The 57671-nt window shown below is 50.4% G+C and carries 55 protein-coding genes (1 of these 55 running past the window's edge); 13 read left to right on the top strand and 42 right to left on the bottom strand.

The window, feature by feature from the left end:
* Positions 1-9, top strand: the 3' end of a protein-coding gene (gene gcvPB / locus ACAN56_RS29270) for an aminomethyl-transferring glycine dehydrogenase subunit GcvPB (RefSeq protein ID WP_038597238.1). Its footprint begins 1452 nt before the window's first position; the window shows 9 of its 1461 coding nt (coding positions 1453-1461); its start codon lies beyond the left edge, outside the window; it ends in the stop codon at positions 7-9.
* Positions 10-108: 99 nt separating this feature from the next.
* Here gcvPB and ACAN56_RS29265 read toward each other — a convergent pair whose 3' ends face one another.
* Positions 109-915, bottom strand: coding sequence for a LuxR C-terminal-related transcriptional regulator (locus tag ACAN56_RS29265; RefSeq protein WP_379147276.1), 807 nt, complete (start codon positions 913-915; stop codon positions 109-111).
* Between the two features lie 296 nt (positions 916-1211).
* Between ACAN56_RS29265 and ACAN56_RS29260 the strand changes: the two genes are divergently transcribed.
* The 3 genes from ACAN56_RS29260 to ACAN56_RS29250 are packed head-to-tail and all read left to right on the top strand — an operon-like array spanning position 1212 to position 3869.
* Positions 1212-2228 (top strand): ABC transporter ATP-binding protein, encoded by a 1017-nt coding sequence (locus tag ACAN56_RS29260; protein ID WP_038597244.1) that lies wholly within the window; start codon positions 1212-1214, stop codon positions 2226-2228.
* Positions 2229-2246: 18 nt separating this feature from the next.
* The gene (locus ACAN56_RS29255) at positions 2247-3053 is read left to right on the top strand and encodes an ABC transporter permease (protein WP_379147274.1); all 807 of its coding nucleotides are present in this window, start codon (positions 2247-2249) and stop codon (positions 3051-3053) included.
* 18 nt (positions 3054-3071) lie between these two features.
* Positions 3072-3869 carry an ABC transporter permease gene (locus tag ACAN56_RS29250; protein WP_379147272.1) on the top strand — a complete coding sequence of 266 codons (798 nt, stop codon included), beginning with the start codon at positions 3072-3074 and terminating at the stop codon, positions 3867-3869.
* Between the two features lie 133 nt (positions 3870-4002).
* On the opposite strand, the gene ACAN56_RS29245 is transcribed toward ACAN56_RS29250, so the two are convergent.
* From ACAN56_RS29245 to ACAN56_RS29220, 6 genes are all read right to left on the bottom strand, one after another.
* Positions 4003-4404: a hypothetical protein gene (locus tag ACAN56_RS29245; RefSeq protein ID WP_038597252.1), complete on the bottom strand. Its 402-nt coding sequence runs from the start codon at positions 4402-4404 to the stop codon at positions 4003-4005.
* 409 nt (positions 4405-4813) lie between these two features.
* Positions 4814-7819, bottom strand: a complete 3006-nt coding sequence (locus ACAN56_RS29240; RefSeq protein ID WP_379147270.1) for an efflux RND transporter permease subunit — start codon at positions 7817-7819, stop codon at positions 4814-4816.
* A 360-nt stretch (positions 7820-8179) separates the two neighbouring features.
* Positions 8180-8503 carry an L-rhamnose mutarotase gene (locus ACAN56_RS29235; RefSeq protein ID WP_076109601.1) on the bottom strand — a complete coding sequence of 108 codons (324 nt, stop codon included), beginning with the start codon at positions 8501-8503 and terminating at the stop codon, positions 8180-8182.
* A 299-nt stretch (positions 8504-8802) separates the two neighbouring features.
* Positions 8803-9966, bottom strand: a complete 1164-nt coding sequence (locus ACAN56_RS29230) for an ABC transporter permease (RefSeq protein WP_379147267.1) — start codon at positions 9964-9966, stop codon at positions 8803-8805.
* Positions 9959-11122 (bottom strand): ABC transporter permease, encoded by a 1164-nt coding sequence (locus tag ACAN56_RS29225; RefSeq protein ID WP_038597264.1) that lies wholly within the window; start codon positions 11120-11122, stop codon positions 9959-9961. Before ACAN56_RS29225 ends, ACAN56_RS29230 begins: the two co-directional genes overlap by 8 nt.
* Positions 11123-11139: 17 nt before the next feature.
* Complete coding sequence (locus ACAN56_RS29220; RefSeq protein ID WP_038597267.1) at positions 11140-12075, bottom strand: ABC transporter ATP-binding protein; 936 nt, start codon at positions 12073-12075, stop codon at positions 11140-11142.
* Positions 12076-12269: 194 nt separating this feature from the next.
* Here ACAN56_RS29220 and ACAN56_RS29215 point away from each other — a divergent pair, with 194 nt between their 5' ends.
* Positions 12270-13424: a sensor histidine kinase gene (locus ACAN56_RS29215; protein WP_379147264.1), complete on the top strand. Its 1155-nt coding sequence runs from the start codon at positions 12270-12272 to the stop codon at positions 13422-13424.
* 64 nt (positions 13425-13488) lie between these two features.
* Positions 13489-14145: a response regulator transcription factor gene (locus tag ACAN56_RS29210; RefSeq protein WP_038597272.1), complete on the top strand. Its 657-nt coding sequence runs from the start codon at positions 13489-13491 to the stop codon at positions 14143-14145.
* Between the two features lie 210 nt (positions 14146-14355).
* On the opposite strand, the gene ACAN56_RS29205 is transcribed toward ACAN56_RS29210, so the two are convergent.
* The 5 genes from ACAN56_RS29205 to ftsE form a co-directional block, all read right to left on the bottom strand.
* A complete protein-coding gene (locus ACAN56_RS29205; protein WP_038600954.1) occupies positions 14356-15666 on the bottom strand; it encodes a PDZ domain-containing protein in 1311 nt (436 codons plus the stop codon).
* A 111-nt stretch (positions 15667-15777) separates the two neighbouring features.
* On the bottom strand, positions 15778-17247 hold the full coding sequence (locus ACAN56_RS29200; protein ID WP_038597275.1) for a S41 family peptidase: 1470 nt from the start codon (positions 17245-17247) through the stop codon (positions 15778-15780).
* A 119-nt stretch (positions 17248-17366) separates the two neighbouring features.
* Positions 17367-18677 carry a murein hydrolase activator EnvC family protein gene (locus tag ACAN56_RS29195; protein ID WP_379147261.1) on the bottom strand — a complete coding sequence of 437 codons (1311 nt, stop codon included), beginning with the start codon at positions 18675-18677 and terminating at the stop codon, positions 17367-17369.
* 68 nt (positions 18678-18745) lie between these two features.
* Positions 18746-19660 (bottom strand): permease-like cell division protein FtsX, encoded by a 915-nt coding sequence (gene ftsX / locus ACAN56_RS29190; protein ID WP_038597280.1) that lies wholly within the window; start codon positions 19658-19660, stop codon positions 18746-18748.
* Entirely contained in the window at positions 19650-20336 is a 687-nt protein-coding gene (gene ftsE / locus ACAN56_RS29185; protein ID WP_038600957.1) for a cell division ATP-binding protein FtsE, read from the bottom strand. The genes ftsX and ftsE overlap by 11 nt, the downstream gene beginning before the upstream one ends.
* Before the next feature lie 298 nt (positions 20337-20634).
* Here ftsE and ACAN56_RS29180 point away from each other — a divergent pair, with 298 nt between their 5' ends.
* Positions 20635-22071: a VanW family protein gene (locus ACAN56_RS29180; RefSeq protein WP_379147259.1), complete on the top strand. Its 1437-nt coding sequence runs from the start codon at positions 20635-20637 to the stop codon at positions 22069-22071.
* Between the two features lie 202 nt (positions 22072-22273).
* Positions 22274-22678, top strand: coding sequence for a CBS domain-containing protein (locus ACAN56_RS29175; RefSeq protein ID WP_038597285.1), 405 nt, complete (start codon positions 22274-22276; stop codon positions 22676-22678).
* Between the two features lie 20 nt (positions 22679-22698).
* Here the strand turns inward: ACAN56_RS29175 and ACAN56_RS29170 are convergent, their stop codons facing one another.
* The gene (locus ACAN56_RS29170) at positions 22699-23301 is read right to left on the bottom strand and encodes a DL-endopeptidase inhibitor IseA family protein (protein WP_379147257.1); all 603 of its coding nucleotides are present in this window, start codon (positions 23299-23301) and stop codon (positions 22699-22701) included.
* Between the two features lie 194 nt (positions 23302-23495).
* On the opposite strand from ACAN56_RS29170, the gene ACAN56_RS29165 reads away from it, so the two are divergent.
* Entirely contained in the window at positions 23496-24281 is a 786-nt protein-coding gene (locus tag ACAN56_RS29165; protein ID WP_379147255.1) for an alpha/beta hydrolase, read from the top strand.
* A gap of 130 nt (positions 24282-24411) precedes the next feature.
* On the opposite strand, the gene argH is transcribed toward ACAN56_RS29165, so the two are convergent.
* The 27 genes from argH to ACAN56_RS29030 all read right to left on the bottom strand — a co-directional run bounded on the left by argH (position 24412) and on the right by ACAN56_RS29030 (position 52197).
* Positions 24412-25827: an argininosuccinate lyase gene (gene argH / locus ACAN56_RS29160; RefSeq protein ID WP_379147253.1), complete on the bottom strand. Its 1416-nt coding sequence runs from the start codon at positions 25825-25827 to the stop codon at positions 24412-24414.
* A 128-nt stretch (positions 25828-25955) separates the two neighbouring features.
* Entirely contained in the window at positions 25956-27191 is a 1236-nt protein-coding gene (locus ACAN56_RS29155) for an argininosuccinate synthase (protein WP_038597293.1), read from the bottom strand.
* Between the two features lie 318 nt (positions 27192-27509).
* Entirely contained in the window at positions 27510-28478 is a 969-nt protein-coding gene (argF, locus tag ACAN56_RS29150) for an ornithine carbamoyltransferase (protein WP_038597296.1), read from the bottom strand.
* Entirely contained in the window at positions 28475-29761 is a 1287-nt protein-coding gene (locus ACAN56_RS29145; protein WP_342437412.1) for an aspartate aminotransferase family protein, read from the bottom strand. Before ACAN56_RS29145 ends, argF begins: the two co-directional genes overlap by 4 nt.
* Positions 29762-29875: 114 nt before the next feature.
* A complete protein-coding gene (gene argB / locus ACAN56_RS29140; RefSeq protein WP_379147250.1) occupies positions 29876-30694 on the bottom strand; it encodes an acetylglutamate kinase in 819 nt (272 codons plus the stop codon).
* 40 nt (positions 30695-30734) lie between these two features.
* Positions 30735-31967 (bottom strand): bifunctional ornithine acetyltransferase/N-acetylglutamate synthase, encoded by a 1233-nt coding sequence (gene argJ / locus ACAN56_RS29135; protein WP_379147248.1) that lies wholly within the window; start codon positions 31965-31967, stop codon positions 30735-30737.
* A gap of 21 nt (positions 31968-31988) precedes the next feature.
* Positions 31989-33044, bottom strand: coding sequence for an N-acetyl-gamma-glutamyl-phosphate reductase (gene argC / locus ACAN56_RS29130; RefSeq protein ID WP_076109618.1), 1056 nt, complete (start codon positions 33042-33044; stop codon positions 31989-31991).
* A 185-nt stretch (positions 33045-33229) separates the two neighbouring features.
* Entirely contained in the window at positions 33230-34114 is an 885-nt protein-coding gene (locus ACAN56_RS29125) for a YitT family protein (RefSeq protein ID WP_379147246.1), read from the bottom strand.
* A gap of 161 nt (positions 34115-34275) precedes the next feature.
* Positions 34276-35389 (bottom strand): peptide chain release factor 2 gene (gene prfB / locus ACAN56_RS29120; protein WP_379147244.1). Its coding sequence is split into 2 segments (ribosomal slippage): positions 34276-35316 and positions 35318-35389, totalling 1113 coding nucleotides; the frame shifts between segments, so codons are not numbered across the junction.
* A 54-nt stretch (positions 35390-35443) separates the two neighbouring features.
* Positions 35444-35668: a hypothetical protein gene (locus tag ACAN56_RS29115; protein ID WP_379147242.1), complete on the bottom strand. Its 225-nt coding sequence runs from the start codon at positions 35666-35668 to the stop codon at positions 35444-35446.
* A 240-nt stretch (positions 35669-35908) separates the two neighbouring features.
* Entirely contained in the window at positions 35909-38416 is a 2508-nt protein-coding gene (gene secA / locus ACAN56_RS29110) for a preprotein translocase subunit SecA (protein ID WP_038597310.1), read from the bottom strand.
* A gap of 356 nt (positions 38417-38772) precedes the next feature.
* Complete coding sequence (gene hpf, locus ACAN56_RS29105) at positions 38773-39324, bottom strand: ribosome hibernation-promoting factor, HPF/YfiA family (protein WP_038597313.1); 552 nt, start codon at positions 39322-39324, stop codon at positions 38773-38775.
* Between the two features lie 179 nt (positions 39325-39503).
* Positions 39504-40961: an S-layer homology domain-containing protein gene (locus ACAN56_RS29100; RefSeq protein ID WP_379147239.1), complete on the bottom strand. Its 1458-nt coding sequence runs from the start codon at positions 40959-40961 to the stop codon at positions 39504-39506.
* A 331-nt stretch (positions 40962-41292) separates the two neighbouring features.
* On the bottom strand, positions 41293-41490 hold the full coding sequence (locus tag ACAN56_RS29095; RefSeq protein ID WP_019915069.1) for a cold shock domain-containing protein: 198 nt from the start codon (positions 41488-41490) through the stop codon (positions 41293-41295).
* 226 nt (positions 41491-41716) lie between these two features.
* On the bottom strand, positions 41717-42052 hold the full coding sequence (locus tag ACAN56_RS29090; protein ID WP_038597316.1) for a flagellar protein FliT: 336 nt from the start codon (positions 42050-42052) through the stop codon (positions 41717-41719).
* Positions 42045-42458 (bottom strand): flagellar export chaperone FliS, encoded by a 414-nt coding sequence (fliS, locus tag ACAN56_RS29085; protein WP_038597318.1) that lies wholly within the window; start codon positions 42456-42458, stop codon positions 42045-42047. Before fliS ends, ACAN56_RS29090 begins: the two co-directional genes overlap by 8 nt.
* 19 nt (positions 42459-42477) lie before the next feature.
* Positions 42478-44430, bottom strand: coding sequence for a flagellar filament capping protein FliD (gene fliD / locus ACAN56_RS29080; RefSeq protein ID WP_052092351.1), 1953 nt, complete (start codon positions 44428-44430; stop codon positions 42478-42480).
* A gap of 17 nt (positions 44431-44447) precedes the next feature.
* Positions 44448-44843: a flagellar protein FlaG gene (locus ACAN56_RS29075; RefSeq protein ID WP_038597320.1), complete on the bottom strand. Its 396-nt coding sequence runs from the start codon at positions 44841-44843 to the stop codon at positions 44448-44450.
* 139 nt (positions 44844-44982) lie between these two features.
* Complete coding sequence (locus tag ACAN56_RS29070) at positions 44983-46677, bottom strand: flagellin N-terminal helical domain-containing protein (RefSeq protein WP_038597323.1); 1695 nt, start codon at positions 46675-46677, stop codon at positions 44983-44985.
* Positions 46678-46908: 231 nt separating this feature from the next.
* Positions 46909-47151, bottom strand: coding sequence for a carbon storage regulator CsrA (gene csrA, locus ACAN56_RS29065; RefSeq protein ID WP_038597326.1), 243 nt, complete (start codon positions 47149-47151; stop codon positions 46909-46911).
* Position 47152: 1 nt separating this feature from the next.
* On the bottom strand, positions 47153-47608 hold the full coding sequence (locus ACAN56_RS29060) for a flagellar assembly protein FliW (RefSeq protein WP_379147233.1): 456 nt from the start codon (positions 47606-47608) through the stop codon (positions 47153-47155).
* 107 nt (positions 47609-47715) lie between these two features.
* Positions 47716-48279 (bottom strand): DUF6470 family protein, encoded by a 564-nt coding sequence (locus tag ACAN56_RS29055; protein ID WP_038597330.1) that lies wholly within the window; start codon positions 48277-48279, stop codon positions 47716-47718.
* 18 nt (positions 48280-48297) lie between these two features.
* Complete coding sequence (gene flgL / locus ACAN56_RS29050) at positions 48298-49215, bottom strand: flagellar hook-associated protein FlgL (protein ID WP_197073634.1); 918 nt, start codon at positions 49213-49215, stop codon at positions 48298-48300.
* Between the two features lie 14 nt (positions 49216-49229).
* A complete protein-coding gene (flgK, locus tag ACAN56_RS29045) occupies positions 49230-50825 on the bottom strand; it encodes a flagellar hook-associated protein FlgK (RefSeq protein WP_038597332.1) in 1596 nt (531 codons plus the stop codon).
* Positions 50826-50882: 57 nt separating this feature from the next.
* Positions 50883-51383 (bottom strand): flagellar protein FlgN, encoded by a 501-nt coding sequence (locus ACAN56_RS29040; RefSeq protein WP_038597334.1) that lies wholly within the window; start codon positions 51381-51383, stop codon positions 50883-50885.
* Between the two features lie 12 nt (positions 51384-51395).
* Positions 51396-51683 (bottom strand): flagellar biosynthesis anti-sigma factor FlgM, encoded by a 288-nt coding sequence (gene flgM, locus ACAN56_RS29035; RefSeq protein WP_038597336.1) that lies wholly within the window; start codon positions 51681-51683, stop codon positions 51396-51398.
* 103 nt (positions 51684-51786) lie between these two features.
* Positions 51787-52197, bottom strand: a complete 411-nt coding sequence (locus ACAN56_RS29030) for a TIGR03826 family flagellar region protein (RefSeq protein ID WP_076109633.1) — start codon at positions 52195-52197, stop codon at positions 51787-51789.
* 168 nt (positions 52198-52365) lie between these two features.
* On the opposite strand from ACAN56_RS29030, the gene ACAN56_RS29025 reads away from it, so the two are divergent.
* The 4 genes from ACAN56_RS29025 (at position 52366) to ACAN56_RS29010 (ending at position 55747) form a co-directional block, all read left to right on the top strand.
* Positions 52366-53073 carry a response regulator transcription factor gene (locus ACAN56_RS29025; protein ID WP_379147229.1) on the top strand — a complete coding sequence of 236 codons (708 nt, stop codon included), beginning with the start codon at positions 52366-52368 and terminating at the stop codon, positions 53071-53073.
* Positions 53070-54029 (top strand): sensor histidine kinase, encoded by a 960-nt coding sequence (locus tag ACAN56_RS29020; protein ID WP_379147227.1) that lies wholly within the window; start codon positions 53070-53072, stop codon positions 54027-54029. The genes ACAN56_RS29025 and ACAN56_RS29020 overlap by 4 nt, the downstream gene beginning before the upstream one ends.
* Before the next feature lie 97 nt (positions 54030-54126).
* Positions 54127-55038, top strand: coding sequence for an ABC transporter ATP-binding protein (locus ACAN56_RS29015; protein WP_038597344.1), 912 nt, complete (start codon positions 54127-54129; stop codon positions 55036-55038).
* Between the two features lies 1 nt (position 55039).
* Positions 55040-55747, top strand: a complete 708-nt coding sequence (locus tag ACAN56_RS29010; protein WP_379147224.1) for an ABC transporter permease — start codon at positions 55040-55042, stop codon at positions 55745-55747.
* A gap of 5 nt (positions 55748-55752) precedes the next feature.
* Here the strand turns inward: ACAN56_RS29010 and ACAN56_RS29005 are convergent, their stop codons facing one another.
* Positions 55753-56619 (bottom strand): ComFC family protein, encoded by an 867-nt coding sequence (locus ACAN56_RS29005; protein ID WP_379147222.1) that lies wholly within the window; start codon positions 56617-56619, stop codon positions 55753-55755.
* Positions 56616-57671, bottom strand: a 1056-nt coding sequence (locus ACAN56_RS29000; RefSeq protein WP_379147220.1) for a helicase-related protein, incomplete at its 5' end; no start/stop codon positions are given. The genes ACAN56_RS29005 and ACAN56_RS29000, both read right to left, overlap by 4 nt.

Below are 57671 nucleotides of genomic sequence, written 5' to 3'. Positions count from 1 at the left end.
TGCGGTTAAAGCTGATTATCCCTAAACCGGCCCTATAAGAATTGAATAAGAGCCGGCCCTGGATACCAATTATCGCGGGCCGGCTCTTTTTATATGTATAAAAATCTGTTAATGCGCAAGCTTTTTGGTGAACTGCCACCGGTCATTTACACGCATTTTACTGTAGATGTTCTTGACCATGTTACGCACTGTGCCTTCGCTGATCCCCAGCTCGTTGGCAATGTGCAGCGCACTTTTCTCCATGAGCCATAACCGGGACACATCTTGTTCGCGCGCAGTCAGTCTAAATTCCTGAAAACTGGCCTCCAGCCGGTACTGCTGCATCTCCGGGTGCTGCTCCATCCACTTCTCCGAAATGTTCTCAGCCACCTGCTGCACGAAGGGGATGGCAAATTCAATCTGTTCATTTTTATTGAAGGAAATATCCACATAACCATACACTTTGCCATCCCTCTGCAGCGGAGCACATACGCAATTCCATCCTTTAAATACAATATTGGAATGTTCCTCGCCTCTCACTACACCTATACAGTTCATTTCCATAGCCAACGAGACCGCATTTAAACCAGAATATTGCCCTTCTAGGCTGACACCGACACCCATACCGGCCTGAAGCATATCCGCTTGAAGATCCGGAGAGGAAGATACCAGCTCCAGGATGACGCCCTCCTTGCCAGTTAAGAACACAACATAAGGAATGGAGATAAAATGGCTGATTTTTTTCATTTCGTTGCGGATGGAAGCAATCATTGCTGTATGATAAATACGGTCTTTGCATTTTTCATTCGAAGAAACCGCTGTCAATTCAGCAGGTATTGCTCCTTCTTGTTTGGCGACTGGCTGGAATGATTTAAGCTGCTCCTCTTTCAAGTCCCCGGGCAGGCACCAGACTCTCGTCTTGTCAAAGATACTCAAATAGCTCCACCTCCATTTTTACCATAATCTATTATAATCGATTTTAGAAAAACGTATTATAACATAAATCAGAGAATTAAGAGCATGCATCATTAGATTGTCTATCTATTATGGACAGATAAAGCTCCACTATAAATCCGCATGTTCATCAGACAGAGGTTTTTTTGCAGGATTCGTCATAATCTAATAAAAAAATTATTCTTTCGATTTATTGTGATAGTTTTCGACATTACAGCAATGCTATATTAACGGAACACGCCTTTTTATAGAATATCAACACTGAAGGAGGATGACCCTTGAGTATTATTGAAGCTAAAGGACTGAGCAAGTCGTTTATGCAGGCGGTGAAGGAGCCCGGCCTCAAAGGCGCGGTCAAGCATCTGCTGATCCCCAGGCATATTGAGAAGATGGCGGTGCAGTCGCTGGACCTTAGCATCGAGGCAGGTGAGACGGTGGCCTATGTCGGGCCGAACGGTGCAGGCAAGTCCACCACGATCAAAATGCTGACCGGCATACTGATGCCTACCGCGGGCAGTATTTCTGTAAACGGTATCAACCCGTACCGGAAAAGAATGGAGAATGCCGCCCAGATCGGAGCGGTGTTCGGGCAGCGCACGCAGCTGTGGTGGGATATTCCGATTGTGGAGTCCTTTTCCCTGCTGAAGGATATTTATCAGATCCCCGATGCTGTGTACAAGACCAACTTGGAGATGTTTATTGAGATGCTGGGTATGCGTGAATTCATTCACTTATCCGCCCGGAAGCTCTCCCTCGGCCAGCGTATGCGAGCGGATCTGGCTGCTGCTTTATTACATAACCCGCCGATTGTGTATCTGGATGAACCGACGATTGGCCTCGACGTCTCCGTGAAGCAGAAGATCCGCGAATTCATCAAAAAGATCAACCAGGAGCAACAGACTACAGTTATGCTGACCACCCACGATCTGGGTGATATTGAGGACCTGTGCAAACGGCTGATTATCATCGACCACGGCTCCATTATCTATGACGGCAGCTTAAGTGAAGTCAAATCCCGTTTCGCCAGAAACCGGGTGATCTTCTTCCAGGTAGGCTCGCCATTGCCCGAGCTGTACCAGCAGCTCTCACAGACTCCGGGAATGAAGCTGGACTTGCAGAATGATCAGGAGTTCTCTGTATCTTTTGACCGTTATGAATATACCGCCAGCGAAGTGGTCAGCCGGGTGATGAAACATGGCGAGGTGATTGACTTCCGGATGGAGGATGCCAATATTGAGCAAGTCATCAAAGCCGTATACGACGGAAATCTGAACCTGAACGAAACCGGTGCATAAGGAGGAGCGAACGCAGTCATGCCTGTACCCAATCTTAAGAAATACAGAAGTATTGCCAACCGGTCCTTGCAAAATGTTCTCGCTTACCGGACTTCTTACGTGATCACCTTTCTGGCCAATTCGATCAATCTGCTGGCGATCTACTTTTTATGGCAGGGCATTTATAGCGGCCGCGATATCGTAGGCGGGTATTCGTGGGACCAGATGAAAACCTACTTGCTCGTTACCTTTCTGGCCAACTCTGTGTTGTCCTGGTATTCCGAAACATCTATTTCCGGCAAAATCCTCGACGGGAGCGTTGCCGTAGATTTGCTTAAGCCCATCGATTTTCAAAGTGCAAGATTTGCGGAAACCTTGGGCTCCAGCCTGCTTGAGGGAGGAATGAGCACGGTGTTGCTCGTCCTGTTCGCCACCTTCCTGACCGGTGTAACCTTCCCGCAGTCGGCGCTGGTCTATCTGCTGTTCGCAGTCAGTCTGCTCGGAGCGATCCTCGTAAAGTTCGGCGTTGTCTATCTTGCGGCATTATTATGCTTCTGGTCGACCGGCTCCATGGGTATTGTCTGGACAAGAATCGCACTGACCAACCTGCTATCCGGAGCGCTGGTACCCTTGGCCTTTTTCCCGGATTGGCTGGAAAAGCTCGCATTGTTCCTGCCTTTTCAAAGCATTATTCACACACCGACGATGATCTTTCTGGAACAGGCGGACACTTGGGAGAGCGTCAGGCTGATCGGCCTGCAATTCTTCTGGGGGATTGCACTCTGGATTGCCGGAAAATGCATGTGGAACTGGGCAGTACGTCAGGTAACGATTCATGGAGGTTAGGCGGAAGGAGAGCGAAGCATGAAGTTATCACGCATGTTCTATCTATACAAAAGGCTCTACATACAGCAGTTAAAAGCCATCATGGAATATAATAAGGATTTCTATATCCTAATGTGTTCAGCTGCCTTAACACAGGTGCTGGGATTCGTCTTCCTCTGGGTCATCTATGACCGGATTCCCGACATCAACGGCTGGCAGTTCTGGGAAGTCACCTTTATGTACGCGATGATCTTTCTGACCGAAGGCATTGCCTCCCTGTTCTTCGAGGGGACCTGGCGTATGGGCAGATTGGTCAACATGGGAGAAATGGACCGTTATCTGCTGCGGCCGGTGCCTGTCGTGCTTCAGGTGTTCTGTACCGGCATCGGCATTAACGGCCTCGGAAATCTGCTGATCGGCGGCGTTATTGTCTGGCAATCACTGGTCCACACCCATCTCCACTGGACCTTTGGCAAAATCATAATTATTGTCCTGCTCCTTGTGACAGCAGTAGTTATCCGCGTGTCGATCAATCTGGCCGGCAATTCGGCAGCCTTCTGGATCCGTAATGCCGGCAATGCCTTTCCCTTGATGGTCCATAATTTGGCCGACCTGGCCAAATATCCAATCACGCTGTTCCCGCAGGCTGTCCGCATATTCATCTCCACTGTGCTTCCATATGCGTTTATCAGCTTTTATCCGGCGACTTATATCTTCAGCAAAAGCGAATGGTTCGGCTGGTGGATGCTGGCGCCCGTGGTCGCGATAGGAAGTGCAGCCGCAGCCTATGGCATATTCCGCTTCGGACTGTCGCGGTATGAAAGCACGGGGAACTGAGCCGCAAAGAGCGGACTGATTATAAAAGAACAGAGTGAAAATACTAAAAACCCCACTTGTCCATTGGGCAGGTGGGGTTTTGCGTTTATATGAAAATAGTAATTATGATTACGGAAAAATCAATCCATAATTATTAATAGTTAAAGGAAAATGTTCCTGGGAAACTGCTAGATACGTAAATTTTGTGATAGCCCCATAATTGTCTGCTTACAGAACCTTGATAAGTGATTTGACCAAGGCCTATGTCGATATAAGAACCATTTTGGTCGATAGCATACACTGTGTAAACACCTCCAGGTACGCCATAAACATTAACAGTAGTAGTACCGCCGAAATAATAATACGTAGTAGGATCCCCTACATTTCCATAAGCTAATGCCAGCGGTGTAACAACTCCGCTCGCTGCCTGAACTTCCTGTGCCGCAGGAGCAGCAGCAGGAGTAACGGCTTCATCGGCGAACGCAGCCGGTACAGATCCTAAGAGCATGGCCATAGTAGAAAGTGCGGCAATTGCTGACTTTTGAATTTTTTTCACAATTAAACATCTCCTTTTAGTAATTGAGTTGGAATGAATCCTTCACTATATCCTTGCTACTTACAAGAACACTACTAAACCGGGCGATAAAAATTGTGTAGCGAAAAGAACAACTTCCCCCCTCGCCTATTAATTTATTACAAAATTAATCATACATATATTCCCATGGAAAAACAAGTATTTTATATATGAAAATGTGTTAAAACTATATTTTTACACAAAAAATCATATTATTTTACATAATTCAGCAGGAAATTTTGTTTTTATATGAATATTATTGATTGTAAATATTTTATATGGATAAATGAAATAGTCTTAGCCTATGAACTCCACATTCCGTAATGGAAGTGTGGAACACATGCTAAGACTTTAATTGTCACTGATACAAGCCTTCCCTGCCTTTTTCGGCCTATGCTGCAACCGCAGATTTTGCCGCCTTTTTACGTTCCTTGGCAGATTTGCGGAAGTACAGCAGCTCGTAGATGGCCGGCACGACCAGCAGCGTCAGCAGAGTGGCTGCGGTTAATCCGCCGATTACTACGATGGCCAGACTCTGCGAGACAATGCTGCCCTGCTCGGAATGTCCGAAGAGCAGCGGTAACATGGCGCAGACAGTGGCAATCGCCGTCATTAGAATCGGGCGCATCCGTGTGCCGGTTGCTTCGAGAATGGACTCGCGGATCGACATATGCGCTTCATTCTGCTTGATGCGGTCGATCAGCACCACCGCATTGGTGACCACGATGCCAATCAGCATCAATGCACCGAACAACGCGGTGAAGTCGGGCGTTACCCCGGATATGATCAGGGCGACAATCGCTCCGATGGCTGCAAGCGGCAACGAGAACATAATTGCCAGTGGTGCACGCAGCGTCTTAAAGGTGAGCACCATAATCAGGTACACTAGGCCGATTGAGATCAGCGCCGTCATTCCAAGGTCACCGAAGTCCCCGGCCTGGTCTGCCGATGCTCCGCCTGCGAACAGAGTTACGCCGTCCGGCAGCGTTATGCCGTCTGTCTGCTTTTTAATATCGGCACCGATGGCCGATACCTTCTTCGGATCCACTTCTGCGGTAATCCGCACATAAGGCTTGCCGTCCTTATGGTACAGCATGGCTGGCTGATCCGTGACCTCAAGGGCTGCCACTTGCGACAATGGCTGCGGACCAGCGGCGGTCATGATGGTCATATTCTTCAGGTCTTCCTGTGATTCCGCCTGAATGACAGGTTCAAGGATGACACCGGCCGGGGAACCGTCCAGTTGGATCTGTCCCAGCGGAACCGGATTGAGCATCGCCCCCAGCTGCATGGAGATTTCCTGGGCGTTAGCTTCAGCAGGATTCACCTTGAAGGCAAATACCGGCTTGGTATCCTCCATGTTGCTGCTGACCTTTTGCACACCTTCTATATTCTTCACCTTGGCGGCGACCTCTTCAGCAATTGTATTGATAGCTGCGACATCATTGCCGACAATATCGACATATTCACTGGTGGAGCTTGAGCCCATCATGCTGGCTTCATTTGCGGTCAGCGTTGCCCCCGTATAGGAAGCCTGAAGACTGCGGACTTGATCCAAAAATACCTGAGCATCCGTTCCTTCTTTGATCATTACTGTATAATCCACCTGGGTCAGCGAGTTAACACTGCCCCATTTCGCCGAATCGGCACTGTTCCCGGATTGCATGATGACCGTCTGGGCCTGCGGCTGGTTCATCAGCTCCTGCTCCAGCAACTTGCCATTCTTCAACACCTCCGCGACCGGAACATCATTCGGATATACCAGTTGAACGGATACATTGCTGGCATCGCTAGCATCCAGAGCGGCCTTCGGCATGGCGATATAAGCGCCAATAGAGCCGACCAACAGCACTAGACCCAGGCTCAGCGTGAGCCATTTGCGCTGCAGATTCCAATCGAGAAAACGGGTGAACCATCCGGCGGGCTCATGTTCCTTCAGGGAAGAACCGCGCAGCAGCCAGGAGCTTAGCAGCGGAACGACGGTCAGCGCCACAACAAGCGAAGTCAGCAAGGAGTAAGTTACCGTCAAGGCGAACGGAAGCAAGAAAGCTTGCAGTCCGCCGCGCAGCAGCCCCATCGGCAGGAATACCGCCACCGTAGCAAGCGTTGAGCTGGTTATGGCTCTGGCCACCTCGCGGGTTGCGCTGATCACCATATCACGGGACAAGGGTTCCTTCTGCATACGCCGGTAGATGTTCTCAATGACCACGATGCTGTCATCCACCAGCCGTCCGACAGCAACGGCAACCCCGCCCAAGGTAACGATATTCAGGGTAATTCCCGATACCTTAAGCAGGTAAAGGGTAACCGCCAGGGACAGCGGAATGGATATCGCCGTGATCAGCGTAGCCCGGATGTTGCGCAGGAACAGCAGGATTACGATTGTGGCAAACAACGCACCGAGCAGGACTTCACGCATCATGCTGTTGACGGAGGTGACCACCATATCAGAGGTGCTGAAAATGACGGAGGCCTCGGTATTTTTAATTCTGTCATTGATATCGTCTGCAGCGCTGCGCACCTTATCGCCGACATCCACTGCATTGGCATTCGCTTCCTTGGTAATTACGACGAACAGCACATCTTTACCATTGGAGCGGCTGACGCTCTCCTGGTCTATCTTGGCCTCAACAGCGGCAATATCCTGCAGCTTTGCTCCAGCCCCGACCGGCAGCTGCTTCAAGGTATCTATACTGTCTATCGAAGAGATTACATTCACATTCCCCGTCTGGCCGCCGATCGTCTGCTCGCCGATGGAGGCGGAAACATTGCGCCCCTGAAGCAGCCCCAATACCTGCGCAGTGGTTACCCCTTTTGCGGCCATCGCCTTCGGATCAAGCTTCACTCTAACTTGAGGGGCTGTCTTGCCATACAAAGCTACGCTGGCTACCCCTTCGATCTTCTGCAGCTCAGGGATGATGGTATTCTCGGCAATCTCAAGGTTATCCTTGGTGAGCCCATCATCGAACGACAGCGTAAGCTGGGAGACAGGAATCATTGAGGTGTTCAGCTGAATGATGAACGGGTCCATCACACCTTCGGGAAACTGCAGCGTACCCACAGCTTTCTCGACTTCCTGCGCCGCCTCCTTCATATCAGACTTGCCGTCAAAATATATGTCCACCTTGGCATATCCGTCTCCGGAGGTAGACATTTGTTCGGTCTTGCCTTTCACCTGAGAGGTCGCCGCCTCTATCGGCTTGGTAACCGAGGTTTCCATCGAATGCGCATCCTGTCCGGGTCCAAGCACTGTAACCGTGATCTGTGGATTATCGGCCTCCGGCATGAATTCCATCGGCAGCGAGGTGTAGCTCATTATCCCCACCACCAGTGCCATAACAACTAGAAGACCTACCGCCCCCTTATTGCCAAACGACCATTTCGTTAACCATGTCATTCTTTTTTCCCCTTCCACTCCATTATTGATTGCTCTCTTTAAGACTGATCCCTTATGTATCAAGCATTGCTTTCCTGCTTTAGTGTAGTAGCTTTTGGCCGAAGTCAAAACCGCCCAACGAAGGGTTTCGCGCTCAGTCCCGAGGCGGAGGTGATCCCATTCCCGGGATTGAACCCCTCCAGATAAGCCAAAGCCCGGCCGAAGCAACACAATATAAACCTAAAATAATCCACTCGCTCTGCCTCAAACCGCCAGTACAATCTTTCCATAAAAAAACAAAAAGAAGCCTATATGGACAGGCCTCTTCAAATTCAAACATATATTCGGTTGATCAAGAAAATGTTTATATGAGCAACCGTACTATTTCAAATAAAATACCTCGCGGAGCGGTTCCATCGGTGTTTCTTCGTTAAAATCAAAGGAGCCCTCAACCATTTTAGAGGTAATGGCGTTCCACCGGTTGCAGGCATCGCTCTGGGCAATGTAGGCAAAAGCCGCCTCTTTGTCATCACATTCAAAGCAGTAGAAGAACTGATTGCCGTTCTGGAAGATCGAATAATTGCTGATTCCCGCTTTGCTGTGCTCCTCAAGAATTTCCGGCCAAGGGTTCAGGTGCATCTGCACGTATTCCTCCAGGTACTCTTCCTTCACCTTCCAGGTCCAAGCCAACTTGTTGCTGCTCATCTTCCCGACCTCCTAAAAGTTTTGTTAGCATTACTTCATTGAGCCCACTTCGTACAAAACTCACATCGAAAGCATACACTTAAGTTTTGTTAGCATTACTTCATTGAGCCCACTTCGGATAAAACTTGCTTCGCAAGATTTAATGATACCGCTTCCAACATAACTTTAGCAACTTTTTTTATGGGGAATATTGGGTAATCAAAGGATTCTTTAGAACGAAAAGCCTTTATCCCCCGCCAGCAGCAGTCCCTCTTCTGCTGCTGTGAGAAATAAAGGCTTTGTGTTACAGTTCATTCTTCCTACGCGTTGATCCCCGCTTCATTAGGGCGAAGAATCGCGGAGCCGATGGCCAGCAGAATAACAGCCATCAGGCCCAGAATGGCAAAGGGCAGCCACAGCTCATCCCAGCCTCCACCGGCTGCGGCGATGTCCACCGCTTGAATTGCCCATTTCTGCGGCATGAAGTTGGCCGCCTTCTGCATGTAATCCGGCATGATGGACAGCGGCCAGAAGCAGCCGCCCAGCATGCAGGACGGTGTAAGGATCAGCGTATTCAGCATCCCGGTATTGTTCGGGTTGCGGATCAGCCCCGCCACAGTACCGGCAATTCCCATGGATACGAGCATGAATGCAGCGAGGACCAGGAAATACAAATACATCGGCACCTCATAGTCGTAACGGAGCACCCACTTGCCCAGTGCAAGCACAGCAGCGATCTGGATCAGCCCTACCATAAAGCTGCCGAGGAAATTGCCGAGCGCAATTTCATAGGATCGTACCGGTGCGCTGAACATCCGCATCATCGTCCGCCCCCTGCGGTCCGCCATAATCAGCGACACGCTGCTGGTCACGAGGCTCATCAGAAACATCAGTGTCATACCTGTAATAACACCCAGTGTCTGCCGGGGGTACAGATTATAGTCGGTTCGGATACTGCCTACATTATGCTCTTCCGCCTGCTTCAGAATCGCGGCGAATCTCTCCTCCGAATCCATACTCCCGGTTGCAGAAGCCTTTCTCACCGTAGCTGCGGTTGACAGCATTTCTACAGCGATAGCATCGGTTTTCATCTTGATTAGCATAGAATCCTCTGTCGTCTTCAGCTCATATACGGTGAGCTGCGCCGCTTTCCCCTGCAGAATTCCCGAGGTAAAGCCCTCCGGAATCCACAATCCGGCCGCACCGTCCTGCGAGGTGACACCTTCCTTCAAATCAGCCTCATCGCTGCGCTCAACAAGCTTGTAATCCCCGCTATTCTCCAGTTCAACAATCAGATGATTCCCGGCTGCTCCGGTATCCTTGTTGGTATACAGCAGAACCGCCGCGCTATCTTCCATGCCGCCGGTAACGGAGACAATACCGGCTACCACTAAAGAGGGCAACAGGATATGCAGCAGCAGCCCTTTGTGGGAACCTATCGTTCGCTTGACCATATTCCGGCCAATCGTAAATATGTTATTCATGGTACCCCACCTTCCGGTATGAGAGAATTGCCGCACTGAATAGAATCAGGCAGATCAGCAGCATCATCCATAAATTCGGCAGAATCTGCTCTAAATCTGAATGCAGCATCATTCGGATTACGGCTTGCAGCGTCCAATGATTAAGCGTAAACGCACCAATACTGTTCACCCAGGAATCAGGAAGCGGAACCATGCCGCCGCTCAGAAAGGTCATGCCTACTGTAATGACATTGATGATACTCGTGGCTTCCGTCTCTTTTTTGCTGAACATGCACGCAATTACAGAAATGGTCAGGGAAGCGAGGATCATCAGCAGGCAGAACAGCGCCAGCAGACCCGGACGATTGCCCCAATACACACCGAACAGCCATTGAGACAACAGAATGATGGCCGCACATTGAAGCATGGTGATAATCGCAATGCCCAGCATTTTTCCTATAAACAAATCCGAGCCTTTAACCGGCATGGAGTTGATTCTATAAAGCGTGTGATTGTCCTTCTCGCTGAACAGCGAATGAGTCACCGTAAGGCCGCTATACAGCAGAAACATCAGCAGCATTGATGCGGCATAAAATTGCGAGGCTGTGTAAGTTCTTCCTCCATTACTCAAATCCCCAAGTTTTACGGCTGTCCCTTCTTGATGAGAATCAGCTGCGGCGGCAACAGCTTCCGGTCCTAGTGTCATAGCTGCGGCCTGCTTGTAATTCATGATGCTGAGAAAATTGTCAAAGGCTGTTCCAGCAACGGTGTTATCCATCCGGTCTTTACCAAGAATGAACTCCAGTTCAGCCTTTCCCCCGCTCTGTACTCCACTGTCAAATTCTTTCGGCACAATCACCGCATAGCCGTAGATGCCGGACCGCAGCCCGCTCTCTGCTTCCTGCCTGGTTGTGGCCTCATGGGGAATAATATAATCCTTGATTTCGGCTGAATCCAGAAAAGTCTTGATCATCTTGGAACTTCCTGTCCCACCAGCATTCACTACAGCTACCTTCACCGGGTCGATAGTTTCAGCCTCTTTGTCTCCCACTACCCCGGAGAGCGACGCGCCAAGCAGAAAGATCAGCACCAGCGGCAGCAGGAACAAAATCATCAGCACCCACCGTGAACGGGTCAGCCTGCGCAGTTCGTACACCGCAATTATCAAAATATTCATTTCAGGTTCCCCCTCCTTTAATCGCGCAAGGTCCGTCCGGTCAGGCTCAGAAACAGCGTCTCGAGATTCGGCTCTTCGATATGCAGGGAGACAATAATCCCCTCATGCTTGGAAAAGATAAACAAAATGTCCTGCAGCTCGCTCTGTGAGGATGGAAGATACAGCTCCACCGACTGCTCCACTTCCTTGACGCGGTTAATCCGCGGGTGAAGACTAAGCTCTTTAATCAGGGCAGCCGAGATATTGACAGCCTTGATGACTATTTTCTCTTCATGGGCAACCTTCTCCCGCAGTTCTTTCTCTGTGCCGCAGGCAATAACATGACCTTTATCCATAATTGCTACACGGTCGCAAATTGCTTCGACTTCCTCCATGTAATGGCTGGTGTAAATGATGGTCGACCCCAGCTTGTTCAGCGTCTTGACCGACTCGAGGATATGATTGCGCGATTGGGGATCAATGCCTACCGTAGGCTCATCCATAATGATCAGCTTCGGGCGGTGCATGATCGCGCAGGCAATGTTCAGCCGCCGTTTCATTCCCCCGGAGAAGGTGGCCGGTTTATCCTTCGTCCGGTCGCTTAGTCCGGTGAATTCCAGCGCCTCTTCCACCCGTTCCTTCAGCAGCTTGCCGCGCAGGCCATACAGCTTACCAAAAAATCTCACATTTTCCTCAGCCGTCATCGTTTCATACAAAGCCAGTTCCTGCGGAACCAGACCGATTCTTTTTTTCACCTCTAGCGGAGCTGCTGCCACTGACAGCCCGTCGATGATAATCTCGCCGCCGTCAGGCTTCAGCAAGCCGCAAATCATACTGATAGTTGTGCTTTTCCCGGCGCCGTTTGGGCCGAGCAAACCGAAAATTTCGCCTTCCTCGATGCTCAAATTCACATGATCTACTGTTAATTTCTGGTCGTACCGTTTCACTACATTACTGAGTACCGCAAGTGTCATCTCTTCATCCCCCTGTTCCTCAATCTCTATGCTCTTATTGTAACGCGCCAACAACATCACCGAAGGTACGAAAGGTCATCTTCTGGGGTGACTAAAGTCATCTCCTGAAATGGCCGGGGAATATGCTAAGATAAACATAAGAACAAATAGCATGATAGATTCGGGCATTCCATTGAAAAAAAGGATGACTTCTATTGATTAGAGAACTGAACTCTTTGCGTTACGGCCTCATTCTGCTCCCTGCTGCGATCACTATATACGTCTACGACTATGCCGACTATGAATTATTCACCCTGCATTTCCTGCTGCTGCTGCTTGTGGTGACGCTTGAGTACCGGCTGCCGAAATCACTGCCGCTGCTGGCCTGCATAGAACTGCTCTTCACGGCCTGGCTATGCCGCCAGTACGGTACGCTGATGATTTTCCCGGCCATCTCGGCGCTGCTGCATTATTCACGGCAACAGTCAAAGGCGGTATCCGTCGTGTTCACCTACGTTCATTTGGCTGTCCTGAATATCGCCTTCAGTCAATCAACACCTGTCGAATGGGGAGTGATGAATCTTACCTTCCTGCTGGCCGTTTTTCTCAATGTGCTGCTGCTGCGGACCGGCCGCGGCCGCGAGGAAACGCAGTTTCTCTATGATGAGCTGCGCCGCAAGCATTTTGAGCTGGAAGAAGCCCGTAGCCGGCTGCTGCAGTTCACCTCTCAGGTAGAGAATGCCGCACAATCGGAGGAACGGGTACGGATTTCCCGCCAGCTTCATGATGATATCGGCCATAGGCTGATCCGGGTCAAAATGATGGTTGAAGCTGCCATTCATACCTTGCCGGCCGCACCTGAATCCGGAATGAAGATGATGGGCCAGATTCGCGATCAGCTCGCGGCCAGCATGGACGATATGCGCGCTGCCGTAAGACGGATTAATTATGCGCCACAGCTTGAAGGGGCTTATGCCCTGGACCGCCTGCTGGAAGAAATCGGGCGGGATACGGGTATTGAAACCACGTATTCCATTCATGGGTACCCTTATCCGCTGTACCCAAGTACCCAGGTCGTACTTTATAGAAATGCCCAAGAGGCCATCACGAACGCCCTAAGGCACGGAAAAGCAGCGGCAGTATGGATCACACTGTCCTATAGTGAGCAAGAGGTTGTGATGGAGGTTGGCAACAACGGCAAACGGCCCGAAGGCGACCAGCTGCGAAGAATGCAGGGCAGCGGCGGCATGGGCCTGAATGGCATGACCGAGCGGACAAACCTGATCGGCGGAACACTGGAGCTGCGTACGGAGCCGCAATTCACCACAATTACCCGTCTGCCGGTTTATAGGCAGGCGGAGATTAGGTAACGTTGCATGAAGAACCGTAGGTGCAGCAAGTGATCATAAATTAGAGATAAGGAGTTTGCCCGCTATGATTAATGTAGTAATTGTTGACGATGACTCTTTTATCCGCGAAAGCCTCAAAGTGCTGGTAGGACTGGACCCCGACATTGCGGTTGTTGGCGCAGCAGGTGATGGCAATGAAGCATTAGCCTTGCTGCAGTCGCTGCCGCAAACAGATGTGGTACTAATGGATATCCGAATGCCGAATTGCTCTGGCGTGGAGGGCACCCGTCTCGTCAAAGAGACATATCCCAATATCTCCGTGCTCATGCTGACCACCTTTGATGATGATGAATATATCATTGAGGCACTCCGTAACGGCGCCAGCGGCTATCTGCTCAAGAACATCCCGCCGGACCGCATCATCCAGGGCATTAAGACGGTGCATGAAGGCAACATGCTGATCCATCCCGACATCGCCCGCAAAATGGCCGGATTTCTGCAGCCCGCCTCACGTTCAGTGTCCGCACAGGGCCGGCCGCTGGAATCCTTCGGCCTAACCAAAGCAGAGCTGGCCGTCGTCGCTTCCATTGCCGAAGGTCTTACCAATAAAGAAATTGCCGCCAAGCTGTTCTTAAGTGAAGGTACCGTAAAAAACTACATTACCGATATTCTCAGTAAGCTCGGACTGCGCGACCGGACACAGATTGCGATATTCTATTTGAAAAACCAGCAGGAGAAGTGATGTCCAGCCGGGAGTACGTTACAGAGAACGGTTGTGGAACGGAGAAGTAGTTCGCGGACAAAGAGGCGCTCCTGGTTTCTCTATGGATTGGAATACATAGATTCACTCAGTTAGAAAAAGGCCTGCCTCCCGCAGTTACGCGGGAATGCAGGCCTTTTATTGGTTTAGTTGATGGTGTGGATGCAACCACTTGCGAATACTGCCGCAGGATCAGCCTCCGGCGTTTTCCTGTTTAGGTTCAGTTCCGGCAGGTTTGGTCCGCTCGAGTCCATCTGCCGGAAGGCTGCGGCGACGGGTTCCGGTCTTCATCCCGATGATGCCGAAGATGCTGGAAGGTTTGGCCTCCGCAGTACGCAATTCATCCGGCTCCGGCACCAAAATCATCCCGAGCTGGTGATGGTCGCCGTCATATATCGCCCTCTGCAGATATTTGCTCTCGCCTTCCCGGTTCTTTACCTCCAGCTTGCAGAACGCCGGGTTCATGCGCAGCGCTTCATGCAGCTGCGCCGCTTCGGTCAACAGGACCCCGTTGACCTTCAGCAGAATCTCGCCCGGCAGGATGCCCATCTCCTGCGCGGGGCTGTCCGGCAGCACGGCAAGCACCTTGCGGCCGGCCGGGGGATGCACGAAGATGGGACTGGTACTGCGCTCCTCCAGAGCGCTGTACCAGCTTAAGCCTTCGTGCAGCAGAACAGCGGCGAGCGCCGCGAGCACGGTCAGCGGGCTCCACCAGGCCGCAAGCAGGCTGATGCCCAGCAGGACGATGCTGTATAACAGCAGCCGTCCTGCCGTGCGGGCCGCCTTGCGCCCGGGCAGCATGCTCTGGGTCATCTCGCTGAAGCCGATGATCACCGGCAGCGAGACCAGCCCAAGGCCGCCGCCCAGCAGCGGCTGCCAGGGCAGGTCGCCGATTCCCGTACCTGAGGGAATCAGCAGGAACAACGGCAGCGGCCAGAAGGCTTGCAGCTGATAGCCGCCGACGACCTTGCCGCGCTTCCCTGCCAGGAAGAGCGGGGTTGCCAGGCGCGCGCCCTGCCAGCGCGCCAACAGCGCCTCCGCGAGATGAAGCAACGCGGCCAACACCAGCAGCGCGGGGATATCCATATCCCGCAGCGCCGTGGCGAAGGTGCTTACGCCTCCGCTCTGCAGGCTATCCGGGAAGAAGGAGAGCACAAATTGCGCAACTCCCAGCAAGCCTATGGAATAAGCGAAACATAAAAACCGCACACGAAACAACATCAATACCAGACTGACCACCCAGATGAGAGCTACCGCAGCCCCGGGCAGTGAAATGCCCAGCGCGATCGCGGCTAGCGAGACAAGCAGCCCCATGACCAGCCCGCTCCAGATCGTCCGCCATGTTTCCTTCCCCCAGCTATGCTGCTTCACATGAATCAGCTTCCGCTCCAGTGCAACCTGCCTGCGGTAATACAGTGCTATAAATATAAGTGCGATATAGTAATAAGGCTGAAGAAGCAGATGTATGACCGCATTCCCCCAGCTTGTAAGCAGTTCCGTCATCACATTCAATGCGTTCGTCACACTCCTTATCTCCCTGGCTTGACTCCTATTGCAGTGTAATCCACTATCGTCTACCCGTCATAGAAAAAAAGAAGGCTGAATTCAGCCTTCTTACTTTTTCGACGCTGTTGCCTTAATTTCCTTCTGAATCTCTTCGATTGCCTTGTTCCGCTGGTTATCATTGACCGGGTCCTGAATAACCTTGATCAGCGCCAGCTCCATGGCTTCTGCTGTCTTGGCGTCAATGACACCCGTCGCTTTCAGCTTCGCCGTGCTTTGGAATTTCTTGACTGCTTCCTTCGTGCCTGCATCAAAATATCCATCCTTGCGGCCCGGCTTGTAGCCCAGACCCTCCAGCATCGTCTGTGCGCTTTTCACATCGGAACTGTTCATGTTGTATTGCAGTGTCACACTTTTGTTAATAGGTGCCACCGAGAAGTAATCAGGCTGGGCGACCGCAATATCCGGCTTAATTCCCTTGCCGTGAATCCAGGTGCCATCCGGCGTCAGCCACTTGGCAATGGTAATCTTGAGCAGACTGCCATCGCCAAGTTCCTTTTCAAAACTGGTCTGCACCGTGCCCTTGCCGAATGAATTCTCACCGATCAGCTTGGCCCCGGCCGATTGCTGCAATGCCCCGGCAAGAATCTCTGATGCGCTTGCGCTGCCTTTGTTCATCAGTACGACTACCGGGTATTTCTTGCTTGAGCCCTTTGAGGTACTGACCTCGCGCGTTTTGTCCTTATTTTCAACCTGGACAATCGTTTTGCCGGACGGTACGAACTGCTCTGCCATCTCAATGACTCTTTGCAGTACACCCCCGGGATCGTTGCGGACATCAAGGACAAGTCCCTTCATGCCCTGCTTCTCCAGATTAGCCAGCTCTGTCTTGAAGCGTTCAGCGGTATTCATGGAGAACTGGGTCACTTCGATAACACCCACCCCGTTCTTCTCCATGGTCGCATACACAGTCTCCAGCTTCACGTCAGCACGGGTAATTACAAATTTCAGCGGCACTGCAGAACCTGCCCGCTGGATTTGAAGCGTGGCTTCGCTGCCTTTCGGGCCGCGTATCTTGGCTACAGCCGCATTCAGCTCCAACCCCTCCAGCGATTCCCCGTTCACCGACAGGATAACATCCTTGGCCTGAATTCCGGCTTTTTCGGCAGGTGAGCCCTTAATCGGGGACACCACCACTACCTTGCCGTTGTCCGAGGAAACCTCCGCACCGATTCCCGAGAAGGAGCCTTCGATACTCTCCTCAAACTTCTCTGCCGTTTCCTTGCCCATATAGTTGGAATAAGGGTCGCCCAGGGCTTCCATCATACCGTTGACCGCACCATCTATCAGCTTTTCCCGGTCCACAGTCTCGTAATAATTGCCCTCAATCAAACTCAGAGCGGTTCCAAGCTTCTGTGACTCCTTGTCCTCCAGGCCACCGGTCGGCCGCACCGACGCCGCCAGGCCTTCGCCTGCGGCTTGTCCAAATACTTGCACATATCCGGTTACGCCTAAGGTCAGCAGGCTGCCGCACAGCAAGGCGGCGACGATCATAAAGGCCGCTGTGCTTTTCTTTAACATAACGTTCCCACCGTCCCTTCTTGTCCATCTCGTAAAACCCACATTAGTCCGTCCAGGAAAGAACGGTATCTCTCCCAGTATATGCCGTATAACGAATTTATATTTATTAGTGCTAAAAATTAGAGATAAGGCATTGGATTAACCGCTTTTTGATCAATCCGGACTTCAAAATGCAGATGGGGCCCCGTTGAACGGCCTGTCGATCCCGATTCAGCAATTACTTGGCCTCGTTCTACCTGTTCGCCTTCTCTCACCTTAATGCCGCCTTCGCGGATATGTCCATACAATGTCCAGACACCGCCGCCGTGGTCAATAATTACGCAGTTTCCGTAACCGCTCCACCATTCTGCAATAATAACGGTGCCGGAGTCCGCTGCATGGATGCTCGTCCCCTGCGGAACTGCAAAATCCACACCGGTATGCACTTTACCAACCTCTCCTGTCACCGGATGGGTACGCGGACCAAAAGGAGAAGAAATACGTGCCTGGCCTACCGGCATCAGGAAAGGACCACTGCCTCCAACATATTCCGAAGAACTCGAACTGGAATTCGAATCGGAACTGGAGCTGCTAGCGCTCGCAGCCTTCGCTCTAGCCGCCGCTGCCGCCGCTCTGCGGGCCGCCTCCGCTTTCGCTGCTGCTGCCTTGCGTGCCGCTTCTTCAGCCTTAATCTTATCCTTCTGCACTTGTAAAGCGGAACGTTCACTGGCAAGCTGCACTAGCTTGGCGTTCTGCTCTTCACTGATATCATCCGTGTCTTGTATTTCCTTGTCATAATAAGCAATAAGTTCCTGTCTCTGCGCTTCTCTTTCCTTAAGCACGCTGCGCTGGGATTCCAGATTCGTGTACAACTGCTTGGCCTGGGCATATTGCCCTTCAAGCTCCTGCTTCTTCACAATAACGGTCTGCTTGTCCACTTTGTGCTGCACCAGCAAATCCTGATCCTGATCCACAATCATCTTCAGCGAATCGGCCCGGTCGAGAAAATCCGCAAAGCTCTTTGAAGACAGCAGTACATCAAGGTACGATACCGCCCCATCTGTATACATCAGCCGAACGCGCGATTCCAGCAATTTCTCCCGGGAAGCTACACGCGCTTCTGCTTCATCCAGCTCGGCCGCGGTAACATTAAGCGACTCTTCGGTGCTGGCAATTTTGCCGGAGGTGGTCTTCATTTCGCCTTTCACTTGTTCTATTTGCTCCAGCACATTCTGGAGATTGAGCGTTGTCTTGTTCTTATAGTGCTGGGCTTCCTGATTGCGTGATTCCGCTTTTTCCTGTGCAGCCTTGGCCGTCTGCACCTCTTGCTGCAGCTTCTTCAATTGCTTGTCAATTTCAGCGACACTTGTCTTCTTGGCATATCCGTCAGAGGGTCCTACTAAAGTGACAACCAGCAGTGCAGCGGCTAATCCGGCGGCAATCTTCTTCAACTCGCACTCCCCATCCTTTATTCTCAAATATTTACCGTTTCGTAATTTTAGTAGTATTGAATGAAGACTTATACTTTCAAAAACTTGCGTATCGACACAGTACTTCCCCACACACCGATCAGCACTCCCAGGCCAACCAGCAGCCCGCAGAGCATCAACCAAATATCCTCAAAGGGAACAAGTTGCAGCCCAAGCATCGGATCTCCCTGTACGGAAGCCACGAGACCGGTGTAACCGACGTAGAGGGCACCTGAGGTAACCAGCGATCCGATCAGACCAATGAGCGCACCTTCAATAAAGAACGGCCAGCGGATAAAATAATTCGTCGCACCCACCAGCTTCATGATGCCAATCTCCTTGCGGCGGGCAAGAATGGTCACCCGGATCGTATTGGAGATCAGGAACATCGACATCAGCGCAAGCCCTGCTACAAAAATAAAGCCGATGTTACGCACAGCACGCGTTACTTTGAACAGCGTCTCTACCGATCCTTTGCCATAGTTAACTTTAAAGATTGGCTGCTCTTTGTGGGTCTTGTTGAGTGCTTCAATCTTTCCGGAGACAAAAGGAACGGTTTTGGGTTCGATAACTTCCACCAGCAGCTTGTCCGGCAGCGGATTATTGTCTACATCAAAACCTTCCAAAAGCTCGGCGGCATCCGGGCCCATATCTTCGCGGAATTCCTTTAGCCCCTGCTCCTTGGAGACGAACTCAACCTTGCTGACTTCCGGCATGCTGCCGATTTCGTTCTCCACCGTTTCACGCATCTTCTGATCCGTATTCAGCGCTAAATGCACATTGATCTGCACCTGGCTGTCCGCCTTGTCTGCGACGGAATTAACATTAAGCACTAGCAATATAAATACGCCTAGGACGAAGAGAGAGACGACAATGGACGTGATGGAAGCCACCGACATCCAACCGTTGCGGAATACGTTTTTGAAGCCTTCCCGCACATGCCGCAAGAAGGTCTTAAAACTCATAACCGTATTCCCCTCTCACCTGGTCTCGAACAATGTTACCGTTCTCTATAGCCAGCACCCGCTTGCGCATTTTGTTGACAATATCTCTGTTGTGGGTAGCCATTACAATGGTCGTGCCGCGAAAATTAATCTCGTCAAGAAGCTGCATAATTCCCCATGAGGTCTCGGGATCCAGATTGCCGGTAGGCTCGTCCGCAATAATAACAGAAGGATTGTTGACGATGGCCCGGGCAATCGCGATCCGCTGCTGCTCCCCGCCTGACAGCTGCGAGGGCTCACGGCCCGCTTTGCTGCGGAGACCTACCAGGTCGAGTACTTCATTGACGCGTTTCTTAATGATCTTCTTCGGTGCTTCAATAACCTCCATAGCAAAAGCGACATTCTCGTAAGCTGTCAGCCTGGGCAGCAGGCGAAAATCCTGAAACACAACGCCGATATTACGGCGGACATAAGGGATCTTGCGCGGCTTAAGCTTACCTATATTAAACCCGCCTACAGATATCTGTCCTTTGGTCGGAGTTTCTTCTCTATAAATTAATTTCATGAACGTTGATTTCCCTGCGCCGGACGGTCCGACGATATAAACGAATTCATTGCGATCGATCTTAACGGATACACCTTGGAGGGCATGGGTTCCGTTCGGGTAGGTCTTCCATACATCCTGCATTTCGATCATCTTATCACTTCCCGATTCTGACATATTGCTCCGGCCCCTGCCTTTCGACAGTAAACAGCGGGAGCTTCCATAAACTGCATTATTATCGCAGGCGTATCTATTGTAACAAATCCGTAACCGATTGAGTACCCGAAAGTTTTGCCGGAGCCGCACATATACATATATAAAAGCGTGATTGTTGTCCCCTGTACATATATATCGGTTACAGAAACCGTTCTTTAAGCATTGTTACTACTAGCATTGCTACTATGGCCCGCGCCGCTTCAAGCGCCAATACGCCCCCAGAAGGAGAATTTTCATGAAAAAAATCCACGCTGCGCTTATCGCTCTGACCGGGCTCATCCTTGCCGGTTCTCTTTTCGCCGGAGCGCTTCATTTATATGGGAGCCAGAAAACCATTCCGAAGGACACCCATTTGGCAGGCTGGAACATCGGCGGAATGGACATGAGCGAGGTCCGCAACGGATTAAAGGCTCGGCTGGAGGCGCTGGAGACGGTCCCTCTTATCCTGAAGGCGGAGGGTAATACGGAATTGACCCTCACGCTGAAGCAAGCGGGAATGACCTACGAAGCGGAACGTTTCCTCCGGGGACTGAAGGAGCTGACAGACGGAAGACTCTTGGACCGTGTTCGTGCCCGCCGCAGTTTCCCCCGCAGCTGGAGCTTCGGGGCCCATCTGGAGATCAGCCAGCTCCAGAACAGCTTAAGCCCGGCCTGGGAAAGAGAGTCTTTTGGTATTCCCGTTGACGCCACGCGGCGGATTACTGAGGATGACCGGGTAGTCTATACACCAGAGAAGACCTCCTACGAGGTAGATTGGCACGGACTGGAGCTTGCCCTCCGGGCGGCTCTGCCAACCAGACTCAGTACCGTAGATTCTTTGCAGGGCAAGGGGATCACTCTTGAAGTGCCGTTGGCCGTCCAGGAGCCTGCAGTCACACTTAGGGCTTTGAAAGACCAGGGGATTGAACGGAAAATCACCCAATTCAGCACTTCACTCGGTACAAGCGGACCCGGGCGGTCCTTTAACGTAGAAGCCGCCGCCAAAGCCGTCAACGGTACAATGCTCCCGCCGGGCGCTGTGTTCGATTACGGTAAAGCGATTGAAAAAGCTCAGGTTGAATACGGCTTCCGTGAAGCACCAGTCATTGTGAACGGAAAGCTGCAGCCCGGCACTGGCGGTGGAATCTGCCAGGTCTCCAGCACCCTCTACAACGCCGCACTCCGCTCGGGGCTGGAAATTGTGGAGCGGCGCAATCATTCGCTGCCGGTCAGCTATCTGCCCAAGGGGCAGGATGCAACATTCGCCCAGGGCTACATCAATTTCCGCTTCCGCAACAACACCGGTAAATACTTGATTATTAAAGCTGCGGTACAGGGGCGCACCTTAACTGTAAAGCTGTTCGGAACGTTCCCGAAGAACGTTTCCTATGCTGTCCACTCCCAGACCGTGGAGGTGCTGCCGCCGGCCGATAAGTATGTGGGCGACTCTTCGCTGCCTCCCGGCGGAACACGGGTACTGCAGAACGGCAAAACCGGCTATGTGGTTGAGACCTATATTACCCGCTATGAGGACGGCAAGGCCGTAGAGAAGACAAAGCTCTCACGCGATGTCTATCCGGCGCAAAAACGGGTCATCGCCATCAACCGCGGCGGCATGAGCAGATCCACCCTGCCGGAATCGCCAAAAAAGCAACTGGTTGAGGATGGCGTACGCAGCAGTCAACAGCAGTGAGCCTTCCCTTTACTGGCGGGCATTCCGGAAATTCGAAAAAGACGGTCAGCAGCGGATGCTCTGACCGTCTTTTTGGGCAATATAAGTATTAGTTTCACAATCGTATATATTCATTTTACACTCTGATAATCTACAGCGCCACCGCAGTTAATGATATGACGTTACACTGACAGTAAACTAGTCTCAGAAAGGATGAATTACTATGAGCACCATACTTGCATCCGGGCTGCCCTCCGTCGTCCGCAGCGCTCCTGCCGTCTACGCCTCGCGCACCTGCCGTGAAACGCTGCGTGTCATGTTTCAGCATCCGGAATCCAAATGCATTGTCGTCTGCAATTCCGTGAATGAACCTGTTGGCCTGCTGATGTGCGAGCGCTTCTTTTTGAAAGCTACCGGACGTTTGGGCATGGATCATTTCTACAGAGAATCTATAACCAAGCTGATGAACCGCAAGCCGCTGATTGCAGACATCTCCGCCTCCCCAGACAACGTGCGGGCTGAAGCAATGAACCGCCCCGAGCCTATGAGAAATGATTGCATTATTATTACGAGCAACGGCAAGTTCGCCGGTGTTGTCTACCCTTCAGATCTACCTCAGCCCGAATAGCAAACCTACTCCACTGCCTCTTAGAAAAGAATGTCCGGTGACGTGTCAATCCTCCAGTACCCGTTCACTTTTTTCAGTTCGACTACTACAGTTTCTGTCGGGCCCTGGCCCTCTGGATAAGGCACAGTAAGCTCGAACACTGCTGAGGTTGTGGTTTTGGAAACCATTCTGGCCTTGGCCTTCTCATATTGCAGTGAATTGCCCATGTCGGCATTCACCTGCGCCATTCTCCCCTTATACTCCAGAAATTGATTCTGTACATAATAAGCCGCCGCCTTGTGGGTGTACGCACGTTTTATGTAACTGAGCAGCTTCTGTTTCGTTCCGAGATCACTGGAAAGAAACCGGTATTCCATAGCATTATACTGAAAAAGCTCCGGCATATATGCACTTCCTCCGCGATGCGTATACGTATACAAAGCTTTGGCATGGGCCACCAGCGGAACCACGCTATTGACTGTCAAATTATTGATCAGTACCGGCCCCTCTTTTCCCGGTGCCACTACAGCCACGCTTTTTACTCCTGTATTCGAGAGCGGCAGTGAAGCCGCCAGTGCCCCGCTTCCCGCAGACATCAGCCCCAGGGAGAGAGCTAACGAACCGATCATCCACTTCTTGTTCATCCTTTAAACGCCTCCTTCATTGTCTTTAAAAAGCGATAGCTACTTTATAGCTTACGGTGTCCCGTAAGCTAAAATACCCAATCCCGCTTCTTATGAAAACGGATTAATGTCCGGCAAGCACAAAAAAAGCTCCGCCGAGGATGTATATCGGATTTGCACTGTGGTATTATTTGGCTGAGAGGAGGAGTGAATAAATGGCTTTAATAGAATGCAAATTTTATTCAGAAGTATTGGGACTGAACACTTCGATGACTGTCATTTTGCCGCAGCAAACCACTACACAGATCGGGCTCAGCAATGTAAAACTGGGTGATCTTCACCCGACGCTGTTTTTGCTGCATGGCTTGTCTGATGATGACTCCATCTGGCTGCGCCGGACTTCAATCGAACGGTATGTAGCAAAACTGGGGATTGCTGTGGTTATGCCGCAGGTACATCGCAGCTTTTATACGGATATGGCCTCAGGGGGCAATTACTGGACGTTTATCAGTGAGGAATTGCCTGCGCTGGCGCGCTCCTTTTTCCCGTTGTCAGCGAAACGTGAGGATAACTTCGTAGCCGGCCTATCGATGGGCGGTTATGGGGCGATCAAGCTGGGTCTGCGCAAGCCGGAGGTTTTTGCCGCTGCTGCAAGTCTGTCGGGGGCACTCGATATGGCCCATCATTTCTTGAACTCGGAAGATGCCTCGAAGAAAAGTAAAGAGTACGAACTGATCTTTGGCAAGAAAGACATCGCAGGCACTCCGGATGACTTATTATGGCTGCTTCAAGAAGTTGACGGCTCGAAGGAACCCAAACCGCTGCTCTACCAGTGCTGCGGCACCGAGGATTTCCTCTACGAGGATAATCAGGCCTTCCGTGAAGCCTGCAGCAAGACGTCATTGCCCCTCACTTATGAGGAAGGCCCGGGCGAACATGAATGGGGCTACTGGGACACCAAGATCCGCGATGTGCTGGCCTGGCTGCCATTATCGAAATAGGCTTTTCTCTGCCAATGCAGAGACATTCCCCTAGTATAGAAAAAAGACTGTCCTCCCGTGATCTAAGATACGGCTGAAGACAGTCTTTATTGATTTAAGCTCTTTCGATGATGCGTTGGCCAAAAGTTAACTATTCAGCGGCGTTCCCATGCTGCACTACCCATTTATTGGCCTCAAGCAAGGCAGCCTCTGCCCGTTCAATCGCTGCTTTCACCTGCACAGTGGCTGTGCCGCCGTACACGTTGCGCGCATCCACCACCGCTTCCGGCTGCAGGACTGCATAGATCTGCTCGTCGAACAGCGGCGAGAATTGCTTGAATTCCTCCAGCGTCAGATCGAGCAGGAATTTCCCTTCGTTAATGCAGAACAGTACGGTTTTGCCAATGACTTCATGGGCCTGGCGGAAAGGCAAGCCTTTGCCGACCAGGAAGTCTGCAATATCGGTCGCGTTGGAGAAATCGGTATTCACCGCTTCACGCATCCGCCCCTTGTTCACCTTCATGGTGGAGATCATCGGTGCAAACAGCTGCAGCGCCCCTGTAAGAGTGGCTACTGTATCGAACATGCCTTCCTTATCTTCCTGCATATCCTTGTTGTAAGCCAGCGGCAGGGACTTCAGCACGGTCAGGAGGCCAATCAGGTTGCCGTAGACGCGGCCGGTTTTGCCCCGCACCAGTTCCGGCACATCCGGATTCTTCTTCTGCGGCATAATGCTGCTGCCGGTACAGAAGGCATCATCCAGCTCCACGAAGCTGAATTCCGTGCTGCTCCACAGCACCAGCTCCTCGCTGAGCCGGGACAGGTGGGTCATGATCAACGAGGCGTTTGCCAGAAACTCAACGATAAAGTCACGGTCGCTGACTGCATCCAGGCTGTTCTCGTATACACTGTCGAAGCCAAGCTGTTCCGCTACAAAATGGCGGTCAATCGGGAATGTAGTTCCCGCCAGCGCGCCCGCTCCCAACGGCAGCACATTGATCCGCTTATAGCTGTCCGTCAGGCGCTCCGCATCCCGGCGGAACATCGACACATAAGCCAGCAGGTGGTGGGCGAACAGGATTGGCTGTGCCCGCTGCAAATGCGTATAACCGGGAACAATCGTCTCCACATTATCCTTCGCCTGGCCGATCAGCGCTTCCTGCAGCTCATGCAGCAGCCCAACCAGCTCTACTACCCGATTGCGCAGGTATAGATGCATGTCGGTCGCCACCTGATCGTTGCGGCTGCGTCCGGTGTGCAGCTTCCCGCCGACCGGACCGATCTCCTCAATCAGGTTCTTTTCGATATTCATATGGATATCTTCATCCGCTACGGAAAAAACAATTTCTCCCGCACGAACCTTATCCAACACCTTATTCAATCCTGCCTTGATCGTTTCTACATCGTCCTGCGGCAAAATCCCGCATTTGCCCAGCATTGTGACATGGGCCAGACTGCCCTGCACATCCTCTTCGGCCAAAGCCTTATCGAACCCGATGGAAGCCGTATATTCCTCCACCAGCTTGTTTGTTCCTTTGGTAAAACGTCCGCCCCAAAGCTTACTCACCTGTTGTTTCCTCCTCTGTTGACGCCAGAAGGGCCGCTCCTGTCCTGACGGGAGGAACGGCCTTCGGATGTCTGCTTAATTAAGCTGAACTTATTTCTTGATCAATACCGCCGCGCGGTTAAAATACTCTACTTCTTGGATTCCGCTACACCTGCTGAAACCTTCAGACGCAGGGCATTCAGACGGATAAATCCTGTGGCATCGCCTTGGTCATAAGCTTGTGTAGGATCAGCTTCCATCGTCGCGATATCCGGGTTGTACAGGCTGACCGGACTCTTGACGCCGGCACCGATGATATTGCCTTTGTAGAGTTTGAGACGCACCGTACCGGTCACGTTCTGCTGGCTTTCTTTGACCAGAGCCTGTAGAGCAAGACGTTCAGGCGCAAACCAGAAGCCGTTATACACCAAAGTGCTGTAACGGGTAATGAGGCTGTCGCGCAGGTTCATCACTTCACGGTCCATGGTGATGGACTCCATCTTGCGGTGTGCCGTGAACAGGATCGTTCCGCCCGGGGTTTCATACACGCCGCGGCTCTTCATGCCGACAAAACGGTTCTCCACCATATCTACGCGACCAATACCGTGCTTGCCGCCCAGTTCATTGAGTTTCTCCATGACTTGCAGCGGGGTCAAAGCTTCGCCGTTCAGCGCAACACAATCGCCTTTGAGGAAATCCAGCTCCAAATATTCCGCCTCGTCCGGAGCATCCTCCGGCGCGTTGCTGAGCAGGAACATTCCCTTGTTCTCAGGTGCGCTTGGATCAAACCAAGGATCCTCCAGCACGCCGCTCTCATAGCTGATATGCAGCAGATTGCGGTCCATTGAATACGGCTTAGCCGCTGAGGCCTGTACCGGAATTCCGTTGGCTTCCGCATAAGCGATCATTTCTGCACGGCCCGGGAACTGGTTGCGGAACTCTTCGAGCCGCCAAGGTGCAATAACGTTGATGTTCGGAGCCAGTGCAGCTACACCCAGCTCAAAGCGTACCTGGTCGTTGCCTTTGCCTGTTGCGCCATGGGCAATTGCCGTAGCGCCTTCAGCGATGGCAATGTCCACCATCCGCTTGGCGATCAGCGGACGGGCAATGCTGGTGCCCAGCAGGTACTGTCCTTCATAAAGTGCGCCCGATTGGAACATCGGGTAGATGAAGTCATTCGCGAACTCGTCGCGCAGATCATCAATGTAGACTTTGGAGGCGCCGGTCGCCAGTGCTTTTTCCTCCAGACCATCCAGCTCTTCCTTCTGGCCGATATCGGCTGTAAAAGCAATGATCTCCGCGTCATAGGTTTCTTTCAGCCATTTCAGAATGACCGAGGTATCCAGTCCGCCGGAATAGGCGAGTACAATTTTTTCTTTAGCCATGAAGAAGCAACTTCCTTTCGTGTGGGGGGGTATAAGATGAACTACTATACAACAATCGGGCTCTGGTCGTCACTGCGGAGAATGTTTGGACTTCCGGCCGCTGTTGTCTCCAGATGTTTTTGATTATACCGTTATAGCGGTTAACATCCGGAGACAAAGGCGGACGCTTACGCTCCTACAGTTCCAAACTTCCCCTTCGTTCCTTTTCACCCTATTATTTATAACAGTTCAACTTATATAGTGTTTTATATAGTATAAGACCAAGCAAGACCCTTGCAAGATCAATCTTTATTCACTCTAAGCCTAATGCTAAATTAATTAGCCCATAAGCGCGGCCATCAAGGCCTTCTGCGCATGCAGGCGGTTCTCGGCCTGGTCAAAGATGACCGAATTCGGCCCGTCGATTACACCGGTGCTGACCTCTTCCTCGCGGTGGGCCGGCAGGCAGTGCAGGAACAGATAGTCGCTCTTCGCGCCTTTGACCAGTTCCTCATTGACCTGGTAGTCCTTGAACGCCGCTTCGCGGGCCAGCTGCTCGGCCTCAAAGCCCATGCTCGCCCACACGTCCGTGTAGATGACATCAGCATCCTGCACCGCTTCCTGCGGGCTGCGGGTAATGACGATGACAGAGCCGGTCTCCTTGGCGATCTCACGCGCTTCTGCGACCACAGCGGCATCCGGCTCATAGCCTTCCGGTCCGGCGATGGAGACATGCACACCCAGCTTGGCTCCGCCGATCAGCAGGGAATGCGCCATGTTGTTGCCGTCGCCGATATAAGCCAGCTTCAGCCCTTTAAGCTTACCCTTGTGCTCATAGACCGTCTGGTAATCGGCCAGCACCTGGCAAGGATGAGCCAGGTCGCTCAGCCCGTTGATTACAGGAACTGAAGCATAACGCGCCAGATCCTCCACTTTATCATGGCCAAAGGTACGGATCATGATGCCGTCAAGATAACGGGACATTACCTGCGCCGTATCGCCGACCGTTTCTCCGCGTCCGAGCTGAATGTCATTTTTGCTTAAGAAAAGCGCATGTCCGCCCAGCTGATACATCCCCACTTCAAATGAAACGCGTGTGCGGGTTGAGGATTTCTCGAAGATCAGTCCGATCGTCTTGCCCTTTAGCGGCTGATAGACCTCGCCGTTCTTTTGCTTCTGTTTCAGCTCGATGGCCAAATCGATCAAATACGTGATTTCTTCCGGACTGTAATCGTTCAGCTCCAGTAAATCCCGGCCTTTGAGCTGCTGTGCGATTGTATTCGCAGCGTTTTGTACACCCTGGCTCATGAACCTGCCTCCCCGTTTTCTTTGTTAGCATAAGTATGAATTAGTTCGGAAAGGATGTCCACCGCCTGGTGGATCTCCTCTTTGCTTACATATAAATTAGGCAGCAGCCGAATCACATTCGGTCCGGCCTGTACGAACAGCAATCCCTGCTTCTGTCCGGCCAGCACAATATCGCTTACCGGTGACTGGCATTCGATGCCGATCAACAAGCCTTTGCCGCGGATCTCCTTCACAAACGGCGTATCTGCCAGCTTCTCTCCCAGCAATCCGGTGAGGTACCGGCCCATTTCGGCTGCGCGCTGCGGCAGCTCATCTTCGAGCATCGTCTCGATGGTCGCTTCCATCACCGCTGCGGCAAGCGGCGTGCCTCCGAAGGTGCTCGCATGGCTGCCCGGGCTGAAGGCTTCACGCAAATAGCCTTTGCCCAGCATGACCCCCGCCGGAAAACCGCTGGCCACACCTTTGGCCAAAGTGAAAATATCCGGCTCAATGCCGTAATGCTGATGTGCAAACAGCTTGCCGGTACGGCCCATGCCGGTCTGCACTTCATCGACGATCAGCAGCAGACCATGCTCCTTGCACAGCTCCACCACTGCGTCGAGGAACTCCTGCTTCACTTCAAGCACGCCGCCTTCCGCCAGCACCATCTCCAGCATAATGGCTGCGGTATTCTCGGAGATCGCTTCCTTAAGCGCCGGAAGATCATGCAAAGGCACCGTCTTAAAGCCTGCGGGAAGCGGCAGGAAGCCTTCTTTAACCTTTTGCTGGCCGGTAGCCGTAAGTGTCGCCAATGTGCGGCCATGGAAGGATTGTTCGAACGTGATAACCTCATAACGCCCCGTGCCCTTTACCTTCTGGTGATAGCGGCGGGCCAGCTTGATCGCAGCCTCATTCGCTTCTGCACCACTGTTGCAAAAGAACACCTGATCCGCACAGCTGTTGCCGGTAAGCAGCGCTGCCACCCGGTCCTGGCCCGGAATGTGGAACAGGTTCGACACATGCCATAGCGTATCAATCTGCGCCTTCAGCTTCGCGCCAACCTTCTCCGGAGCGTGCCCCAGACTGGTCACAGCCAGACCACACATGAAATCGAGATATTTGTTGCCCTGATCATCCCATACCCAGCTGCCTTTGCCCTTGACCAGACTAATGTCATATCTGGCATAGGACGGGAATACCGCACCCAGCTTGGCAGGAGCAGCCCCCTGATCCTCCAGTTCCGCTGAACGGTTTTCCGTTGCCCCTGTCAAAGAATCCTTTTCCGCTTGCGTTAGCTTACTCATTCTTAGTCACTCTCCCACCATGCTGCTTCCGGTATTCCGGCAGCGCTGTATTTTGTAATTCCAATCAGAATGCGGCTGTGCACTATATCTTCTCTTGCATTCTATCAAATTCAGCTAGGAAGAGATAATTCTCGTTCCCAGCTCTTCGCCCTGCAGCACCCGGCTGAGTACTTTCGGCTCCTTGCCGTCCACAATAACGACCTCCGACACACTGCCCTGAATGCAGTCCATCGCGGCCCGCACTTTAGGAATCATCCCGCCGTAGATTTCGCCGCTTTCGATCAATTCTTCAATCTGCGCTACCGTCACCGACGGAAGCACAATCTTCTGTCCTTCCACTGTACGCATAATGCCGGGAACATCCGTCACTACAATCATTTTGGGCGACTCCACAAAAGAAGCCACCGCTCCGGCTGCAGTATCCGCATTAATATTGTAGCGCTGGCCCGCAGCATCCACACCGATAGGAGCAATTACAGGAATATAGCCCAAATCAAGAATACCCTCGATGATCTCTGCTTTGACCCCGGTTACTTCACCGACCTGGCCCACTTCATCGCTGTTCGCTACCGGTTTGGCCATGATGAGATTGCCGTCGACACCAGATAGGCCAAGGGCTTGCCCGCCGCTGCCCTGAATTCTTCGGACAATCGCCTTGTTAATACTCCCGGCTAAGGTCATCTCCACCACATCCAGCACTTCCTCGGTCGTCACCCGCAGGCCGTTCACGAAACGGCTCTCAATACCCAACTTCGCCAAATTCCCAGAGATCGCCGGGCCGCCGCCGTGAACGATCACAGGCTTCACACCGCTGCTCTGCAACTCTCTTAAATCGTCAAAAAAAGAGTCAGGCAATGCCGCCAGCGTACTGCCGCCGCATTTCATCACGAACAGCCCGCCGGCCTTATTCTTCTCTATACGTTCATCGGTCATAGTATCGGTATCCTTCCCATGGACTTATGCAACAGGTTGGTCAGGTACGGTAGGCCGCATTGATCCGCACATAATCATAAGTGAGATCACAGCCCCAGGCTGTAGCCGTACCGTCCCCATCAGATAAAGCTACGGTAATCAATATCGTATCGCTCTTTTGCAAATAGTGAAGTGCCTTCTCTTCATCAAAAGCAACCGGACGCGACTGCTTCAGCACCTCGATCTCTCCCAGCGAAATGTCTACACGCTCTGGTGATACAGGCACTCCCGCGCGTCCCACCGCAGCAATGATTCTTCCCCAGTTGGCATCCGCACCGAATATCGCCGATTTGACCAGACTGGAGCCGACCACCGTTTTGGCAATCGCACCTGCAGCCTCATCATGGACCGCCCCGCTGATCTGCACTTCAATAAGCTTCGTCGCGCCTTCGCCGTCACGGGCAATTGCCTTGGCCAACGTCTTGCAGACATGTATAAATGCAGCGGCAAAAGCGTCCCAATCCGGATGAAGCCGCGTCAGCTTCTCATTGCCGACCAGACCGCTGGCCATCGCTACCAGCATATCATTGGTGCTCGTATCTCCATCCACCGTGATCATATTAAATGTCGAATTGGTAGCTGTGCGCAGCAGGGTTAGCAGAGCTTCGCCATCAATGACCGCATCCGTGGTCATGAAGCCCAGCATCGTGGCCATATTGGGATGAATCATTCCCGAACCTTTAGCCGCTCCGGCAATTGTAACTTCCTCGCCGCCGACCAGTACCTTCACACAGCATTCTTTTTTCACCAGATCGGTAGTCAAAATAGCCTGGCAGAATTCCTCCGCACCAGCCGCTCCCCCATCCAGCTTCTCCGGAAGTCCGGCTATTCCGCTGCGTACACAATCCATCTTCAGCAGCTCACCGATTACCCCGGTAGAAGCAACCGCAACATCCAGCTCATTCACACCAAGATGACGTGCAGCCGCGGCGCGCATTTCGTAGGCATCGGCTTCTCCCTGTTCACCGGTGCAGGCATTGGCGTTTCCGCTGTTTACGATTACCGCCTGCAATAGCCCGTTCGCCAGACTTTCCCGTGTCACCTTCAGCGGAGCAGCCTGAAATACATTGGTCGTATAGACAGCAGCAGCCGTGGCAGGCACCTCGCAAAGGATGGCCGCAAGGTCATTGCGGTCGGTTTTTTTGAGTCCGCAGTGCAGCCCTCCAGAGGTAAATCCCTTCGGTGCAGTTATACTTCCGCCTTCCACGACGGTATATGCTTTAATCTCATTCATTGTATGTTTGACCGCTGAACCTTACGGATACACAGGCGTGTAGCCAAGGCCACGGGTTTCCTCCCATCCCATCATCAAATTCAGGTTCTGAATCGCTTGCCCTGCTGCGCCCTTAACGATGTTGTCAATCACGGACACTATGGTAACCCGGCCTGTACGGGCATCTGTGGCAAACCCGATATCGCAGTAGTTGGAGCCGCTGACTTCTTTCGTCGCCGGAACTACGCCAGCCCCGCGGACGCGGACAAACGGTCTGCCTTCATAATACTCACGGTATAATTCCACAAAATCCTGCTCGCTATAATTTCCGTTCATCCCGGCATACATCGTACTCATAATCCCCCGGTTCATCGGAACCAAATGCGTAGTGAACGTTACGGTTACCTTCTCTCCGGCAATCTCCGTGAGGACCTGCTCAATTTCGGGGATATGCTGGTGTTTGTTGATTTTATAGGCTTTGAGATTCTCATTGATCTCGGCAAAATGGACCATCAGACTCGTTCCGCGCCCTGCCCCGGAAACTCCCGATTTTGCATCAATGATGATACTGTCATGCTTAATCCAGCCTGCCTTCAGCGCCGGAATCAGCCCCAGCAGTGTTGCCGTAGGATAACAGCCCGGATTAGAGATAAAATCCACGCCGGCGGCACGTTCCCCGAATACCTCACATAAGCCGTAGACCGCCTGCTCCAGGTAAGCTTGAGGGGGAGCCGGATGCTTATACCACTGTTCATACTCCGCACCGTCTTTTAGCCGGAAGTCACCCGATAAATCGACGACCTTCAGTCCTGCCTCCAGCAATTGCGGCACCAGCTTCGCACTGACTCCCGACGGTGTAGCCGTGAACACGACATCCGCCCTTCCGGCGATCTCTGCCGGGTCTACACCATCCAGATTTCGCTGGATAATTCCCGTTAAGTGGGGGAATCCATTCTCAATGGGCTCGCCCGCACTCGATGAGGAGATCACTGACGTAACCTCTATATCAGGGTGGTTCTGCAGCAGCCTAATCAGCTCCACGCCTCCATAACCCGTTGATCCGACAATTGCCGCTCTCAGCTTGCCTTCCACTGTCATCCCCACTTCCTGCTTCATGAATTGAATGAATACCGTCCTGCAAATATGTATTATTATACGTCCGAATTAATATAAATACAACATGTTGCGTCAACTTTATTCCAAGCATTTTTAGATTTCCACCGCAGCCCGTGACCCGATATCTAAGAAAAAAGAGAAGCGTTGAGCTTCCCCTAAGGAAAAATCTATGCTTCTCTTTTAAAGCCTTCGCCCAATACTTCATGAGCCTCCGTTATAATGACAAACGCCCCCGGATCGACCGAGCGGACAATGACCTTCAGCCTCGTAATCTCATTCTGCCCGACAACTGCCATGAGCACCGTACGATTGTCACCAGTATATCCGCCCTCAGCCTTCAGCTTAGTCAGACCACGGTCCAGGTCGTTTAAGATCGCCTGCGATATCTCTTCCGTCTGATCCGAAATAATATACGCAACTTTGGTCGTACTAAAGCCTACCTCCAGCGCGTTGATTACCTTGCCTGTAACAAACAGCCCGATCAATGCGTACATCGCCTGCTCCATCCCCAGTACAAAAGCAGCCAGCGTGATGACCGTGCCGTCCAGCAGCACAACGGAGAGTGAGAAGCTGAACCCGGTGATCTTCTGGATAATCTGCGCCAGAATGGTCAAACCACCTGTCGAACCGCGCCCGCGGAAAACCAGACCCAGACCCAGCCCCACGCCAATACCACCATAGATAGAAGCCAGCAGCGGGTTCGTTGTAGGAACAGGCCCATCTTTGGTCAGGAAAATAAACAGCGGCAGCACAAAGCTCCCCAGCAAGGAGCGGATTCCATATTGCTTGCCGAGAAAAATGATCCCCAGCACAAAAAGCGGGATATTCAGCGCCCACTGCGTAAATGCCGGCTCTGCATGAAACCAGGCTTCGGCAAGTACGGACAATCCCGATACCCCGCCGGATGCAATCTGGTTCGGCAAGAAAAACAGATTAAAAGCAAGCGCGGTAATCAGCGACCCGACCAGGATGAGTACAATATCTACGGTATGGCGCAGCGGACCGTTCAGCGGGATCAACGGGGGTTTGTTGCGTGAATTGATTTTTTGCATGTATGCCTTTTCTCCTTAAGATGTGATCTTGCTTATATATCGCCGCCAAGTCAAGTTTTTGTTCCAGAGCGTTTCAACTACTTTGCGGGAATTACAGACATTTCATTCTTACATCACAAAAATTCCTACACCTCCGAAGACGCGTAGGAATACAGTTCTGCTTATTCAACCTCTGTTTTGATTTGGCTCCGCAAGTACCCGTCAATGAACAGATCCAGATCGCCGTCCATGACTGCTCCGACATTCCCGGTTTCCACGGAAGTGCGGTGATCCTTTACCATACTATAGGGATGGAATACATAAGAGCGAATCTGGCTTCCCCAGGCAATATCAGATTGCTCGCCACGGATCTCATCCAAATGCTGCTGTTGTTCCTGCAGTTTGCGCTCATACAGCTTGGAACGGAGCATCTTCATGGCCTGTTCCCGGTTTTTGATCTGCGAGCGCTCGTTCTGGCAGGTTACCACCACACCTGTCGGCAAGTGGGTAATCCGCACGGCAGAGTCGGTTGTATTGATGTGCTGACCGCCTGCGCCGCTCGCCCGGTACGTATCGATCTTCAGATCCTCTGTACGGATCTCCACCTCTACATCATCGGATATTTCCGGAACGACATCGCAGGAGACAAAAGAAGTATGGCGTCTTCCGGAAGAGTCGAACGGTGAAATGCGCACCAGCCGGTGGACCCCTTTTTCAGTCTTTAAATAGCCATAGGCATTAAAACCCTTGATCAGCAGTGTAACACTCTTAATCCCCGCTTCATCACCCGGCAGATAATCGAGTACCTCTACTTTAAATCCGTGCTTTTCCGCCCACCGCGTATACATTCGCAGCAGCATCTGTCCCCAATCCTGGGATTCCGTTCCACCAGCACCCGGGTGCAGCTCCAGAATTGCATTCAGCTTGTCATACGGCTGGTTCAGCAATAGTTGAAGCTCGAACTCATCGACTTTACTGCCAACACTGCGGATAGTTCCGGCAATCTCTGCTGCCAGGGCGTCGTCGCCTTCTTCATCGGCAAGCTCAGCCATCATTGCGGCATCTTCATAATCCTGCTGCAGCTTCTCATACTGATCCACGCTGGATTTTACCGCGTTCATCTCGGCGATCACACCTTGCGCCTTCTCGGGATCATCCCAAAATCCGGGAGCAGCCATTTTCTCCTCAAAGTTTGCGATCATCTCCTGCTTCAGATCTAAGTCAAAGAGACCCCCTAAGGTTGGTTAGTTTCTTGCCTATTTCACGCAGGTCTTGCTTCACGTTAGCATCGATCATATGGTTCACTTCACCTTTCAAAAATAAGTGGTTGCGCCGGGCGGCTGATTGGACTTAGGCGACATGGGGGTCCAACGCGCTTCGCTGGCGGGATTGGTCTTTAGAACAAAGCGTATTATTCGGTGATGCCCGTAACTGCGTGGAATGTTTGGACTTCCGGCCGCTGTTGTCTTCAGATTTCTTGATTTTATCCGCTATTAGCGGTAGAAATCCGAAGACAAAGGCGGACGCTACCGCTCCTACAGTTCCAAACTTCCCCTCCGTTACTCTCACCTTCATGGCTAGGTTCTCAAGAACAGTTCCTTCTGCTCCGCTTCATGGTCACCAAAAGATCCCAAAGTCCAAAAAAGCGGCCGGGCCGCAAAACGGGGGAGTCCCCCGGGCCCAGCCGCATTTTATTGTCATTATAACCTTTGAAGCAATGGACAAGACCTAAAGCGCGAAGCATTAAAATGCACTCGCCACTTCGTACTTGCTCACTATTTTAACAGAATCATAAAATCAAGTACTAACTTTGTCTTACGCGTTCTGTCCGTGGCAGTTCTTGTACTTCTTGCCGCTTCCGCAAGGACAAGGGTCGTTGCGGCCAATCGCAGACTCCACATGCACCGGACGTTTCTCGGCAGGCTCGGCATTTGTGGAGATTTTGTCCTCTTCCACTACCGACTGACGTTCCTGATTCGTCTCAATGTGCGCCTTCATAATGTAGGTCGCTACTTCTTCCTGAATGCTGGCGGTCATGGCATTGAACATTTCAAAGCCTTCGAATTGATATTCGCGAAGCGGATCGGTACCGCCATAAGCGCGCAGGTGAATCCCTTGACGAAGCTGATCCATCGCATCAATATGATCCATCCATTTGCTGTCTACGGAACGAAGTACGATAACCTTCTCGAATTCGCGTACCAGCTCAGCACCCAGACGTTCTTCACGGGCTGCATATTTCTCCAGCACACGGGTGAAGATGTACTCGATGATCTCTTCAACTTCCTTGCCCCAAAGATCGTCACGTGTCAAAACGCCTTCTTCCAACAGCTTGCTGTTTACATAATCAGCAACCTCTTGAAGCTCCCAGTTTTCCGGAATATCATCACTACAGTGGGCGTTAACCACACGGTCAATGACCGGCTTGATCATTTCCACTACGATATCTTTAATGTTGTCAGACTCCAGAATTTCACGGCGTTGTTTGTAGATAATCTCACGCTGCTGATTCATTACGTCATCATATTGCAATACGACCTTACGGATATCAAAGTTGTTACCTTCTACCCGCTTCTGGGCAGATTCCACTGCACGGGTAATCATACGGCTCTCAATCGGCTGATCTTCTTCGAATCCGAGACGGTCCATCATATTCAGGACATTGTCCGCTCCGAAGCGTTTCATCAGTTCGTCGCCAAGCGACAGATAAAATTGAGTTGAGCCCGGGTCGCCTTGACGTCCCGCGCGTCCACGCAGCTGGTTATCAATCCGCCGGGATTCATGCCGCTCCGTACCAATAATATGCAGGCCACCAAGATCGGTCACACCTTCACCCAGTACAATATCCGTACCACGGCCAGCCATATTCGTAGCGATAGTTACTGTTCCCGGTTGTCCGGCATGAGAGATAATTTCTGCTTCAGCCTCGTGATGTTTGGCGTTCAGCACCTGGTGTCTAACACCCTTGCGTTTCAGCATTTCAGATACGCGTTCGGAATTCTCGATGGATACTGTACCTACCAGTACTGGCTGGTTCTTTTTGTGGCGCTCTACAATCTCCGCTACTACAGCGTTGAATTTGCCATTTTCGCTCTTGTACACGACGTCTGGCATATCATCACGTTTGTTAGGTTTATTGGTCGGCACCTGGAGAACTTCCAGCCCGTAGATCTTCTTGAATTCCTCTTCTTCCGTCTTCGCAGTACCTGTCATACCACCCAGCTTACGGTACATCCGGAAGTAGTTCTGGAACGTAATTGTAGCGAGCGTCATGCTTTCATTCTGTACCTGAATCTCTTCCTTGGCTTCAATCGCTTGATGCAGTCCGTCACTATAACGGCGTCCGGCCATCAGACGGCCCGTGAATTCATCGACAATAACAACCTCTTCATCATTTACTACATAATCCACATCACGGCGCATAATAGCATTAGCCTTGAGGGCTTGTACGATATGATGGTTCAAGGTTACATGGGCATGGTCGTATAGATTCTCAATGCCAAAAGCACGTTCAGCCGTAGCGACACCCTTCTCGGTCAAAGCCACGGACTTCACTTTAATATCAATCGTATAGTCCTCTTCAGCAGTCAGCTTCTTCACGAAACGGTCTGCGGCGTAATACAACTCTGTCGATTTCTCAGCCTGTCCGGAAATAATAAGCGGGGTACGGGCTTCATCAATCAAGATGGAGTCAACCTCATCAATAATACAGAAGTATAGCGGGCGTTGTACCATTTGCTCCTTGTAGAGCACCATGTTGTCACGCAGGTAGTCGAAGCCGAATTCATTGTTCGTGCCATACGTAATATCGCAGGCATAAGCGCTTTGTTTATCAGCATGGTCCATACCGTTCAGGTTCACCCCGACGGTCAAGCCCAGGAAGTTATAAATTTGTGCCATTTGCGCACTGTCGCGCTGAGCGAGATAGTCATTTACGGTTACAACATGCACGCCTTTACCCAGCAATGCATTCAAATATACCGGCAGCGTTCCTACCAGTGTCTTACCTTCACCTGTCTTCATCTCGGAGATCCGGCCTTCATGCAGCGCCATTCCCCCAACCAGCTGTACGTCAAAATGCCGCATGCCCAGCGTCCGTTTGGAAGCTTCGCGTACGGTTGCAAAGGCCTCGGGAAGAATCTCTTCCAAGGTTTCGCCCTTCTCAATACGGGCGCGGAATTCTTCAGTCTTAGCTTTGAGCGCTTCATCCGAAAGCGCCACAAAATCCGGCTCCAGTCCATTAATTACTTCGACCGTCTTCATTAGACGTTTGACATCCCGTTCATTGGTGTCGCCGAATATTTTCTTTACAAGTCCTAGCATGGTTAACCCCTTTCATGCAACACAGATGGTGGAATCGAGCCCATCCCACAAAATTGAAAGGGCCATATATTATTTCGATTCCGCTGCTTCATAAATTGTAACAGTTTGTAAGAGATGCCGCAATACGAGCAAGCCGCAACCTTATTTTACAAAAAAAGTTCAGTCGCGTTTTAACTTCATATTTTCGCTGAAATGCCGCTGTATCTTTGGAGGGCAATGTTGCCCTTTTCTCTGTTTCCGTTTATATACGCACAAGAGCCCTATTCGATTCACACGAATAGGGGCTCGGTTAATTTTCTACGTCAGACTGAAACGATTACCGCCGCCTCAGCTATTGCCTTGTTGATTTTCAGAATCTAGTTCTGTTCAATCAAGCCATACTTTCCGTCATTCCGTTTGTAAACAACACTCACTTCAGAAGTGTCGATGTTGGAGAACACAAAGAAATTATGTCCAACCATGTTCATTTGCAGGATCGCTTCCTCGACATCCATAGGCTTCAAGGTAAACCGCTTGTTACGCACAACTTCCAAATCATCATAATCCTGTTCCTCTACGGCAACAGCACTAGGGGATCCTTCGACAAAGAGCGTCTTCAGGCTTCCTTCCTGGCGGAACTTACGATTAAGTTTGGTCTTGTGCTTGCGGATTTGGCGTTCCAGCTTGTCCACAACAGCATCAATGGAAGCGTACATGTCATCACTGCGGTCTTCGGCACGAAGCGTCACACCTGCCAGTGGAATGGTTACCTCCACCGTATGAAGGCCGCGGACAACGCCAAGCGTCACATATCCTTCTGAGGTAGGGGGTGCATCGAAATACTTCTCAAGTCTGCTGAGCTTCTTATCAACATATTCTCTCAAAGCGTCGGTCACTTCAATTTGTTGACCTCGAATGCTGAATTGCATGGGCACTCCTCCTTTGTTTACATTTTCATTATACCAAATTGTCAGCGCTAAGTAAAAAACAAATCATGACAGCCTTTACATTTAGCTAACATAAGATGCTATGAATTTCCCGAAAATACACAATTGGCCCGGAAAGGGTTGTTTTTAATCACCCTCTTCCGGACCGAAGTCAGTTACTTCTACTTCGTATGAATGCGCAGAATCTCCACCGGCGACCATGTGTTTTCACTGCCGGTAATGAGATATACCTTATAGCTGGTATTCGCAGTCAGGCCGGTTAGCCCCAGCGTCTGTCTTACTCCAGGAGCAGGTGCAGGACTGATTAAGCCCGTCCAAGGAGCTGACAGCGCTGTTCCTGCACTATCTTTTCCCTGGGCAATTTGAGCTGCACTCGGATCAGCTGCATTAGCCGGCAACACCACATATCTTACCGGTGCAGCAGTTCCACTTGCTTGCCCGTAGGTGACATAAACATCTGCTGTAACTGTGCCTATCTCTCCTGGCTTAACAGCAGTAATGGACGTTGCACTGCTTGCAGCAGTGGTTAAACGCAGTGTCGATACTTCTGACCAGTTTCCGTATGAATCAGCAAGCGTTACATATGCTGCATACTCAGTACCCGCCTGCAAGCCATAGACAGAGAAGGATACAGTTGTATTGCCCGTCGCTGCTGTCTTTCCGCTATAGACACCAGTTGTTCCGGCACTGGTCAGGCCGTCTCTAATCTGCAAAGCGCTCGGTGCCGATACAGTACTGCTGTAAGGTGCCACAACATAATAGACAGCACCAGTCACTGAAGGTGTAAGATACACATCTGCTGTAACAACACCAACATGGCCGTAGGTTACACCACTTACGGATGGAACAGTGATGCCACCACCACCGCCATTGCCTCCTCCACCACCGCTGCCTCCGCCTGTACCGCTAGTTGGAATTGGTGTTGGTGCAGGTGTTGCCGAAGGTGCAGGTGTCGCGGTTGGTGCTGTTGTTGGCGTAGGTGTAGGTGTTACAGTACCACCAGTGCCACCCGGCCGGTTAGCTACCGAATTTCCGATGATGGTAACCGCTTCAGCTCTTGTCAGCGATTTCTTAGGGCCGAAGGTTCCGTCTGTATACCCGTTGATAATTTTCTTATTGGCTACCGCAGCAACGGATCCCCGTGCCCACACAGAAATCTGGGCACTATCCTTGAATGCAAGTGTAGTGCTGCCTGTGTTCAGACTAAGTAATCTGGCAGTAATTGCCGCTGCTTCCTGTCTTGTCAGCGGGCTTAAAGGGCGAAAGGTTTTGTCGCTAAAACCGGCGATATATCCGGCTTTTACAGCTTTCGCGACTTCATTGTAAGCCCAGTTGGATTTTTGAAGATCCTTGAAGCTGATAGCCGCCGTATCCGTAAATCCAAAGAGACGGTTTACAAAAGCAACGTATTCGCCCCGGGTAATCACCTTATTGGGCTTAACCGTACCATCAGGGTATCCACCCAAATATCCTTTGTCCAGCCAGTTCTGCAGTTGGCTTTGTGCCCAGTGTCCCTTAATATCCTTTGGCACCGAAGCGGCAGAAACACTGCCCAGAGCCCCGAACAACATGCTAACTCCAAGTAGTACGGTCATAAATCCACGCCATGTTTTCTTCATTCAGCTGTTCATCCTCCTGAGTGTTTGATGGGCATAGGCTTCACTCATCGCTTCTTCCACATCCTCCCGGAAGCATACGCCATAGTTGTGTATGTCGAGGCACATTGAGAGCCCAACGTCTTACATTACCCTCTACAAGGGTGAATCTAACAAAAAATTGGCAAAATGTTGGGAACTGTTGATTTAACCTACGCTCATTCTTTCTTATTTTGCTACTCTGTTAATTACCTGAACAACAAAAAAGGACCTCGGGAGTAATCCCAAGGTCCGCGCTAGCGTAGTCTCAATTGCTAACCATCTACCATATATGTAGGTCGGCTTCGCCGGATGATTATAATTTGATGACGTTAGCTGCTTGTGGTCCGCGTGCGCCTTCTACGATATCAAACTCTACGGATTGTCCTTCATCCAAAGTCTTGAAACCGTCAGTTTGAATCGCGGAGAAGTGTACAAATACGTCGCCACCATCGGCAGTTTCGATGAAGCCATAACCTTTTTCTGCGTTAAACCATTTAACTTTACCTTCCATTGATTAAACATTCCCTTCGTCATCAGATGAACGTGAGTCTTGCTCACAAGTCGACTATACCACCGCTGCTTCTTTATTGTCAATTGGAATAGTAAATGTTTTCTTTCAATAAATTACCATCCCTAAATTTAATATAAAGTCGTCATACTTGTGATATTTTTCATCAAAAAAGGAGCAGACGCTATTTAATACCCGCCTGCTCCTGAGATGAATCATCAGGAAATTATTATTTTTTCCGGTCCATCAGGAAGCTGTCCGGGGTGTATCCGGCTTCGTAGGCATTGCGCTGTGCTTTAGCCTGATTCCGTTTCTGGAGCCAATCTTGAGCTTCCAGGCGGAGGACATTCATGCGGGCAGTGATTTCTGTATCACGCTCCACAATCCGTGCGATTTCGACCTTTTGCGACTCTCGTGCAGGATTAGACGAAAGCTGGCGAGTCATGTCGTCTATCAGTTGCTGACGCTCCTCCACAAAAACTTCAAGTTCCTCATAATCAGCATCGTTCAGCCGCTCCAGGATGTCTTTCGTCAACAGCTGCAGCTGCGTAATCAGCTCATCCATGCGAGCTTTCCGTCGGTAACGGCGCCTGGCCGCCCTGGCCAGCCGCAATTTTGGAGGCCTGCAGCCAGGTCTCCCGCAGTTCGGTTAAGTAGCCTACCGCTTCCTCAGCTTTCACTGCATCCTTGCGGATATTCGCTTCTACGAGCAGGAAACTCGTATACTCGTAGAGTGAATATAGTCCTTCAGACACCTCGTAGCTACGATCAAGCGTACTCATCAGCTCACTGACGATGGTTTGCGCCTTACCGAGATTAATATTGGTTTTTTCAAGATCGTTCCGTTTCAGACCGTCCAGCCCTGCCCGGATGAAGCGGATGGCTCCGTCATAGAGCATGATCACCAGTTGGGCAGGTGTAGACGTCTGAACGGAAGACTGACGGTATTTATCGTATGGAGAATTAATCAATGATCTCACCCTTTAACTGTTATGATGATTGACCCATGCTGGATAGTAAACTGGAGGACTGAGATTGCATCTTACTCATTGCCGTTTCCATCGCAGTGAACTGCTTGTAGTAGCGATTCTCCGTATTTGCCAGGTTTCTCTGCATGAGAAGAATTCGACTATTGTACCCCTTCATCGTCTTACCCATTACACTTTGTTCTTTAAAGGTGCTGGATAGATCCATTGAGTTTTTGTTTGTTCCTGCGCGTTCAGCAATATTGCTAAGTGCAGCACTTATCTTATCTGCCATCTTATCAAAAATACCGTCATTTACAGCATTTCCCGGACCCTGGAACAGGTCAAGAGCAAGCTGAGGATTTGCACTGATGGCAGCCTTCAGCTTCGTTTCGTTCTCAATCACCAACATGCCGTCTGAGGCATAATTCCCTGTGGTAATCCCAAGCGTACTAAGCGGACCCAACTTCTCCGTTATAACTCCGCGCATTTGGGATAGGACATTTTTTATAATGTCATTATTCTTTAGAAGACCACTTTGTGCCTTCTCTGTCCAGGTCTTAATATCTGCTTCTTTTAATTCCTTCTTCTGCTCATCCGTCAGTGGCCTGAAATCACGATATTTAACTTCATCAATTTTGGAATTCAGCGTTTTGATCAAGCTGTTGTAGTCTTCTATAAAGCCTTTAATGGACTCTATAGCTTTATCCGGGTCAGATTGGGTTGTAATTTTGATCGTATTGTCACCTGTTATTGGAGGTGGAGCGGTTGGATTTGCAGGATCAACAGGACCTCTTATAACCGTTTCCTTCAGCAGCGTCAGTTGGACGCCATTAATTGTGAAAACATTGTCGTTCGTATCTTTAATGAGTTCACCATTAATAGAGACGATGGCGTTCTGTCCAGTCTTAACATTGTAATCACTGGGACTCCCTACAGCAGGCTTTACACCTTTGAACAACTGCAGCAGCTCGAAGGAATCCCCCCCAAGCTTTACTTCGCTGCCAGAGTCCGCAGTCAGCTTCAATTTGCCGCCAGTAAATTCTGCCTGTACTTTAGTTGTACCCGACTTCGCGTTAATCTCAGCTACAACATCATTAATAGATTTTGTTCCGTCAAAGGAGAAGGATTCACCATTGACGCTGAATTTGTATTTCAACTTCTCGGCATCTGCCTCGATTGTCGTATCCAGCAGATTTTGGAGGTGAGCCAATGTTTTGGTACCATCGCTGGTTCCGGCCCCAATGGTCTCTACTTCCGTAACAGTTCTCTTGGTGAATAAAGCCAATAAGGTACTTCCGTCCCCTACCTTTACATCCCTTGTTGCTTTGTATCCAGAAGCTGGATTAGGATCTCCACTGGTCTTGGAGGCAATACTCAATTTCCCTGTAATCTCATCATAGCTTGCAATAGCATTGGCAGTCGGGTGGGAATTAATGGTTGCCACCATCGTTGATATAGAAGTAAGACCATTGAACAGGGATTTGCCATCCTTGTCCTTAAATTCCACCCCATTAATGGCAACATCAAAACCCTTCTTCAGGTACTCGGTTCGGGCATCCTCTGAAAGACTAAATAAATCAACACCATCGAGCTGAGCCAAAGAAGTAACGCTTGGTACTCCTTGTCCTAATCCTGTATTCATCTGCAGCGTTGTCCGGGCAGCCAACTGACTAACACTTACCTCCATGTTAATTCCATTGGCGGAAGCCAGAGCCTCTGCTTTTACGGCATCCGTGTTTCCAGTAGTAATTGCCTTATTCGCATTTAGAGCCGCATTCCCGCCATATTTCACAATCAATTTGTTTTGCCGAAAATCGTAGAGTTTACTGTTCAGCTCCCGGTAGCTTTCCCGCGTCCACTGCAGGAGCTGCTTATCTTGGGTAAGCTTATCTAGGGGCACCCGTTTGGCGGCCATCATACTCTTGACCATGCTATCAATGTCCATGCCTGAGAAACCATTTACACGTGTTACCAAGTTGACACCTCCAAAGGTTATATTTTTTCGTCTACAAGTATTCCTGCGATTTCCATCATACTAGCTACAAGATCAAGCGTCTTCTCTGGCGGAACTTCGCGTATTAATTCACCGGTATCTTTGTTAAGCACCTTCACCATAATATCATGTGTCTTCTCATGGATGCTGATCTCCAGCGTGGTCTGGGGTCCTTGCAGAGATTGAACAGCCCGTTCAATGGTGCGGATCAACTGTTCCTCAGCAACGGATACATTCACGCCCTGCTTTTCTTTCAGACTCATCTCCTTGGCATTACGGATCGCAGAGACTTGATTTACAGGTGATACCGGTCCACTACCCGATGCTGTTGTTGATTCAGTTCTACCCTGTCCGCTTGTTGTAGAACTAGCAGTAAGTGAAAACTGTACATTCATTAACCCCGACCTCCACTATACACTTTAATACTTTATATATCGGTTAGTTTCAGGGATAATTTAGGATTTTGTTCAAGTCAAGCAAAAAAAGAAAAAAGGCCCCGGGTTTCCCCGAAGCCTAGTGTGAAGCGCGTAAATCTTAACGAAGCAATTGCAGAACGCCTTGTGGCTGTTGGTTAGCTTGCGCCAACATAGCTTGTGCAGCCTGAGCAAGGATGTTGTTCTTAGTTTGTTGCATCATTTCTTTAGCCATATCAACGTCACGAACACGGGATTCAGCAGCAGTCAGGTTCTCTGAAGCTGTACCCAAGTTGTTGATAGTGTGTTCCAGACGGTTTTGAACAGCACCCAGTTTAGAACGCTCGCTGGATACGAATGCAGTTGCTTTGTCCAGAACTTCGATAGCTGCAGATGCGCCTTCTTTAGTGGCAATGTTCAGAGCTGCTTCGCCTTTAACATCATTAGTTCCGTTAGTTACAGTATTTGTCTTAGTGAAACCAGCATCGCCAGCTTTACCAGTGATACCCAGAGCATTCGAGCGAACGTCTTTGATGGACAGGCTCATGGATTGGCCTTTGTTTGCACCGATTTGGAAAGAAGTTTCGAAGTCTTTTTGAATTCCGCCATCTTTCAAAGTAAGACCGTTACCATCAGCACCTTTAGCGTTTGATGTGATGACCAATTTGTTAGTATCGGTAGTAGTACCCACAGAAAGAGTTACGCCTTCAATTTTAGTTGCAAGAGTATCTACGATTGCTTTAGCAATATCTCCTGCACCTACGGCACCAGTAGCGTTAGCGGAAGCACTGATGTTAACTCCAAGGCCTTTACCAGTGTAAGCACCTTTTGTAGCATCATAGAACTCAATTTGTTGGTCACCAATCGTGAATCCTGTTCCAATCAATTTTCCAGCAGCAGCGGCTGTAGTAACACTTGTGAAGTCAAGAGTTCCTTTTGCTGCAGTATGCGTTGTGCTGCCTACAGCAGCAGTAGCTCCACTAGTAATCAAACTTGCTGTACCAGTCGCTACAGCAGCAGACATATAACCACTAGTTCCATCGAACTTTCCTCCAGCTGCGGTAGCAACGGCCTTAAGCTCAACGTCATCCGCGGTACCTCCAACTGTGAAACTTCCTTTTAATACATCATTAGCATCAATTGCTTTTTGAAGTCCTGCTCGAAAAGCAGCTGCAGTTGCTGCGGCTTTGGGTGCTGCACCAGTAGCAGCAGTTATAGCTGCACCGTCTGTAGCATCAAGAGTATAACTAATTTCTTGGCCGTTAATTGTTAGTGAGAGCTTATCGTTTGTCGCACCAGCGATAACTTTCAGCGTTTGCGTTGCTTGACCGTGAACGGTTGTACCACCACTAACAAAACCGTCTTGAGCAACACCAGTTCCAGCAAGACTCGCTTTTCCATCACCTTGCAACAATTTCTGAGTATTGAACTCAGTAGTGTTACCGATACGGTTGATTTCGGAAGTCAGTTGGTTCATTTCGTCTTGCAGAGCTTGACGATCGGAATCAGTGTTTGTTCCGTTAGCGGATTGGTTAGCGATTTCGCGTTGACGTTGAAGGATGGAGTGAGTTTCGTTCAATGCACCTTCAGCGGTTTGAATCAACGAGATACCATCTTGAGCATTACGGGAAGCTTGATCCAAACCGCGGATTTGACCGCGCATTTTTTCGGAGATTGCCAGACCGGCAGCATCGTCACCGGCACGGTTGATGCGAAGACCGGAAGACAATTTCTCAATATTTTTACTAGTGTTGGCTGTGTTGATGGACAGTTGGCGATGAGTGTTCAACGCCGGGATATTGTGGTTGATAATCATTTGATATTTCCTCCCTGAAATTAAGTTAGTTCCACATCCATGTGGTAAACGCCGAACCATTAAGGTCGGCCGCCCTGCCGGATCAGCGTCTAATACATATATCGACTGTATGTCCCCAACTGTTTAGAGCTTTTTAAAGTTTTTTTATTTTTCTTTTATTTTTCTTCTCCAATCGACAAAAAAAACCGAGCAGTATATTGCTGCTCAGGTTGGTTAAACAGTTCCGAATATTTAATTATTGGCATTTGAGCCGCGCAGCCGATTAATTAGCGCATTCAAATCAGACTGTTGAGGAGCAACAGATTCACGGTTCGACTCTTGGATGGAGAGATAGACTTCTTTGCGGAAAATATCAACATGTTTCGGTGCAGAAATCCCCACTTTAACTGTATCCCCATCCACACTTAGGATCGTCAGCTCAATCTGGTCCTGTATCACGATGGACTCCCCTTTTCTGCGGGACAGTACGAGCATGTTATCCACCATCCTTTCCGTCTATAGTCGACTGTTCCTGCAGCAAGCTATGCTTCGTATGATAAGGGGCCTTGTGCAAAACAATCTGTTTGCCGGATAGGCCTGTAGGATTGAGTACAACGGGAGCGAGAAGATTAATCGTTGATTGATCTAATTGCTCTTTTAATGTAATAATGCAGCGGACAACGACATCTTTGCCAATCCCTAACTCTTCAGCTTCATCATCCGGCAACTCAAACTCAAAGGTGGGGTAAAAGACAAAGGGATCACCTAATAAGAAAGATAGACCTATGGTTTTTACAGACTGTAATACCCAAAACGGAGTTTCCGCCATCGGTATCAGAGCAAATTCAGTCTCCTCATCGAAGCCGGGCAATCCTTTAGAGAAATGATAGATCTGTTCTTCGTCTATTTCTAGTTTACCCCAAGACAGCGTTTCAATAATCAAGTTGTTCACTCCTTAAAAGTTCTGCAATGCAAAACTATTCCTTAGGCATAATATAATATTATTAGAAAAGTACAAAAGCTATAGAGGCGCTCTAGGCACATCTATAGCTTAACAAGCTACAATTGAACATTCACTTCGGGTGGAATAAACTGAATCGATGCATATTGCTGCATGTAAATATTCAGCTTGCCGCGAGTATATTCAGTCTCCGGACGATGTCTCTCGACTTGTATATCAACCTCTGCTGCCCGAAAGCTAATTTGGGGAGCTCTCGTCTCAATATGGATATCCACGTTATCATAGGAGGCCGGCCCACAAGGCTCAGGGAAGGAATTCGGCTCAGTATCCATGCCATATATTTCAGCTATCGTATTACCAGGCTTAAAAAACTCAGCCATTCTTGTTCCTTGCTCCACTCTGCGGGCAATCGCTTGTAGATACAACTGCTGAATTCCTGAATAGATACGTTTGTTCATATCCAATACACTGCCTCCGTTATAGGCGGCGTGTGCCCTCGTTTGGTCAATAGTAAGCTCCGGCCGGAATGACTGCACGTTGAGTTCCCCTGGGGTAGTCGTTACATTTACCTCTGCCTTGGGCTGAGACATGGAGAACGTGCCGGGATCAGCATCAATACCAATTATCGCCGGTGTCTGCCGAATTTGCAGAATGGACTGCATAAGCGAACTTCACCTCCGTTATCTGATAAAGTCCACGAGTGTGGTAGATATAATCTTAGCACCTACCGACAAAGAGGCATTGTAGATATTCTCTTGAATTTTGGACTTCATAATAAGCTCCTCGTAATCGGCATCTTCCGTCTTCGCTTGCAGATCCGTCAGGTTGATATTGAGATCGCTAAGGCGGTCCTGCATTAATTCCACGCGATTAGTCTTAGCACCTATCTCTGCGCGGGCAGATAAAATGGTTTCAACCCGTGTATCGATTTTGTCCAGTTGACCTGATATGGCTGTTAAATCACCTTTTTTCAAGGCATCAGAAATGTTATTAATAATTGAGAATAGATTATCAGAATCCCCAGTATGACCAAACACATCATTACCAGTCATATTAATAGGCATCTGCACACCTTCACCTACAATATACTGAATTTGTCCAGAATCTGTAGTGACCGGCATGGAAGTGTCATAGGTCCCATCTGCCCCTTTGGCAAAATCATACGGCTTGGCATCATATTTCTCACCATTAAAGATGTATTTACCATTGAGCTTGCTGTTGGAGATATCCACAAGTTGCTGTTTGAGCTGCAAAACCTCTTCGTTGATGCTGTCCAAAGCCGATTGGGGATTGCTTCCTGTCGATGCTTTCACGGTAAGCTCCCGCAGACGCTGCACAACATCTCCTGCCTGGCCCAGCACAGTATCATTATAGTCAAGCCAAGAGAGAGCACCGTCTACGTTCCTGGTATATTGTTCATTTGACGAAAGCTCCGCACGGTAACGCAAGGAATATGTAATTCCTACAGGGTCGTCGGAGGGCTTGTTGATCTTCCGCCCGCTGGCAAGCTGCAGCTGTGTATCGTTCATGGTACGCGCATTGCGGTTCAAGTTAAGCAGCAGCTGTGAATTCATCATATTGGAGGTCACCCTCAACATATGCTCTTCCTCCTCTATCTGCCGACGGTGCCGGTAGAATTAATCAATTTATCGAGCATTTCATCAAAAGTCGTCATAAAACGCGCAGCAGCACTGTAAGCATGCTGGAATACCAGCATATTCGACATTTCTTCATCCAGTGATACGCCGCTTACAGACTGGCGGCGGGAATTCACTTGCTCGACCAGAAAGTCCGAATTGCTTGCCTGGCGGGCAGCCTCTTGTGATTGAATACCAAGCTGGCCAACCATAGAGCTGAGATAGGATCCGACAGTGCCTGTTGTAGAGCCGCTTGCTGTAGTAAATGTATTATTATCTTTGAGATTGCTGAACATCAGGGCCAAGGTATTATTGCCTTTGATCACTGAAACCTGGCCAGCAGCATCAGTAGTTGCACGCATCGAAGTTGCAAATAGACTTGGGTCGGCTGCAATCTCCGGATTTAAACGAATATTGCCGGCAGTGATAGCTTCACCTGCGACAGCAGGGGTAAAAAATGCGCGGCCTGAGCTGCCATCCATACCAAATCCCAACTGATGCATGCCGTTCAGACCTTTAACAGTAGTTTTCAGATCACCTGTCAGAGGAATAGGAATTGCAGTACCTGCAAGCAGTGTGGTCTTAGTCCCGTCTACATTTATGATTTCTGAGTCTTTGAGTACTGTAGTTCCTGCGGGTACAGTAGAGCCTGCCGGAATAGTAACCTGCACCTCTCCGTTAGCAATCGTATTAGCCAAAGTATCAAGCTGTTTCTTGTAATCTGTGACATAAGTCCTGTTGGAAAATATCATCCCGTAAGCTTCTCCAGCCTTCAGATCTCCGGAGTCATAAGCAGCATTAAGGAACGCACTGTCTACCGTTGCGCTGAGCGCTGCTCCCTGCACAAGATTCCTTCCCCCCAATGAGATGTTATATCCGGCGTCCGTATCTACCACCGTAATATTAGCAATCTTGGAGAGCTTGTCCGTCAACAGGTCACGTTGATCCCGCAGATCATTGGCTTGATCCCCCATGCCTTCAATCTTGGCAATGGATTGGTTCAGGTCGACGATAGAACTGAGGTAGGTTTGGATTTCCTTCCCCTTTACATCAATATTGGAGGTAAGATCACGGTCAAGATTATTTAATTGGGTGCTCATATAATTAATTGCATCAGTAAGCGATTGTGTGGTCTGCACTACAATCTTACGGGCTGTAGGGTCCTCTGGATTCTTGCTCAGATCTGACCAGGACTTCCAGAAGTTATCGAGCACGGTCCGGATACCTGTATCTGAAGGTTCATTTACAATAGCTTCCAGCTTATCAAGGGTATCCGATTGGATGGTCCAGTTGCCGCTGGCGGCACTTTCTCCACGGTATTGGTCATCCAGGAACATTTCCCGGATCCGTTCGATGGAGGTGAATTCTACACCGGTACCCAGCTGGCCAGGAACGGTAGAATTAGTGAGTCCATACGCCTCAATAGGTGAAGCTGCTTTCATATTCACGCGCTGGCGGGTATAGCCCTCCGTATTTGCATTGGCAATGTTGTGTCCGGTTGTATTGAGCGCAGCAGTCTGTGTAAAAAGGCTTCGTCTTGCGGTCTCAATTGAGTGAAATGTCGATGTCATGCTACTTGGTCCTCCCTTGTGATTGCTCCGGCAAAACAGCCAGTAATAAATACAATTCTATCCGCGGGTGTCAAAAAGGCCCGGCCGTGCTGCGCTGTTGCCCTTGTCGGATGGATGATGATAGGTAAAGTCCTGGTTCGGTCTTCCGACAAGCAAATCCAGGGAATAATCTATAAAGGTAAGCGACTGCTCAATCAGCTTCTGGTTTAGCTCATTGGCTTTCTTCAAGCGACGCACTGTGTCTGAAAGCTTCTGCTGAATTTGCAGCAGCCGTAATTTGTCTTCAGGGTCAAATACAAGCCGGGACAGCTCTGTCAGATTCAGATTCAGATTGGAGCGTATGCCCACATGCTGCAAAAAGGCATACGCAGCCTCCGTGCGCTGCTCTTCAAGCTGTCCAATCAGCTTCATTAATTTGGACTCACGGTTCATGATGTCAATAAGACCATCCACCTTGTTGTCCATAATCGTCTGTTTCTTGACAGCGGCCAGATCCAGCATCTGAAGATGCGCTTCGTCCAGCCGCTCAAGCAATTCAAGCAATTTCGTCAATGCCATGGATGGGTTCACCTAATTCTCGGAGGATTGCTTAAAATAAGGGGCGAGTTTCTCTGCGAGTTTGGCTGCGTCTACTTCATAGGTACCTGCGGAGACCTGTTGCTTCAAGCTGTCAATCTTAAGTGCGCGTTCTGCATCAACCTTGCCGCTGTTCTGGGCTTGCAAGAGCTTAATAGCTTCGTCGGAAATAGAAACCTCATCTTTACGCGTACTCTTCTTCATTTGTTCCTGCCTTTGCGATTCCGCACTGCGTTGATACGGATTAATCGCATTAATTCGTCCGGTCTCGTTAATTTTCATAACTTCCACCTTCCTTTTGATATAAAAAAGCCGATAATCTTTACTAAGTTTATCGGCCTACGTTGAAACATTCTTTATAGCTGCAAACGTTTTTTTACAGAATTTATATACCGCGGAGCTTATCGACTGCCCGGTATGCGCCCTCAGATGACTTCTTAACAGGTTCCGCAGCAGCACTTTCTTTAGCAGCATTTGCAAGATCTTTCGTCAGACGGGAGCGGCAGCTGTCGCACATATGCCCTTCACGGATCAAGGTTCCACACACTTCGCACGGCAGCATCATATTAGGCGCATTTGCTATGGAAATTCGGCCTTCGCGAATAAAACGGGTGATTTCCTTGATCGGAATCTCCGTAGCATCGGACAGCTCCTGAATATTGGTGCCTCTGTTTTTGCGTAGATATTCTACGCAGATTTCATATTGATGTTCAAGCTCTTTGAGACAGGGCTGGCACAGGTCCATGATATTTTTGACATATAACCGGCCGCACTTTGGACAATTGTCTAAATTCATTTCGGCAGCGGCTCCCTTCTTACATTCTTTACAGTGAATTCACGTCTTATGCTCTAGATTACATGATAGCTGAAATTCCGTCTATGATTAGTATCGGCTAAAAAATCGCTTTAATTATATTATAATAGCAAAAAATATGCTAAACGGTCATATCAAAGGAGAAATCACATGATTCGTATTCTTGTCATTGAAGATGATCAGGAAATTTCCGGGCTGCTCGAACGATATTTTCATAAGGAAGGCATGGAATGCATGCGGATCGGGAACGGTCTTGAGGCAAAGGCAGCTTTTGAGAATAACGGCCCTTTTCAGCTTGTACTGCTTGATCTGATGCTTCCAGGTATGGATGGACTAGAGGTGCTGAGACGAATCCGTGCGGTCAGCTATGTGCCCGTGCTGATTATGACCGCCAAAGACGGGGAAACCGATAAAATCATCGGTCTCGGCAGCGGAGCTGATGACTATATTATTAAGCCTTTCAGTATCTTTGAATTAATAGCCCGTGCAAAGGCGCTTGTCCGGCGGTATATTGATTTTTCAGCCGATCCCCTACTTGAACAAAGCAATCCATACATCTCCTGTGGCGATCTACTAATTGATCCCGAACAGTGCTCAGTCCTGCAAAACGGTGTCTCCCTCGGTCTGACGGCCACGGAATTTCAAATCGTCTATTTGCTGGCCTCTCATCCCAAAAAAGTGTTCACCCGGGAAAATCTATATACCCGAATCTGGGGTGAAGATTATGCAGGTGCTGGTGCGGAAAACACCATTTCTGTACACATCCGCAGATTGCGCTCCAAAATTGAAGAGGACCCTTCCCTCCCCCGGCATATCATCACAGTCTGGGGAATGGGCTACAAATGGAGTGAAGTATGACGGTTCTTTTCCTTCTTATCAGCCTGATTCTTGCTGTCCTGTTGGCCATTGTCCTTGCCTTCCGCTTACTGCGGCTTCATCGTGAACTGAAACATGTCCGTGAGTTTCTTTTGAACAAGACTACCTTCACAGAACCCGGACAGGCCCTGCCCAATGAGCGAGTTCGGATCTTTAGCGAAAATCCTATACTTCGCAAGTTAGCTTCCGGCATTAACAGTCTTCTGGACCGTCTGCAAAATGCTGAATCCCGTACAAGGCAAGCAGAGGACGCGCACAAACGGCTGGTATCGAATATCTCGCATGATTTACGCACCCCTTTGACCTCTGTGATGGGCTATTTGGAGGTACTGCAAACGGATGAGAATCTGAGCGGTGCGGAGCAGAAACAATTCATGAACATCGCTTATAAGAAATCCCGCTCGATGTATGAGCTGCTGGATCAGTTTTTTCAATTGGCGAAGATTGAAGCCGGGGATCTCCCCCTGCAAAACGTCCCCATAGACATGAACAGATTAACCAAGGAAATGCTGGTCGGCCTCTATCCTTCTTTTCTCAGCCTGTCACTGGAGCCTGTTGTGGAGATTCCGCAAAAACGCTTGTATGCGCTTGGTGATAGCATGGCTGTGGAACGCATCGTAGGCAATTTGCTGTCCAACAGCTTGCGGCACGGGGCTTCCTCCGGAATAATCGGGGCGCGGCTCACCGAAACGGAGGATCACATTTCGCTTGAAATCTGGGATAACGGACCAGGAATTTCGCCAGGGAATTTGAAGCTTATTTTCGAAAGAATGTACACGCTTGAACCTGCCCGCACATCCGGCAGCAGCGGCAGCGGCTTGGGACTCACGATAGCCAGACAGCTGGCGCTCAAGCTGGGGGGAAGTCTCCATGCCGCTTCGATACCGGGGGAACGCACCTCTTTTATTTTGCAGCTGCCTAAGGCTTCCTCCTGCTGAATTGTGGAATATTAAAGAAAAAGTAAGAATTAAGTCATAGTTAAGTAAGGGTATTCCTCTAAGCTGAGTCCATACCTTTACTGAGGAGAGACAATCAATGATTCCTATTCTGCAAACCCGTGACTTAAACAAGCGCTACCGAAACTCGGCCGTAGTTGAAAATTTGAACCTGACCGTGCGCCAAGGTGATATTTATGGTCTTCTCGGCCAGAACGGAGCCGGCAAAACTACGACCCTGCGCATGATTTTGGGATTAATCCAGCCTACCTCCGGCAGCATCGAATGGCTTGGTAATCCGCTGCACAGAACGCTTTACAGCCGGATTGGCTCTATTATCGAAACTCCGGGATTCTATCCACATCTGACAGCCGCCGAGAATCTTGAAATTCACCGCCGGATGAGCGGCATTCCCGAGAGGGAATCCGTGATGGAGCATCTGAAGCTGGTCGGTCTGCAGCAGGCCGCACATAAAAAGGCAAAACAGCTCTCACTCGGCATGCGCCAACGCCTCGGCATTGCCCGTTCACTCATGCATCGTCCGGACATGCTCATCCTGGATGAGCCGATTAATGGGCTTGACCCCCTTGGCATTAAGGATACCCGCGAGCTTATTGTAGACCTGCAGAAGAAGCGGGAATTGACCGTGCTGATCTCTAGTCATATTTTGGGTGAAATCGAGCTTATGGCCAACCGGATCGGTATTATGCATAAAGGCAGACTCATTGAGCAGTTGGATTACGAAGAAATCCAGGGCAAAAACCGCCACTATCTTGAGCTTAAGGTAGACGATGATCAGCAGACGGCCGTGTTATTGGAGCAGCAGCTTGGAATTCACAAGTTCCAGGTGTGGGAAAAGGGAGTGCTCCGCTTGTACGAGGGCTTCGACAACAGCGGTGAAATCAACCGCCAGCTGGTGGTGCACGGGATTGAAGTGAAAGAACTGGCCATCCGCGCCGACTCACTCGAGGATTTCTTCATCCATGTCACCAGCCAAAAGGAGCTGAACTAAGATGCTGTACTGTGAATGGCTCAAGTTCCGAAAATCACCGCTTTTCTGGGCTCTCCCCGCAGTAAGCCTGTTTGGCCCATTGTTGTTTATGGTAATGCGCCTCGGAGAACCAATGTCCTGGGAAGGTTATCTCTCGAATGAAAAGCTGATGTATGCATTCATGACGGTAACCCTTTGGATTGCTCTACTAGCCAGTCAAATCATCTCCAAGGAATATACAGATTTTACGGCTTCTGTGTTATACACCTATCCACGCTCCAGAATGTCGATTATATTCACCAAACTAATCATAGCTTTCCTGATTTTATTGGCCAGCACGTTTATTGAATTTATAGGGATGTATATTACCATTTGGATTTTTAAAGGAGAGCCGTTGCCTACAGAACTGCTGAACGATCAATTAGCACGCGCAGGGCTGTTCCTGCTGGGTCAGCTTGCGGTTCTGCCGCTCTTTGCCCTATTTAGCCAGATCAGCCGTTCACTGCTTGTACCCGTGCTGGTGGCAGTGGCCGCTACGATTACTAATCTGAGTCTTGGACTCAGCGGCAGCAAATATTTTTGGTATTCGCCTTTTTCCGTGGTGGCTGCTCCCTATGTATCCGGTATTGGAAACATCGAGACCGGAAAGATCATAATGCTGATTGTAATTGTGTTCCCGGTCTCGCTGGCTGCGCTGCTCATGCATACCTTCAAAATGGAAGTAAAATGACCGTTCTAAGATCTGGCCCAGGTCAAGCTGTATATTTCCGCAGTGCAGCCCAAACTCGCGCTTAGCCGGATTATCGTTTCCGCGCACGCACGGATAGTGCTTCCTGTGGTATAGATATCATCAACAATGATAATCTGCAAAGGCCGGTCCTGCGGATTCAATGATTCCAACAGATCTTCAAAACTTGATAGAACTTTAGAATCTCGGCTAGCGGCAAAAGCGTGCTTCATATCTGCCAGCCGCTCGGCCCGGGTCTTAAAGCTCTGTTTGCCGGTATGATGGGTACGGATCAGCAGCGGGAGCTGTGGTATCCCTCTGCGCCGGGATATAATCTCCGCCAGCCGTTCGGCCTGGTTGAATCCTCTCTCCACGAGCCGGGAGTCACTGACAGGAACAGGAACCAGCAAGTCAGCCTGCCAGAGAAGATTCCGCTCGCTTTTTCTAACAGGAAATATGATGTTTGAGAATCTGCTCTGCACCGGACGGCTGCTGTGCATTAGCTGCTCCCGTTCTTCCTTCAGAATGGAATATGCCCTGTCCAGCATCAGGCCAAGCATTGAAACCAGCTTCTCATCACCGCGATATTTGTAGCGTCCCAGCATCTCACGCATCACACTCGTATAAGCAACCGCACTGCGGTTACACACAATTGGACCTGGCTCGCTGCTGCGGGTACAATCGGGACAGCCGACATGGCGTCCGCATTTACTGCAGCGCGGACAGCGAATCCAGGGAATAGCTGCTTCACAGCCCGCACAGACTCCAGGCAGTTCTGTTGCGGGCTGGCTGTGTTTCCCGCAGATCAGGCACTGCTGCAGGGAAGGGGCAAATAAGGATCGAACATTTGCCAGCCTAAAGAGTGAGAATTTCATATCCATTTCTCCTTGCTTATCAACCCTTGCCTGCGGGCAATGGCATTCATTGTCCGAATCTGCGAAATGGCTCCGCGCTGTGACCTTGTCCACTGCGGAGATAAGAAGATCACCGATCCATCTGGATCGTCCTTTGATCTCCCGGCCCGGCCTGCCATCTGGACAAGTGAGGCCTCATCGAACAGACCACTGTCAGCATCCAGAATAAATACATCGCTTCGCGGGACTGTTACTCCCCGTTCAAGAATCGTAGTTGTCACCAGCAGGGAGATTGCCCGGCTGCGGAATCCCGCCACCTTCTCTGCTCTTTCCGGATCCTGGGATGAGGTACCTTCAATGGTTTTGCCCGGAAAACTCCGGCGCAGAAGCGACAGCAGTCCGGCAATATGGGAAATCCGCGACACAAACACAAATATCTGCGCTTCCCGGACAAAAGAGCTGCCCAGTGCCTTCTTAAGCTTCCCAGGCAGAGTTCTGCGCTTCAAGCATTGCTGTACCGGCGCCATGGTCAGATGCTGCGGTACGGGCAAGGGATGGCCATGAAAACGCACAGGCACTCTGGCATGCGGAAGTCTGCCGTTACGTGCTTGGCGCTGCAGCTCCGGTGGCGGCGTCGCCGACAAATAGATAAAACGGCCGTCCGGCTTGCACGCATGCTCGGCAGCAAAGGCCAGCATTGGATCATTGACGTAGGGGAATGCATCCAGCTCGTCAATTATGACCAGATCAAAGCTCTGATGAAAACGCAGCAGCTGATGGGTGGTCGCCAGCACCATCTGGCTCTGGCCCCAGCGGTCCGGACTGCCGCCGTATAGCACGGAGAGCGTCCTGTCCGGGAACGCCCGGCCCAGCCGGGGAGCCAGCTCCAGTACGACGTCGCGGCGTGGCGTCGCTATCAGCACGCGTCCCCCGGCAAGCAGCACCGCCTCCAGAAGCGGGAAAGTGATCTCCGTCTTTCCCGCTCCTGTAACCGCCCAGAGCAGGAACCGCTCTGGGCCCTGGACGGCGGAGCGCTGGCGCGGCTCCGCCAGGAACCCCAGTGCAGCGCCGGC

The organism is Paenibacillus paludis, assembly GCF_042610515.1.
GTDB lineage: Bacteria > Bacillota > Bacilli > Paenibacillales > Paenibacillaceae > Paenibacillus_AQ.
Note: the sequence above shows the minus strand (reverse complement) of the source record. Positions and strands in the feature narration are given on the sequence as shown.

What these genes read in the sequence shown, in the direction of transcription:
- ACAN56_RS29255 (WP_379147274.1), top strand. Translation starts at nt 2,247, where the DNA reads ATGCCTGTACCCAATCTTAAGAAATACAGAAGTATTGCCAACCGGTCC.
- ACAN56_RS29250 (WP_379147272.1), top strand. Translation starts at nt 3,072, where the DNA reads ATGAAGTTATCACGCATGTTCTATCTATACAAAAGGCTCTACATACAG.
- ACAN56_RS29240 (WP_379147270.1), bottom strand. Translation starts at nt 7,819, where the DNA reads ATGACATGGTTAACGAAATGGTCGTTTGGCAATAAGGGGGCGGTAGGT.
- ACAN56_RS29235 (WP_076109601.1), bottom strand. Translation starts at nt 8,503, where the DNA reads ATGAGCAGCAACAAGTTGGCTTGGACCTGGAAGGTGAAGGAAGAGTAC.
- ACAN56_RS29230 (WP_379147267.1), bottom strand. Translation starts at nt 9,966, where the DNA reads ATGAATAACATATTTACGATTGGCCGGAATATGGTCAAGCGAACGATA.
- ACAN56_RS29225 (WP_038597264.1), bottom strand. Translation starts at nt 11,122, where the DNA reads ATGAATATTTTGATAATTGCGGTGTACGAACTGCGCAGGCTGACCCGT.
- ACAN56_RS29220 (WP_038597267.1), bottom strand. Translation starts at nt 12,075, where the DNA reads ATGACACTTGCGGTACTCAGTAATGTAGTGAAACGGTACGACCAGAAA.
- ACAN56_RS29210 (WP_038597272.1), top strand. Translation starts at nt 13,489, where the DNA reads ATGATTAATGTAGTAATTGTTGACGATGACTCTTTTATCCGCGAAAGC.
- ACAN56_RS29205 (WP_038600954.1), bottom strand. Translation starts at nt 15,666, where the DNA reads ATGACGGAACTGCTTACAAGCTGGGGGAATGCGGTCATACATCTGCTT.
- ACAN56_RS29200 (WP_038597275.1), bottom strand. Translation starts at nt 17,247, where the DNA reads ATGTTAAAGAAAAGCACAGCGGCCTTTATGATCGTCGCCGCCTTGCTG.
- ftsX (WP_038597280.1), bottom strand. Translation starts at nt 19,660, where the DNA reads ATGAGTTTTAAGACCTTCTTGCGGCATGTGCGGGAAGGCTTCAAAAAC.
- ftsE (WP_038600957.1), bottom strand. Translation starts at nt 20,336, where the DNA reads ATGATCGAAATGCAGGATGTATGGAAGACCTACCCGAACGGAACCCAT.
- ACAN56_RS29180 (WP_379147259.1), top strand. Translation starts at nt 20,635, where the DNA reads ATGAAAAAAATCCACGCTGCGCTTATCGCTCTGACCGGGCTCATCCTT.
- ACAN56_RS29175 (WP_038597285.1), top strand. Translation starts at nt 22,274, where the DNA reads ATGAGCACCATACTTGCATCCGGGCTGCCCTCCGTCGTCCGCAGCGCT.
- ACAN56_RS29170 (WP_379147257.1), bottom strand. Translation starts at nt 23,301, where the DNA reads ATGAACAAGAAGTGGATGATCGGTTCGTTAGCTCTCTCCCTGGGGCTG.
- ACAN56_RS29165 (WP_379147255.1), top strand. Translation starts at nt 23,496, where the DNA reads ATGGCTTTAATAGAATGCAAATTTTATTCAGAAGTATTGGGACTGAAC.
- ACAN56_RS29155 (WP_038597293.1), bottom strand. Translation starts at nt 27,191, where the DNA reads ATGGCTAAAGAAAAAATTGTACTCGCCTATTCCGGCGGACTGGATACC.
- argF (WP_038597296.1), bottom strand. Translation starts at nt 28,478, where the DNA reads ATGAGCCAGGGTGTACAAAACGCTGCGAATACAATCGCACAGCAGCTC.
- ACAN56_RS29145 (WP_342437412.1), bottom strand. Translation starts at nt 29,761, where the DNA reads ATGAGTAAGCTAACGCAAGCGGAAAAGGATTCTTTGACAGGGGCAACG.
- argB (WP_379147250.1), bottom strand. Translation starts at nt 30,694, where the DNA reads ATGACCGATGAACGTATAGAGAAGAATAAGGCCGGCGGGCTGTTCGTG.
- argJ (WP_379147248.1), bottom strand. Translation starts at nt 31,967, where the DNA reads ATGAATGAGATTAAAGCATATACCGTCGTGGAAGGCGGAAGTATAACT.
- argC (WP_076109618.1), bottom strand. Translation starts at nt 33,044, where the DNA reads ATGACAGTGGAAGGCAAGCTGAGAGCGGCAATTGTCGGATCAACGGGT.
- ACAN56_RS29125 (WP_379147246.1), bottom strand. Translation starts at nt 34,114, where the DNA reads ATGCAAAAAATCAATTCACGCAACAAACCCCCGTTGATCCCGCTGAAC.
- ACAN56_RS29115 (WP_379147242.1), bottom strand. Translation starts at nt 35,668, where the DNA reads ATGAAGGTGAGAGTAACGGAGGGGAAGTTTGGAACTGTAGGAGCGGTA.
- secA (WP_038597310.1), bottom strand. Translation starts at nt 38,416, where the DNA reads ATGCTAGGACTTGTAAAGAAAATATTCGGCGACACCAATGAACGGGAT.
- hpf (WP_038597313.1), bottom strand. Translation starts at nt 39,324, where the DNA reads ATGCAATTCAGCATTCGAGGTCAACAAATTGAAGTGACCGACGCTTTG.
- ACAN56_RS29100 (WP_379147239.1), bottom strand. Translation starts at nt 40,961, where the DNA reads ATGAAGAAAACATGGCGTGGATTTATGACCGTACTACTTGGAGTTAGC.
- ACAN56_RS29095 (WP_019915069.1), bottom strand. Translation starts at nt 41,490, where the DNA reads ATGGAAGGTAAAGTTAAATGGTTTAACGCAGAAAAAGGTTATGGCTTC.
- ACAN56_RS29090 (WP_038597316.1), bottom strand. Translation starts at nt 42,052, where the DNA reads ATGGATGAGCTGATTACGCAGCTGCAGCTGTTGACGAAAGACATCCTG.
- ACAN56_RS29075 (WP_038597320.1), bottom strand. Translation starts at nt 44,843, where the DNA reads ATGAATGTACAGTTTTCACTTACTGCTAGTTCTACAACAAGCGGACAG.
- ACAN56_RS29070 (WP_038597323.1), bottom strand. Translation starts at nt 46,677, where the DNA reads ATGATTATCAACCACAATATCCCGGCGTTGAACACTCATCGCCAACTG.
- csrA (WP_038597326.1), bottom strand. Translation starts at nt 47,151, where the DNA reads ATGCTCGTACTGTCCCGCAGAAAAGGGGAGTCCATCGTGATACAGGAC.
- ACAN56_RS29055 (WP_038597330.1), bottom strand. Translation starts at nt 48,279, where the DNA reads ATGCAGTCCATTCTGCAAATTCGGCAGACACCGGCGATAATTGGTATT.
- flgL (WP_197073634.1), bottom strand. Translation starts at nt 49,215, where the DNA reads ATGTTGAGGGTGACCTCCAATATGATGAATTCACAGCTGCTGCTTAAC.
- flgK (WP_038597332.1), bottom strand. Translation starts at nt 50,825, where the DNA reads ATGACATCGACATTTCACTCAATTGAGACCGCAAGACGAAGCCTTTTT.
- ACAN56_RS29040 (WP_038597334.1), bottom strand. Translation starts at nt 51,383, where the DNA reads ATGGCATTGACGAAATTGCTTGAATTGCTTGAGCGGCTGGACGAAGCG.
- flgM (WP_038597336.1), bottom strand. Translation starts at nt 51,683, where the DNA reads ATGAAAATTAACGAGACCGGACGAATTAATGCGATTAATCCGTATCAA.
- ACAN56_RS29030 (WP_076109633.1), bottom strand. Translation starts at nt 52,197, where the DNA reads ATGAATTTAGACAATTGTCCAAAGTGCGGCCGGTTATATGTCAAAAAT.
- ACAN56_RS29025 (WP_379147229.1), top strand. Translation starts at nt 52,366, where the DNA reads ATGATTCGTATTCTTGTCATTGAAGATGATCAGGAAATTTCCGGGCTG.
- ACAN56_RS29020 (WP_379147227.1), top strand. Translation starts at nt 53,070, where the DNA reads ATGACGGTTCTTTTCCTTCTTATCAGCCTGATTCTTGCTGTCCTGTTG.
- ACAN56_RS29015 (WP_038597344.1), top strand. Translation starts at nt 54,127, where the DNA reads ATGATTCCTATTCTGCAAACCCGTGACTTAAACAAGCGCTACCGAAAC.
- ACAN56_RS29010 (WP_379147224.1), top strand. Translation starts at nt 55,040, where the DNA reads ATGCTGTACTGTGAATGGCTCAAGTTCCGAAAATCACCGCTTTTCTGG.
- ACAN56_RS29005 (WP_379147222.1), bottom strand. Translation starts at nt 56,619, where the DNA reads ATGAAATTCTCACTCTTTAGGCTGGCAAATGTTCGATCCTTATTTGCC.